At 48.9% G+C, this 57,671-nt stretch carries 49 protein-coding genes, 1 tRNA gene, 1 other RNA gene, 1 pseudogene, 1 riboswitch and 1 other annotated feature (2 of these 54 running past the window's edge); of the genes and pseudogenes, 15 read left to right on the top strand and 37 right to left on the bottom strand.

The window, feature by feature from the left end; genetic code table 11:
- Window positions 1-119, bottom strand: partial view of a hypothetical protein gene (locus tag QBE55_09910; GenBank protein ID WZL77853.1) — the start only. It extends 859 nt beyond the left edge of the window; only the first 119 of its 978 coding nucleotides appear in the window; its start codon is at window positions 117-119; the stop codon falls past the left edge of the window.
- Window positions 120-242: 123 nt separating this feature from the next.
- Window positions 243-677 (bottom strand): hypothetical protein, encoded by a 435-nt coding sequence (locus QBE55_09905; protein ID WZL77852.1) that lies wholly within the window; start codon window positions 675-677, stop codon window positions 243-245.
- A gap of 236 nt (window positions 678-913) precedes the next feature.
- Between QBE55_09905 and QBE55_09900 the strand changes: the two genes are divergently transcribed.
- Together QBE55_09900 and QBE55_09895 are read left to right on the top strand one after the other, a co-directional pair.
- A complete protein-coding gene (locus tag QBE55_09900) occupies window positions 914-3,832 on the top strand; it encodes an acyl-CoA dehydratase activase-related protein (protein WZL77851.1) in 2,919 nt (972 codons plus the stop codon).
- 49 nt (window positions 3,833-3,881) lie between these two features.
- Window positions 3,882-5,156 carry a 2-hydroxyacyl-CoA dehydratase gene (locus QBE55_09895; GenBank protein WZL77850.1) on the top strand — a complete coding sequence of 425 codons (1,275 nt, stop codon included), beginning with the start codon at window positions 3,882-3,884 and terminating at the stop codon, window positions 5,154-5,156.
- A gap of 36 nt (window positions 5,157-5,192) precedes the next feature.
- On the opposite strand, the gene QBE55_09890 is transcribed toward QBE55_09895, so the two are convergent.
- The 12 genes and pseudogenes from QBE55_09890 to galE form a co-directional block, all read right to left on the bottom strand.
- Entirely contained in the window at window positions 5,193-5,402 is a 210-nt protein-coding gene (locus tag QBE55_09890; GenBank protein WZL77849.1) for a hypothetical protein, read from the bottom strand.
- An 89-nt stretch (window positions 5,403-5,491) separates the two neighbouring features.
- Window positions 5,492-6,469, bottom strand: coding sequence for an ATP-binding cassette domain-containing protein (locus QBE55_09885; GenBank protein ID WZL79916.1), 978 nt, complete (start codon window positions 6,467-6,469; stop codon window positions 5,492-5,494).
- Window positions 6,470-6,781: 312 nt separating this feature from the next.
- Window positions 6,782-7,054, bottom strand: a pseudogene (locus tag QBE55_09880) (ATP-binding cassette domain-containing protein).
- Between the two features lies 1 nt (window position 7,055).
- Window positions 7,056-8,048, bottom strand: coding sequence for an ABC transporter ATP-binding protein (locus QBE55_09875; protein WZL77848.1), 993 nt, complete (start codon window positions 8,046-8,048; stop codon window positions 7,056-7,058).
- A gap of 12 nt (window positions 8,049-8,060) precedes the next feature.
- Window positions 8,061-9,896 carry an ABC transporter permease subunit gene (locus QBE55_09870; protein ID WZL77847.1) on the bottom strand — a complete coding sequence of 612 codons (1,836 nt, stop codon included), beginning with the start codon at window positions 9,894-9,896 and terminating at the stop codon, window positions 8,061-8,063.
- A gap of 16 nt (window positions 9,897-9,912) precedes the next feature.
- Complete coding sequence (locus QBE55_09865) at window positions 9,913-10,899, bottom strand: ABC transporter permease (GenBank protein ID WZL77846.1); 987 nt, start codon at window positions 10,897-10,899, stop codon at window positions 9,913-9,915.
- Window positions 10,900-11,050: 151 nt separating this feature from the next.
- Entirely contained in the window at window positions 11,051-12,964 is a 1,914-nt protein-coding gene (locus QBE55_09860; protein ID WZL77845.1) for an ABC transporter substrate-binding protein, read from the bottom strand.
- A gap of 439 nt (window positions 12,965-13,403) precedes the next feature.
- Window positions 13,404-13,583, bottom strand: coding sequence for a hypothetical protein (locus tag QBE55_09855; protein ID WZL77844.1), 180 nt, complete (start codon window positions 13,581-13,583; stop codon window positions 13,404-13,406).
- A 30-nt stretch (window positions 13,584-13,613) separates the two neighbouring features.
- Window positions 13,614-14,564 carry an acetylxylan esterase gene (locus QBE55_09850; protein WZL77843.1) on the bottom strand — a complete coding sequence of 317 codons (951 nt, stop codon included), beginning with the start codon at window positions 14,562-14,564 and terminating at the stop codon, window positions 13,614-13,616.
- Between the two features lie 277 nt (window positions 14,565-14,841).
- Complete coding sequence (locus QBE55_09845; GenBank protein ID WZL77842.1) at window positions 14,842-15,966, bottom strand: aminoglycoside phosphotransferase family protein; 1,125 nt, start codon at window positions 15,964-15,966, stop codon at window positions 14,842-14,844.
- Entirely contained in the window at window positions 15,950-16,939 is a 990-nt protein-coding gene (locus QBE55_09840; GenBank protein WZL77841.1) for a sugar phosphate nucleotidyltransferase, read from the bottom strand. The genes QBE55_09845 and QBE55_09840 overlap by 17 nt, the downstream gene beginning before the upstream one ends.
- 66 nt (window positions 16,940-17,005) lie before the next feature.
- On the bottom strand, window positions 17,006-18,022 hold the full coding sequence (galE, locus tag QBE55_09835) for a UDP-glucose 4-epimerase GalE (protein WZL77840.1): 1,017 nt from the start codon (window positions 18,020-18,022) through the stop codon (window positions 17,006-17,008).
- A 381-nt stretch (window positions 18,023-18,403) separates the two neighbouring features.
- Here galE and QBE55_09830 point away from each other — a divergent pair, with 381 nt between their 5' ends.
- On the top strand, window positions 18,404-19,795 hold the full coding sequence (locus QBE55_09830; GenBank protein ID WZL77839.1) for a citrate/2-methylcitrate synthase: 1,392 nt from the start codon (window positions 18,404-18,406) through the stop codon (window positions 19,793-19,795).
- Window positions 19,796-19,941: 146 nt separating this feature from the next.
- On the opposite strand, the gene QBE55_09825 is transcribed toward QBE55_09830, so the two are convergent.
- The 8 genes from QBE55_09825 to QBE55_09790 form a co-directional block, all read right to left on the bottom strand.
- Complete coding sequence (locus QBE55_09825; protein WZL77838.1) at window positions 19,942-20,748, bottom strand: MetQ/NlpA family ABC transporter substrate-binding protein; 807 nt, start codon at window positions 20,746-20,748, stop codon at window positions 19,942-19,944.
- Between the two features lie 38 nt (window positions 20,749-20,786).
- Window positions 20,787-21,449 carry an ABC transporter permease gene (locus QBE55_09820; GenBank protein ID WZL77837.1) on the bottom strand — a complete coding sequence of 221 codons (663 nt, stop codon included), beginning with the start codon at window positions 21,447-21,449 and terminating at the stop codon, window positions 20,787-20,789.
- Window positions 21,442-22,458 carry an ATP-binding cassette domain-containing protein gene (locus QBE55_09815; protein ID WZL77836.1) on the bottom strand — a complete coding sequence of 339 codons (1,017 nt, stop codon included), beginning with the start codon at window positions 22,456-22,458 and terminating at the stop codon, window positions 21,442-21,444. Before QBE55_09815 ends, QBE55_09820 begins: the two co-directional genes overlap by 8 nt.
- 4 nt (window positions 22,459-22,462) lie before the next feature.
- Complete coding sequence (locus QBE55_09810; protein WZL77835.1) at window positions 22,463-23,380, bottom strand: pyridoxamine kinase; 918 nt, start codon at window positions 23,378-23,380, stop codon at window positions 22,463-22,465.
- A 143-nt stretch (window positions 23,381-23,523) separates the two neighbouring features.
- Entirely contained in the window at window positions 23,524-24,318 is a 795-nt protein-coding gene (locus QBE55_09805; protein WZL77834.1) for an ABC transporter ATP-binding protein, read from the bottom strand.
- Window positions 24,319-25,161 (bottom strand): ABC transporter permease, encoded by an 843-nt coding sequence (locus QBE55_09800; GenBank protein ID WZL79915.1) that lies wholly within the window; start codon window positions 25,159-25,161, stop codon window positions 24,319-24,321.
- Between the two features lie 64 nt (window positions 25,162-25,225).
- Complete coding sequence (locus QBE55_09795) at window positions 25,226-26,317, bottom strand: ABC transporter substrate-binding protein (GenBank protein WZL77833.1); 1,092 nt, start codon at window positions 26,315-26,317, stop codon at window positions 25,226-25,228.
- A 123-nt stretch (window positions 26,318-26,440) separates the two neighbouring features.
- Window positions 26,441-26,690: a binding site (T-box leader), on the bottom strand.
- A gap of 140 nt (window positions 26,691-26,830) precedes the next feature.
- Window positions 26,831-27,601, bottom strand: a complete 771-nt coding sequence (locus QBE55_09790; GenBank protein ID WZL77832.1) for a SprT-like domain-containing protein — start codon at window positions 27,599-27,601, stop codon at window positions 26,831-26,833.
- Window positions 27,602-27,883: 282 nt separating this feature from the next.
- On the opposite strand from QBE55_09790, the gene deoC reads away from it, so the two are divergent.
- From deoC to QBE55_09760, 6 genes are all read left to right on the top strand, one after another.
- Window positions 27,884-28,573: a deoxyribose-phosphate aldolase gene (deoC, locus tag QBE55_09785; GenBank protein ID WZL77831.1), complete on the top strand. Its 690-nt coding sequence runs from the start codon at window positions 27,884-27,886 to the stop codon at window positions 28,571-28,573.
- A 99-nt stretch (window positions 28,574-28,672) separates the two neighbouring features.
- Window positions 28,673-30,091 carry an ISLre2 family transposase gene (locus QBE55_09780; protein WZL77830.1) on the top strand — a complete coding sequence of 473 codons (1,419 nt, stop codon included), beginning with the start codon at window positions 28,673-28,675 and terminating at the stop codon, window positions 30,089-30,091.
- 454 nt (window positions 30,092-30,545) lie between these two features.
- Window positions 30,546-31,697 (top strand): BMP family ABC transporter substrate-binding protein, encoded by a 1,152-nt coding sequence (locus tag QBE55_09775; protein ID WZL79914.1) that lies wholly within the window; start codon window positions 30,546-30,548, stop codon window positions 31,695-31,697.
- A gap of 27 nt (window positions 31,698-31,724) precedes the next feature.
- Window positions 31,725-33,272 carry an ABC transporter ATP-binding protein gene (locus tag QBE55_09770; GenBank protein ID WZL77829.1) on the top strand — a complete coding sequence of 516 codons (1,548 nt, stop codon included), beginning with the start codon at window positions 31,725-31,727 and terminating at the stop codon, window positions 33,270-33,272.
- Window positions 33,262-34,419 (top strand): ABC transporter permease, encoded by a 1,158-nt coding sequence (locus QBE55_09765; GenBank protein ID WZL77828.1) that lies wholly within the window; start codon window positions 33,262-33,264, stop codon window positions 34,417-34,419. Before QBE55_09770 ends, QBE55_09765 begins: the two co-directional genes overlap by 11 nt.
- A gap of 2 nt (window positions 34,420-34,421) precedes the next feature.
- On the top strand, window positions 34,422-35,387 hold the full coding sequence (locus QBE55_09760; protein ID WZL77827.1) for an ABC transporter permease: 966 nt from the start codon (window positions 34,422-34,424) through the stop codon (window positions 35,385-35,387).
- Window positions 35,388-35,581: 194 nt separating this feature from the next.
- On the opposite strand, the gene QBE55_09755 is transcribed toward QBE55_09760, so the two are convergent.
- Window positions 35,582-36,121 carry a rubrerythrin family protein gene (locus tag QBE55_09755; protein WZL77826.1) on the bottom strand — a complete coding sequence of 180 codons (540 nt, stop codon included), beginning with the start codon at window positions 36,119-36,121 and terminating at the stop codon, window positions 35,582-35,584.
- Between the two features lie 211 nt (window positions 36,122-36,332).
- Window positions 36,333-36,436, top strand: a riboswitch (purine riboswitch).
- A gap of 259 nt (window positions 36,437-36,695) precedes the next feature.
- Here QBE55_09755 and QBE55_09750 point away from each other — a divergent pair.
- The 6 genes from QBE55_09750 to QBE55_09725 all read left to right on the top strand — a co-directional run bounded on the left by QBE55_09750 (window position 36,696) and on the right by QBE55_09725 (window position 43,585).
- Window positions 36,696-38,486, top strand: a complete 1,791-nt coding sequence (locus QBE55_09750) for an adenine deaminase C-terminal domain-containing protein (GenBank protein ID WZL77825.1) — start codon at window positions 36,696-36,698, stop codon at window positions 38,484-38,486.
- Between the two features lie 62 nt (window positions 38,487-38,548).
- Window positions 38,549-39,871, top strand: a complete 1,323-nt coding sequence (locus QBE55_09745) for an NCS2 family permease (GenBank protein WZL77824.1) — start codon at window positions 38,549-38,551, stop codon at window positions 39,869-39,871.
- A gap of 335 nt (window positions 39,872-40,206) precedes the next feature.
- On the top strand, window positions 40,207-41,331 hold the full coding sequence (locus QBE55_09740) for an ABC transporter ATP-binding protein (GenBank protein ID WZL77823.1): 1,125 nt from the start codon (window positions 40,207-40,209) through the stop codon (window positions 41,329-41,331).
- Window positions 41,324-41,962, top strand: coding sequence for an ABC transporter permease (locus tag QBE55_09735; GenBank protein WZL77822.1), 639 nt, complete (start codon window positions 41,324-41,326; stop codon window positions 41,960-41,962). Before QBE55_09740 ends, QBE55_09735 begins: the two co-directional genes overlap by 8 nt.
- Window positions 41,959-42,600, top strand: a complete 642-nt coding sequence (locus tag QBE55_09730; GenBank protein WZL77821.1) for an ABC transporter permease — start codon at window positions 41,959-41,961, stop codon at window positions 42,598-42,600. Before QBE55_09735 ends, QBE55_09730 begins: the two co-directional genes overlap by 4 nt.
- Window positions 42,601-42,670: 70 nt before the next feature.
- Window positions 42,671-43,585, top strand: a complete 915-nt coding sequence (locus tag QBE55_09725) for a glycine betaine ABC transporter substrate-binding protein (protein ID WZL77820.1) — start codon at window positions 42,671-42,673, stop codon at window positions 43,583-43,585.
- Window positions 43,586-43,699: 114 nt separating this feature from the next.
- Here QBE55_09725 and QBE55_09720 read toward each other — a convergent pair whose 3' ends face one another.
- The 14 genes from QBE55_09720 to QBE55_09655 form a co-directional block, all read right to left on the bottom strand.
- Window positions 43,700-44,338 (bottom strand): GntR family transcriptional regulator, encoded by a 639-nt coding sequence (locus QBE55_09720; GenBank protein ID WZL77819.1) that lies wholly within the window; start codon window positions 44,336-44,338, stop codon window positions 43,700-43,702.
- A gap of 137 nt (window positions 44,339-44,475) precedes the next feature.
- Window positions 44,476-44,562, bottom strand: a tRNA-Leu gene (locus QBE55_09715).
- 64 nt (window positions 44,563-44,626) lie between these two features.
- A complete protein-coding gene (locus QBE55_09710; GenBank protein WZL77818.1) occupies window positions 44,627-46,009 on the bottom strand; it encodes an MATE family efflux transporter in 1,383 nt (460 codons plus the stop codon).
- A 205-nt stretch (window positions 46,010-46,214) separates the two neighbouring features.
- Window positions 46,215-46,613: a hypothetical protein gene (locus QBE55_09705; GenBank protein WZL77817.1), complete on the bottom strand. Its 399-nt coding sequence runs from the start codon at window positions 46,611-46,613 to the stop codon at window positions 46,215-46,217.
- 79 nt (window positions 46,614-46,692) lie between these two features.
- Window positions 46,693-47,700: a 3-oxoacyl-[acyl-carrier-protein] synthase III C-terminal domain-containing protein gene (locus QBE55_09700; protein ID WZL77816.1), complete on the bottom strand. Its 1,008-nt coding sequence runs from the start codon at window positions 47,698-47,700 to the stop codon at window positions 46,693-46,695.
- 318 nt (window positions 47,701-48,018) lie between these two features.
- Window positions 48,019-48,906 carry a fructose bisphosphate aldolase gene (locus tag QBE55_09695; protein WZL77815.1) on the bottom strand — a complete coding sequence of 296 codons (888 nt, stop codon included), beginning with the start codon at window positions 48,904-48,906 and terminating at the stop codon, window positions 48,019-48,021.
- 497 nt (window positions 48,907-49,403) lie between these two features.
- Window positions 49,404-49,760: a transfer-messenger RNA gene (ssrA, locus tag QBE55_09690) on the bottom strand.
- A gap of 4 nt (window positions 49,761-49,764) precedes the next feature.
- Window positions 49,765-50,232 (bottom strand): SsrA-binding protein SmpB, encoded by a 468-nt coding sequence (gene smpB, locus QBE55_09685; GenBank protein WZL77814.1) that lies wholly within the window; start codon window positions 50,230-50,232, stop codon window positions 49,765-49,767.
- A 151-nt stretch (window positions 50,233-50,383) separates the two neighbouring features.
- On the bottom strand, window positions 50,384-52,540 hold the full coding sequence (gene rnr / locus QBE55_09680; GenBank protein WZL77813.1) for a ribonuclease R: 2,157 nt from the start codon (window positions 52,538-52,540) through the stop codon (window positions 50,384-50,386).
- A gap of 402 nt (window positions 52,541-52,942) precedes the next feature.
- The gene (gene secG / locus QBE55_09675) at window positions 52,943-53,182 is read right to left on the bottom strand and encodes a preprotein translocase subunit SecG (GenBank protein WZL77812.1); all 240 of its coding nucleotides are present in this window, start codon (window positions 53,180-53,182) and stop codon (window positions 52,943-52,945) included.
- 146 nt (window positions 53,183-53,328) lie between these two features.
- Window positions 53,329-54,621: a phosphopyruvate hydratase gene (gene eno, locus QBE55_09670; GenBank protein ID WZL77811.1), complete on the bottom strand. Its 1,293-nt coding sequence runs from the start codon at window positions 54,619-54,621 to the stop codon at window positions 53,329-53,331.
- A 22-nt stretch (window positions 54,622-54,643) separates the two neighbouring features.
- The gene (gene gpmI / locus QBE55_09665) at window positions 54,644-56,185 is read right to left on the bottom strand and encodes a 2,3-bisphosphoglycerate-independent phosphoglycerate mutase (GenBank protein WZL77810.1); all 1,542 of its coding nucleotides are present in this window, start codon (window positions 56,183-56,185) and stop codon (window positions 54,644-54,646) included.
- A 48-nt stretch (window positions 56,186-56,233) separates the two neighbouring features.
- Window positions 56,234-56,995, bottom strand: a complete 762-nt coding sequence (gene tpiA, locus QBE55_09660; protein ID WZL77809.1) for a triose-phosphate isomerase — start codon at window positions 56,993-56,995, stop codon at window positions 56,234-56,236.
- Between the two features lie 14 nt (window positions 56,996-57,009).
- On the bottom strand, window positions 57,010-57,671 hold the 3' portion of the coding sequence (locus tag QBE55_09655; protein ID WZL77808.1) for a phosphoglycerate kinase. 526 nt of this gene lie beyond the right edge of the window; only the last 662 of its 1,188 coding nucleotides appear in the window; its start codon lies beyond the right edge, outside the window — the gene reads right to left on this strand; it ends in the stop codon at window positions 57,010-57,012.

The following is a 57,671-nucleotide window of genomic DNA, read 5'->3' as shown; positions in this document are numbered from 1 at the left end:
AGCAGCCCCAGATCCACCAGATTCCTGGTACTTCGCTTCGTACTGCTCTTCATATCCTCCATGGCTTTGCTGACCGCTATATTAATAGCCTGACGTACCAAACGATGCTGCAGATCCAATGTGATCAACTCCTGTGAATTCAAAAACCCAATTTTATTGTAGCCCGGAGTGCAGCTATTCTCTATTGTCAAAATAGTAGAAGTGTTAAAAATCCTTACAAATATTCTTATTTGTCTATTTCACTATAGTAAATCCACTCCTTCTTCCTTTTCCAGCCAGCGGCAGTAGTCGTCCTTACAGGAACACGGGCTTCTGTGTTCACAGGGGTTTACTTCCAGGATCTCCAGAATCTCTTTCTTGTATTTTTTGTATTTCTCATTATGCCTGTTCCAAAATGCATACATGCAGCCGAAAATCACGGTGGTAACCAGCAGAAGGCGGAAATAAACCGCTTCCAGCCAGGAAGGCAGGGGAGCGCCATTGGGAGCCGCAGCAGGAAGGGAGAACCAGCTGTTCATATAATAGTCCATATTTCCAAGGAAATAACCCCATAACAGGGCAGCGACCAGTCCAACCGGTATCATGACAGCCAGATCCGTCGCTTTTTGACGATACACTTTCAACAACTTGTCTGTTTTTTTGTTCAACGCGTAACTGAGTGTTCTCGGTCTGGGCATTGGTCTTCCCCCTTTCCTATCTCTATTATTATCTATTCGATAAAAAGGAGAATATGACAGTTTCCCCACAGCATGGCCCCGGATACCGCAGCAGGCGCAACGCCCTGTAATGCTGTAATGCCTGGCATTCATACAAAACCGGCTGTTTGGGTGTTGATAAAGTTTGGTATACAATATATAATTGAATACTTAGGTGAGTACTTCAATAAACCATTGATAAAAGAAAAGGTGAAAAGATGAACTGCTTCATCGGGATTGACATCGGTTCCACCACAGTCAAGGTCGTTGTATTGGATGAAAAAAGCAATATCATATACAAGCATTACGGAAGGCATTACGCACAGGTCCGGGAAAATACCATGCAGATTCTCAAAGGTCTTGATGATCTGCTGGAAGGGAACCGTCTGAAGGTCGCCATCACAGGATCTGCCGGACTGGGATTGTCCAGGGATGCCCGGCTGGAATTTGTTCAGGAGGTTTTTTCCACCCAGATAGCCGTGGAAAACTTTCAGGAAAACGTGGATGCTGTCATCGAGTTGGGCGGAGAAGACGCAAAGATCCTTTTCCTGACCGGAGGAATTGAAGAGAGAATGAATGGCAGCTGCGCAGGCGGCACAGGAGCCTTCATCGATCAGATGGCTTCCCTGCTGAATGTATCCCTGGAGGAATTGGACAAACTGAGCGCCGGGCATCAAAAGATTTACAATATCGCATCCCGCTGCGGTGTTTTTGCCAAATCCGACATACAGCCCCTGCTGAATCAGGGAGCCAATAAATCCGATATCGCTGCCAGCATCTATCAGGCCGTTGTGGATCAGACCATTGCCGGTTTGGCCCAGGGACGTGAGATCAAGGGAAAAGTCGCTTTTCTGGGCGGCCCCCTGACTTTTCAAAAGGGCCTGCAGGAGCGCTTTGTCGATACCCTGTCCCTGGATGACGAACACGCCCTGTTTCCGGACAATGCAGAGTACTATGTTGCGCTGGGCGCTGCTCTGTATAGTAAAAACACCGCCACCATGGATTACGAAGAGCTCATGGATCAGCTTTCCGGGGCGCAGTACAACCGGAGTGCCATCCAATGCGCCCCTCCCCTGTTTGATTCCCCGGAAGATTATCAGGCATTCTATGCCCGTCACAGCAAGGACAGGGTGGACCACCTTGATATCCGGACATGGCAGGGAGACGCCTATCTAGGCATCGATGCCGGTTCCACCACCATCAAGCTGGTTTTGATCACACCGGACGGTGACATCCTGTATGATTTCTATCAGTCCAATTATGGGGAACCGATTCCCCTGGTAAAGGAACAACTGAAAAACATTTACCGTCTCTGCGGGGACCGGATCCGGATCCGTGCTGCCGCCTCCACCGGTTATGGGGAAGAGCTGATCCGAAATGCCTTCCATCTGGACGGAAACATCGTCGAAACCGTTGCCCATTATTTTGCCGCCCGATTCTATGATCCACAGGTGGATTTTATCCTGGATATCGGCGGACAGGACATCAAATGCATGAAAATAAAAAACAACGCCATTGATTCCATTATGCTGAACGAAGCCTGCTCCTCCGGCTGCGGTTCCTTTATCGATACCTTTTCCCAGGCGCTGGGATATTCGATTTCCGAATTTTCAAAACTGGGCCTGTTTGCAGAGCATCCGGTGGATCTCGGATCGCGCTGCACCGTATTCATGAATTCCTCCGTGAAACAGGCCCAGAAAGACGGTGCGGATATAAAGGATATTTCCGCCGGCCTGGCCATGAGCATTATTAAAAATGCATTGTACAAGGTGATCCGTATTTCCTCTCCGGATAAGCTGGGCAACCATATTGTAGTGCAGGGAGGGACTTTCCTGAACGATGCCATCCTCCGCAGCTTTGAGCAGGAGACCGGAAAGCAGGTAACCCGGCCGCCCATTGCCGGATTGATGGGAGCCTTTGGCGCCGCCCTCCATGCAAAGGATCTGGGCAGAGAACATTCCAATGTCCTGGGTCCGGCGGAGCTTGCCGCATTCACCCATACCTCAAAGGCCGCCACCTGCAACGGCTGTACCAATCACTGCAAGCTTACCATCAATCTCTTCAGCGGAAAGGAACGATATATTTCCGGAAACCGGTGCGACCGGCCTCTTGGAAAGAAAAAGAAAACCGAGCTGCCCAATGCCTATCGGTTTAAGCTGGAGCGTCTGAAGAAATATCAGCCCGGAAAAGAAGCGCCTCTTGGCAGGATTGGCATTCCCATGGGATTGAATATGTACGAAAATCTCCCGTTCTGGCATACCCTGCTGTCGGAGATGGGATTTGAAGTCGTACTTTCCGGTCCCACCACCCGTAAAACCTATACAAAAGGACAGCATACCATTCCGTCCGATACGGTATGCTACCCTGCCAAACTGATGCACGGACACATTGAACAGCTGCTGGAGAAGGGAGTTTCCACGATTTTCTATCCATGCATGACGTATAACTTTGATGAACATGCAGGAGACAATCACTACAACTGCCCGGTCGTCGCCTACTACCCGGAGCTGATCAAGGCAAATATCTCCGCTTTGGAACAGATCAACTTCCTGAATCCTTATTTTTCGTTGTCAAGTCCGAAAAAATTTGTAAAAAAAGCCGGCCGGTATTTCAAAAAGGAATTTGGAGTGCCGGAAAAGATTACAAAGGCAGCAACCGAAAAGGCATATGCAGAATATTCCCACTACCAGGAAGATGTTCGTTCCTACGGGAAAAAAGCGCTGGAGTTCGCAGAAAAGAATGGTTACCAGGTGATTGTCCTGGCAGGAAGGCCGTATCACATTGATCCGGAAATCAATCATGGCATGGATCAGCTGATCAATTCCCTGGGATTGGTGGTCGTATCGGAGGATTCCATCAGCTACCTGGAAGAAAAGGAAAAGATGGATGTCCTGAATCAGTGGACCTATCACTCCAGGCTGTATGCCGCTGCAAAGTATGTAACCCGGCACCGCAATATGCAGCTGGTGCAGCTGGTTTCCTTCGGCTGCGGGCTGGACGCCATTACCACCGATGAAGTGCGCAGGATCCTGGAGGATGGATCCCGGCTTTATACCCAGATCAAAATTGATGAAATCAGTAATCTCGGAGCTGCCCGGATCCGTCTGCGCAGTCTGATTGCAGCTGTTTCATTATAAATACAATAGAGAGACTGTCTCCGGACAGTGAGTTGTCAGAGGTGAATCCATGAGTAAACTGGAATATGCAAAAGACGGCAGACTGCTGTTTACAAAGGAAATGAAAGAGGAATACACCATCCTGATGCCGATGATGCTTCCCATTCACTTTACTTTTTTGAAAAATATATTGGACAAGTTCGGCTATCATATGGAATTGCTGCGCACTACCCATCCGCAGATTATAAACGAAGGGCTTCAGAATGTTCATAATGATACCTGCTATCCTGCCCTTCTGGTCATTGGACAGTTGCTGGATGCCATTCAGAGCGGAAAATATGACATTGACCGGATCGCCCTCATTATTACCCAAACCGGAGGCGGCTGCCGGGCATCCAACTACATCTATCTGCTTCGAAAGGCCCTGAAAAAGAACGGTTTGGAAAAGATACCAGTGGTTTCCTTCAATATGAATGGTATGGAAAAAAATCCCGGATTTCAGATCACACCGGGAATGCTGGTTCAGCTGGTCTATGCTGTTCTTTATGGAGACATTCTCATGTTGGTTTCCAATCAGGTCCGCCCCTACGAAGTTCATACAGGGGCTGCTGACCGGCTGACCGAAAAATGGATTCAGAAACTAAGCCGTGAGCTCAGCGGAAAAAGCATTCTGAACAACAAACAAGTAAAAAAGAATATGGATCAAATTGCGGCCGAGTTTGCATCTATCCCCGTTCAGGATAAAAAAAAGATCCGTGTGGGCATCGTGGGGGAAATCTATATGCAGTATTCTCCCCTGGGAAACAATAATCTGGAGGAATTTCTTCTGAAGGAAGACACGGAAGTGGAAATCCCGGGGCTCCTCAATTTTGTCCTCTACAGCTGCGACAATGGAGTGACCGATGCAAAACTGTATGGCGGTCACAAAGCAGCTGCCACCCTGAATTTTATTCTGAAAAAATTCCTGGAAAAAATGCAGAACATGATGAGGGAAGCGGTCCGGACCCAAAAGCGTTTCCGGGTGCCGGCTTCCTTTGAACACATCAAATCCCTGGTCTCCGGTTATATCTCAACCGGCGCCAAAATGGGGGAAGGCTGGCTTCTGACAGCTGAAATGCTGGGGATGGTAACGTCCGGCGTGGAGAATATCGTCTGCACCCAGCCCTTTGGCTGCCTGCCAAACCATATCGTCGGAAAGGGAATGATCCGTAAAATCAGGGAAAACCATCCCAATGCCAACATCGTAGCCATCGATTATGACCCGAGTGCGACGCGGATCAATCAGGAGAACCGCATCAAGCTCATGCTGTCCACCGCCAAATTGAACTTCGCCAATCCTGGCTGACGTCGGCCGCAGCTTTCCCATCCTGCAGCCCTTATCTTATCGATAAGCCCACAGCGCGATTGCCAGAAGCACCAGCAGAATCGGCCCGAATACACACAGGGCGGAAAGGATCAGAGCAGAAACATCCTTCTTTTCCAGAAGGGTGTTTTCTTCCCGTTCTTCTTTTCCTTCCTTCCTGCCGTCCGGCTTTTTGCTTTGATCCTTCAGCCATTCCATGGCCCGGTCCAATTTACTCTGTAAAATCATATCGACATCGAAACCGCCTTACTCCCTCTCATTCCAATGGATTCTGCCGAACAGTTCAATCGGATAAAAATGCGGGATCCACTTATTCCTCATCCATTTCCCTGATTCAGACGGTGATGGCACGCCACAAAATGGCCTGGCCTTGCTTCTTTCATTTCAGGTACCCTTTTGCTGCAAATTTCTGTTGCATACCGGCATCGGGTATGAAATTTACAGCCTGCCGGGGGATGAATGGGACTTGGTATATCTCCTTCCAGAATAACATCTTTCTTTTTATCTTCTATATCCGTGGTTGGGATGGCAGAAAGCAGCGCTTCCGTATAGGGATGCATGGGCGCATCATATAGTTCCTTCGTTTCCGCCAGTTCAACAATATTGCCCAGATACATCACCCCGACCCGATCACTGATATACTTGATGACGCTGAGATCATGGGAGATAAACAGATAGGTCAGATTTTGCCGCTCTTTCAGATCAAGAAGCAGGTTGATAATCTGGGATTGTATGGATACATCCAGCGCAGATACGGCTTCATCACATACAATGAATTTCGGATTCAGGGCGACGGACCGGGCAATGCCGATACGCTGTCTCTGACCGCCGGAAAACTGATGGGGATAACGATGAATGAAATAGGGAGCCAGCCCGCATTTCTCCATGGTATCCATCACATAACCCTGCAGCTTTTTATCATTTCTGTGAAACATCTTATGAGCCAGCAGGCCTTCTGTTATAATCTGCCCCACTGTCATCCTGGGATTCAGGGAAGAATAAGGGTCCTGGAAGATCAGCTGAAGGTCCTTCCGGAGTGTTCGCATCTCCTCTTCCGTCAGTCTGGTCAGGTTGATCCCCTTGTCCCGGTATGCCTCGTATTTCTCAAAATCCGGATGGGACCGGTACTGTTCCATCATTTTATATATCCGGTTCCGTACCTCCTGTAGTACGGCTTCTTCCTTCGCAAGCCTGCTTTCCTTCTGATCAATGGCTTTCCGGTTGTCCACCGTATCCTTTTTGATTTCCGCTTCACTTTTTCCCTTATCCTTTAACGTGGATTCCAGCGCAGCCAGCTCCAGCCGGTCCATATTGAGCCGGTCCTTCCGTCTGCGCACCGCTACGCTTTCCTGATACTCCTTCACCAGGATTTCCGATATCGGTGACAAATCCTCCGCCACAAAGAAACCACCGATGAGCTGTACAATATCCAGAAAGGTATCCCGTGCTGTCTTATGGGCATTCCGGTAACCAAGCCAGGCTTCCTGCTTTTCCCTTCCATCCGGCAAAGATTCATAATGTTTCCTTGCCTCTGTTGCCTTTTTCTTTTGCTCTTCCATCTTCCTGCGTTCTTCGGTCAGATGACTCAGGATATGCATCACATATTTGGGAGCCAGTTCATCCACATCCCGTCCGTAGTACATCGTACGGCCGTCGGTCTGTTGATACAGCTGAAGCAGGGAACGTCCCAGCGTGGATTTCCCACATCCGCTTTCTCCCACCAGACCAAGGGTCTCCCCTTCATAGATATCCAGGGATATATCGTCGTTTGCCCGGACATACAACCGTTCTCCGGAAAATACACTGGACTTTTTTACCGGGAAATACTGCTTCAGATGTTCTATTCTCAGTAAAACCTTTCGATCCGTCTTCTCCTTCATCTTATCCATTGGTTCTCACCTCCATATCGGGATAGAAACAGCGTACGGTATGACCCGGCTCAACTTCCGTCAGTTCCGGCGGCTTTTCCCTGCACCGGTCGGTGGCATATTTGCATCTGGGAGCAAACTTGCAGCCTTTCGGAAGATCCAATGGATGGGGTACGGACCCCGGTATGGCTTCCAGTCTGGTGCCCACCGGCATATCCAGTCTCGGAATGGAAAACATCAGTCCCTCTGTATAGGGGTGAGAAAAGTGCGGCGTTTTTGAAAAAATGGTTCTTGCAGAAGCATACTCCACCACTTCCCCGCAATACATCACTGCCACATCATCCGCCATTTCACAGATCACACCCAGATCGTGGGTAATGAACAGAATGGAGGTGTCAATTTCACTTTTCAGTTCATTCATCAGCTTCAATATCTGCGCCTGTATGGTTACGTCCAGTGCAGTGGTCGGCTCATCCGCAATCAGCAATTTGGGCCGGCAGGCCAGAGCCATGGCAATCATCACCCTCTGCCGCATGCCCCCGGAGAGCTGATGGGGATATTGTTTTGCTACTGCTTCCGGGTTTGGTATTTTTACCAGGGATAATTCCTCGATCACCTTTTGGGACGCCTGCTTTCTCGTCAGCCCCTGATGGATCATAAACGGTTCTCCCACCTGTCTCTCCACGGTAAACACCGGATTCAGCGACGTCATGGGTTCCTGGAATATGACGGATACGTCATTTCCACGAATTCCGGACATCTGATTCACCGGGACCTTGACCAGGTCCCTGCCTTCAAAAAGGATTTCCCCGCTGTCGATATATCCGTTGCCGTCCAGCAGCTTGATTATGCTCATGGCGGAAACGCTTTTCCCGCTGCCGCTCTCCCCGACAATTCCCAGGGTCCGGCCGGGTTCCACGGAATAGGACACACCGTTTACTGCCTTTACGGTTCCACGTTTTGTTTTAAAGTACGTATGCAGATCCTTTACTTCCAATAATGCCATTTGTCAGCCCCCCTACCTTTCCTGAGATTTCGGATCAATGGCATCTCTCAAACCATCGCCGATCAGATTTATGCAGATCACGCATATCCCCAGCACAATGGAGGCAAACACCCATCTCCACCAATAATTCTGTATCACGATGCTGCTGTTTGCGCCATACAACATATTCCCCCATGTCGGCTGCGGTGCCGGAACACCAAAGCCCAGAAAGGACAACGTTGCTTCAGTGAGCATACAGGTGGCAAAATCCAGGGTTGCCGAAACCAGTATGACGGATATGACATTTGGAAGAATGTGCTTAAATACAATATTTCTTTTCTTCACTCCCACCGACCGGGCAGCAACTACGTACTCCTGTTCCCTCACGGAAAGCACCTGTGCGCGCACCAGCCGGGCCAGATTGGGCCAGGACAAAAAACCCAGTATCACCATAATGAGCCACACCTTTTGATTGGAACCCATGGAGTTCCCGATCAATGCGGACAGTATCATGACAAAGGGCAGGAACGGCAGCGAAACGATCATCTCTGTGATCCGCTGCAGGACAGTATCGATCTTTCCTCCAAAATAGCCGGATATACTCCCGATAAGAACGCCGATAATGGTGGAAATGATAACCGCCACACCGCCTACCATGATGGACATGCGCCCGCCGTTCACCAATCTTGTAAGGATATCCCTTCCCATTTCATCGGAACCAAGCGGGTACCCCTTCAATCCCCAGGTTTTGATGCTGCCGTCTTTGGTAATGGCATAATTTTGAAAGAATCCGGTATAAACCGCGGATACCTTTGTTCCCTGAAGGGATTTCGGCACCGTTGCCTGATGGTACTGATCCGCTCCCCAGGCAACCACTTCCCCGTCTTCAGTAACGGCGGTGTAATGATTTTTACCGCCCTGCAGGGCGACAATCCTGCTTTTTGTTTTCGGGACCTGGTTTTCCTTCCACTTCTGCGAAATGTTGCCCCATACAAACACTTCCCCCTGATCGTTGACTGCAGCCATGGTGGAAGAAGTGGCGGCAATATCCGTAACATTGCCCATATTCTTCGGGATTTCGGAATATCCGTTTTTCATGGAGCCCAGATACACGGCCTTCCCATCCGTCGTCCTCCCCAGAACAGCATCGGAGGTCAGCTCCACCTGAGCCAGCTGACCCTGATATGGGTGAAAGGCATTGTAGTCATTATTCATGTCATTTCCAAAAAAGTAACTGGTTCCATCTTCGGACAATACCACAGAGCTTTGATTCCCTGCCTTGATTTCCCGGATGTCGTCCAGCTGCTCCACGTCGGGTGGAATCTGTGTTTGCCCCTGCCTGCCATTGCCCCAGGCAAAAAGCTTTCCCTGATCGTTCAACGCCAGAATATGATCGTATCCGGCAACAAGGTCTACAATCTTTCCCATGTTGGCCGGAACATATTTTACATCAATTTTACTGGTGATCCCGGTTTTCCCCCAGATAAACAGCTTGCCATCCGTAGACGCCCCAACCGAAAAGGAGGGGCCGGTGGATATCACTGATACCTTTCCATTCGAGCCTCTCGGATAACTCATCATGTTCCTGCCGGGAGGCAGATTTTGCTGACTGGTGTCCGAATAGGACAAATCCAGGGGAAGAAAATAGGGAACAACCAGAGCAACAACAAAGATCATTAAAAAAACAATCAGCGCGGACATGGAAACCTTATTGTCCCGAAAGTTGTTGAGAACCGTTCGAAACGGGCTTTGCAGCTGCTCCTCTTCCAATATGGACATTTTCTTTTTCCCCTGAAACAGTTTTGCAAACAGGAGGCGCAGGAAACCGGGCTTTTTCTTTCTCGTTTCACCATTTACATTTATGCTCATTTTGCAATACCTCCCATTACTGATTCACCCGGACCCTTGGATCAACCAATCCGTAGCTCAGGTCCGTGATCAGATAGCCCACAAGTGAAACAACAATATAAAACATCTGAATGGCCAGCGCCACATTATAATCCTGATTGTTCAGGGAATCCATATAGAACTTTCCCATCCCGTTCCAGTTGAACATGGTTTCCACCACCAGGGAACCGGAAAAAATACTGAGAAACCATCCGATAATCAATGTGATAACGGGGAGCAGGGCATTCCTCCATGCATGGGAATAAATGACGACCTTCTCCTTCAGGCCCTTGGCCCTTGCCGTCTTGATGTAATCCATGCTCAGGGCATCCGACATGGCAGCGCGGACATACCTTGTCATCCCTCCCAATGAGCCGACGGTCATCACCGCCAGGGGCAATACCAGATGCCACAGCCTGTCCAGAAACAACCGAACCGGCGTACCCTTGAAATCTGCCGTGCTCATCCCACTTACCGGGAACCAATGCAGAACGACGGCAAACAGGAAGATGAACAAAAGGCTGATGATAAAGACCGGAATACTGTATCCGACGATGGTCAGAACCTGTACGACCTTATCAAACAGGGAATTCCGTTTCACTGCACAGTGAATTCCCAAAGGAATGGTAATGGCCAATGCGAGAATGACAGAAAACACATTGATGAATATGGTGTTCTTCAGCGGCTGCTTCACCACATCCAGTACCGGGCGCCGATAAATAAAGGATTTTCCGAAGTCTCCCTGCAGAATACTGCCCATCCATTTTCCATATCGAATCGGAATGGGATCATCCAGTCCCAAATCCGCCCGCAGCTTTTGATACCGGACCTGATATTCATGCGGATCCAACTTGCTCTTCACCATCTCCAGCTGGCTTCGGGCCGGATCCCCCGGGATCATATTATACAGGGAAAACAGAACAAAGGACATAATAAAAAAAACAAATATCATATACAGGACTCTTTTTACAACATACTTCCCCACTGTAAATCACTTCCTCCTATTTCGATGATTCTGAAACGATTCTTTCCGATAAAAGCTCAAACCAATCGAAAAATGAATACTGGAAATAGGGTATTGATGCCAATACCCTATTTCCAGCGACTATGGGAGATAAACACCTGTCTGCCTATCCTTATTCCACGTGGGCATAGAGCAGGGCATCCACCAGTTCCATTAAGTCGTTCTTTTCGTAATCCTTCAGCTTCTCAGCATAGAAGTCATGATAGATATTGGAGTACAGCGGAATATCCGGCATCAGTTCATTCCATCTTTGAATAAAGGCCACAAAGTTCTTCTTGTATGTCTCCTTGTCTTCCGGATCCACCTTCACCATGTCCTTTGCCAGCCTGGCAAGCTTTTCATCCTTGATGAAGTTGGTATTGGTGCCCTGTTCCAGGAATTTGGGATCATTCGTGTATTGGGTCATAAGATTATATGCCGGAGTAAAGCCGGATGCCAGGTTAAACATATGATAGGTGGGAACTGCATATTTTGCATCCTCCGAACCGTCCCGGTAAAGCCAGTTCAGCAGCTCCGGGAAGGTCATCACGGTCTGATGGATTTCCATTCCTGCCGCAGCCACATCCGGATTTTTCATCAGTTTTACCACCAGCATCTCGGAAACATCATTTTTCTCGGAAGAAGCCCAATTAATGACCAGAGGCATAAGGCTTCCGTCGTCCATCTTCTTGTAGCGGGTGCCGGACTGATATTTATTGCCTTTTTCATCATAGATCCATCCGCCTTTCTCCAGAAGCTCCTTTGCCTTATCCAGGCTATAGGCGTATTGATCCAGCTTTTCGTTCAGCTCCGCCTTGGTCTCCTGGTAAAACCACATGGACTCCCCATAAGGGCCATTTACCACAGAGCCAAAGCCGCCGGTAAAGGAATTGGCAAAATCATTCCGATCCAGCAGGTGTGCAAGAGCCTGACGAACCTCCACAAACTGGGTTGGACCAAAATCGCAGGAAAACTGAATCATGCCATAGCCGGAACGGGGATACTTCGTATAAGCAAATCCGCCTTTTTGCACCAGATCCAGCCCGGCATTGATATCGTCCCCGCTTGCCGCCTGGAACAACAGATCTACAGCGTGGGTGGACAGCTCATCAAATTGGGTATCCTGATTTACTTTCTTCATAATGACTTTTTGAATGGAAGGCTTCTGCCCTTCACGGTTTCCAGGATATTTATCATTGATTTCCAGCACCGCTGTCTTGGAGGATTCATCATAGCTTTTCAGAACATAAGCTCCGCTGGAAGGACGGGGGATCGCCCTTCTCGCCTGATTGAATTTCTCCTTATAGGCATCCGTTGTAAAGTTGTCGGTAAAGTAGCATCCTTCGCCGTCGTCCTTGATGTCCACCTGATCGTCTGTCCAGAAGGACAGCTTCGTCGGTTTGGCGGCCACTGCATCCAGCTCATAGAAGTAAGGAAGCTCGTCTGCGGAGAGGGTGACTTCAAAGGTTTTCTCACCGGTGAGCCGGACACCGGAAAACACCTTGGATTCTCCACCGGAAAACTCTTTCCATCCTTTCAGATAATATCCATAGGAGTTCTCTGCGCCGGCGTCCCCGACCTGAGGAGAAGACCAGAACAGGTAAGACGTCACATAATCCTTCGCGTTGATAGGGGATCCGTCGTCATATACTAGGCCATCGTTGATGGTCCAGACATAAGTTTTGGATCCATCTTCGTTTTCCTTGATCTCATGATCTTTCACAACCGTATCATTGATGACAAACTTCCCGTCCTTGGTGGTCTCCACCAAACCCTGACCGGTAATCATCTCATAAACATCCTTGTCTGCTGCGTTGTTCTGCCAATAGGGAATCCAGTCACCGGACATTTCCGTGGTATTCCCCACGACAATCTGATTTTCTGCCTTTTCCCCTTCGTCTTTGTCCTTCGCCTTATCGTCCGCCTGATCCGATGCCTTTGTTGGCTTGGCGGACTTCTCCACCACACCGGTCTCACTGCCCCTCCCGCATCCTGCCAAAAGCAGCAGAAATACAACCAGAAGAATGGATACCAGTCTTCTCTTCATAAAATATTCCTCCCTTATCCGCATTTCGGTATCTCCGAATGCTTTTATATATATATTGTTAAGGCAATGCAGGATTGCATTGCCTAAAACCTCTGCCCTTACTTTTTTGAAACAATCCGATCCGAAACCTGCGTTCCCAAATTTCCACTGTCCTGCGTGATATCGCTTTTGCCTTCCCCTGTGCCCGTCCTCGCCCTATGGACTATCCGGGGAAGAACCGTAATTTGATTATATATATTATACCTATCCATATAATATGACTTTTCTGTAAAGTGAAAGTATAAAAAGCCGAAGCTGCACTTTACAGGTATACTATATGACCAAACCGTGTGGTAAACTAATTTCACTGATTATAGCATGATTCATTTTTTTAAGCAATAGGTTTTCATCAATTTTGAAAAATAAATTTTGACCGTGAATAGAAAAAGTAACATCCTGACTATACCACGGTTTCGGATCCTTGACCCGTCGCAATTGAGTAGTTTGAAATCGTGATAATATCGTCTGCCACAGCATCAAAAACATTGTCATGGGTAAGGATAACGATGGTTTTGCTTCCTTTCAGGCCAACCAGATACTCAAAGAGCCTGTGCTGCGTTTCCTCATCTAAATTCATCATGGCTTTACTGTGATAAACAGAAAAAGTATATCAAAGATATTTTGCCAGGTAATTCAGTTTCACTTCGTTCTGGACTCCCCTGCCGCCGTCATGGGCATTAAAGGGATAGATCCGGATTTCCTTCGGACTTGTAATCCGGTTGTATGTCGCAAAATAGAGCTTTGCGGGACAAGTGGAATCCTGTAGTCCCACCGATGCGAGTACCCTGCACTGGATCCGGGAAGCCAGATTCATGGTATCAAAATAGCTGAGTGTCTCAAAAGCTTTCTCTGTATGCTGCGGATAGAGCTTCAGATAGTCCGTTACACTGGAAAAGGAACCGTGTGCCCCTTCCACTCTTTTCTCCAGATTGCTGTTGCTGGGCACATCTGCCAGAGCAAGGGCAGGACGGGAATCCAATGCGCAGACAGCCATGGTCAATGCCCCGCCCTGGCTGCCCCCTTCCATGGCAATCCTCTTCGGATTGATCTCCGGCCGGGAACAGGCAAAGTCGATTGCTTTTTTGCAGTCCATATAGACCGCGCGGAAATAGTACTCGTTTTTATCCAGGATGCCTTTGCATACCACATTTTTTGTGTATCCGCCGGAATAGTCTGCACAGTTGCCTGTAACGCCGCTCTGATCCCGGCAATCCACAGACAGCACTGCCACTCCCATCATGATCCACTGCATGAAATCCGCAGGCATTCCCCGGTTTCCGGAAAAGCCATGATAATGAATCAGGCAGGGCAGATTCTCTTTCGGTACAAATTCGGGTACCAGATACCACCCGTGTATTCCGGTCTCATCAAACCCGTTGTATTCCACTGAATAAACGGACACATAAGGACTGGGATACCCGTACTTCTCCATCTTCGGATTCAACGGCACCGATTCCGAAGCGGCAATGGTATCCCTCCAAAAGACATCAAAATCCGCTTCCCTGGTCAGCGGCGGCCGATACGCAAACAAATCCTTCGTTTTCTCCCTGATATCGTACATATTCCATCGCCTCTCTGTCATAGACTGTGATTGGTCAGAAAAGGAAATTCCCTCTTTTTTGTCGTATCAAACGATACTTCAAAAGGCGGAAATGCCTTTTCATTTTTTGTGATTTTTTTATGATAATTGGACTATTCGATAAAAAGTCATCAATTTCCTTTTATTTTTCCATATTTTTTGAAAAGAATATTTTTAAGTGAATAAAAAAGGGCTGCTGCATTCTGTCCATGCAGCAGCTGTTTTTTCTGCCTTTCGGTTTTCACTTTTCCGTTTTCGTTCAAACCAGCCAGTTTGTACACCTCTGTACAATGTCAGCCATGGTCTTCCATTCCTTTTCCATATCAGAAACCAGCTTGAACTGCGTGTGGCAGCGGTCCAGATTCTGCCCCTCCCGGTCGGTCTTGAAATAGGTATCCCCTGAAAGGTAATCCGTCAGAAAGCGGATCCCGCATTCCAGCGTCATCAGCTTGGCTCCCATGGGCAGGTTTTCAATCTCACAGTCCGTGAGCACTCCTCCCGCGATTTCCAGATATCCTTTTGTATAAGCCTCAAATAAGCCGGGATCAAAATTCACTCTGGACAAATCCGGTTCGTCCTCCGCTGCATAAGTTGCTCCAAAACGGATGGAATCCCCGTAATCATAAAGGGAAAGTCCCGGCATCACCGTATCCAGATCCACAATACAGACGCCTTCCCCGGTTTTCCGGTCGATGAGAACGTTGTTCAGCTTGGTATCGTTATGAGTGACCCGCAGGGGAAGCCTGCCTGTTTTCTGCAGATCCACCAGCCGATGGGTTTCTTCCTCGTGACGGAATACAAAATCAATTTCCTTTTGCACCGACTTTGCCCGGCCAAGCAGATCCCTGTCCAGTGCATCCTTGAATTTGGAAACCCGATCCGGTGTATTATGAAAGTCCGGGATCGTTTCATACAGGGTTTCCGCCGGAAAATCAGCCAGCATTTGCTGGAATTTGCCGAAGGCTCTAGCGGATTGGTAAAGATCCTGTTCACTTTCTGCTGTATCATAGGAAACCGTCCCCTCAATAAAAAGATAGGCTCTCCAGTACTCCCCCTCCCTGTCGCAATAAACCGGACGGCCATCGATGGCAGGAATGATTGTCAGCGTCTCCCGAAAGGGATCCCCTCCCATTTGGGTCACGGTATTCCGGATATGATCCGTCACATGCACAATGTTCTCCATCAGCTCCAGCGGTTTTTGAAAGACTTCTGTATTGATCCTCTGCAGGACATAGGGCCGGCTTTTGCCGTCCGGCCGCTCAAACCGGGCTGCGAAGGTATCGTTGATATGCCCGCTGCCATAGGACATGGCTTCCGAAAATCGCCCTTCAAACTGAAAATGCTCTGCGGCTGACTGAACTCTTTCCTTAGTTAATTCCTTCATCCCCAATATCCTCCCATAATTCTTCCGGATAAACGCCCGTCTCCTGCATATGGGTTAAAGCCTTCACCAATGCAGGCTTATCCTCCCGATAGGTTACTCCGTACCACCGATCCGGCGTATGCAATACCTTTACGGATGCTTTTCCGGTTTTCAACAGAACATCCACTGCGCTTGGGAGGAAAAATTCCCCTTTCAGCGGATCCTCCCTCAGTATTTTATTCAGAAAGGCAGGAAAGTTTCGTTCCAATTCCTTCAGGAAGCTGGGTCCAAACCCCCATAGATTCATGGAAACGATGCTTCCCTCCGGAATGGTGATCCAACGTTCCCCATCCTCAGTATACCGGGACAGTCCGTTCCTTTTTTCGATCCGGGTCCGTTCCTGAATGTCCTGAAGATTGGCATTTTCATCAATGGTACAGACCCCTCTTGCAACAGATCCGTTTTCCGTCATGGTGTTCTCCAGGGTATAGCCAACCATGGCATAGCGGTATGTTTCGCCTTTCGTTTCCCCTTCCTTCATGGAAACCAGATAATCATGGATCAGCCGAAAGGCCTTTCTCCCATAATAATCATCTGCATTGATCACCGCAAAGGGGCCATCGACCACGTGCCGGCAGGAAAACACGGCATGAGCAGTCCCCCATGGCTTTGTCCTGCCCCCTGGCACATCGTATCCTTCCGGCAGATCCTCCATGCTCTGAAAAGCGTAATGAACTTCCATAAACCGGGAGACTTTATCACCGATTGTCTCCCGAAAATCCGCTTCCACATCCTTGCTTATAATAAAGACCACTTTTCGAAAACCGGCTTTCCAGGCATCATACAGGGAAAAATCCATGATGATCTCGCCGCTTTTCCCGACAGGATCAATTTGTTTCAATCCATGATATCGGCTTCCCATACCGGCGGCCATTACAACCAGAGTAACCGGACTACCCGCTGCAGCCCCTCCGGTCCTGTTCGGATGATTCATCTACCTCGAGCCCCCCCAAAAATGATAATCGATTGTCTGTTATTTCACTGCAAAATCCGGTTTCCCCTACTCCTCACCGTATCCATCAGGATTTTCCCGCTGCCAGTTCCAACTGTCCTGACACATCTTTTCCAGAGAACGGGAAGCCTTCCAGCCCAATTCCTTTTCCGCTTTGGAGGGGTCCGCATAACACTGCGCAATATCCCCGGGCCTGCGCCCCATAATCTCATAGGGAATCGGCTGTCCAACCACCTTTTCAAACGCATGCAGCATATCCAGCACGGAATAGCCTGTTCCGGTTCCCAGGTTGTAAACCACAAGGCCGCAGTCCTTCTTCAACTTTTTCAATGCGGCGATGTGTCCGTCTGCCAGATCCATAACATGAATATAATCCCGGATGCCGGTTCCATCTGCTGTTTCATAATCGTCGCCGAACACCTTCAGCTTATCCAGCTTTCCAATGGCCACCTGAGTAATGTACGGAGCAAGATTGTTGGGGATATCGTTGGGATCCTCCCCGATCCGTCCACTTTCATGAGCACCTATCGGATTGAAGTACCGGAGAATGGCAATATTCATTTCCGGATTGGCATGTTGAACATCCGTCAGGATTCTCTCGATCATCAGTTTCGTCTGCCCATAGGGATTGGTTGCAGAAGTGGGAAAATCCTCCCGTATCGGTACGGTACGTGGCTTTCCGTATACCGTTGCGGAGGAGCTGAATACAAAATTCCGGACATGGAACTCCTTCATGGCCTCCAGTACGACCATGGTGGACAGAAGATTGTTTCGGTAGTAGGCCAGAGGCTTTGCTACAGACTCTCCCACCGCTTTGTAACCTGCAAAATGAATCACGGAATCTATGTCTTCCTGTTCGAAAATCCTATGTACTGCATCCGGATCGCAGAGATCCGATTCATAAAACGTTATTTTTTTCCCGGTAATCTGTTCCACCCTGTAAATCGCTTCTTTTTTACTGTTGTACAGGTTATCTGCGACAACCACCTGATAGCCTGCTCCCAGAAGCTGTACACAGGTATGACTGCCGATATAGCCGGCACCCCCCGTTACCAATACTGCCATATCAATGCCTCTCCTTCCTGTTTTTGTTGTAAGCCTCCTTTATTTTATATCGGCAGCCGGTGTAATACAAGTGCTATTTTCTTTCCGCTGACCCCATCCGGATGTGCCTGGGATCCCGGGCAGGGCAGATATATGACAATCCAGGATTTCCAGAATAATGAATTGACATGGAATCTGTAAAATGGTAAAATGAAGATTATCCAGCATTTGGGACGAGGCTTATTCTGTCATGTTTCTGTCATTGGCTCCCTTTTTGACAACGATTCTGCAATAGCTTTCCAAGGCATATGGGCCTTTGTTCCGGACTGTTTTTTAGTTGGGCCTGAGAGCCCGCTGATCATATTGCCTGTTTGAATGAAAAGAAGGAAAGGAGAGATGGATATGGCGAAAACACATTTTTCTGAAATCACACCGGAGATTCAGAATCTATCAGAACTATGTCTGAAAAACAGCCACGTGGATCCATCACTGTACGCGAAATACGATGTGAAACGGGGCTTGCGTGATTTACAGGGAAACGGAGTTCTGACCGGCCTTACGGAAATCAGCGAAATCGTTTCCCGGACCAGGGATGAAAACGGCAAAAGCGTACCCTGCCGGGGGAAATTATATTATAGAGGATACGATATTGAAGAAATTGTAAAAGGGTCCATCCAAAAGGGATACTTTTGTTATGAGGAGGCCGCTTACCTGCTGCTGTTCAGCGAACTGCCTTCCGTGGAGCAGCTGAAGGACTTCAAAAAGCTTCTGGCACATTACCGTACCCTGCCGACCAGCTTTGTCCGGGACATTATCATGAAGGCTCCCAGCAATGACATGATGAACACGCTGGCAAGAAGCGTACTGACCCTGTATTCCTATGATGACAATGCCGACGATATTTCCATCCCCAATGTATTGAGACAGTCGCTTCAGCTGATCGCCCTTTTCCCCTGTTTGTCGGTATACGGCTATCAGGCATACCGCCATTATCATGACGGACAGAGCCTGTTCATTCACACCCCTCAGCCAGAGCTGTCCACGGCGGAGAACATCCTGTATCTGCTGCGCCCGGACAGCAGGTACACCGAAACAGAAGCGCGGATACTGGATATTGCCCTGGTTCTTCATGCGGAGCATGGAGGTGGAAACAACTCCACTTTCACCACCCATGTGGTTTCCTCTTCCGGTACCGACACCTACTCCTCCACGGCAGCCTCCCTTGGATCCCTGAAGGGGCCGAAGCATGGAGGCGCCAATATCAAAGTGGTCCGGATGTTCCAGGATTTGAAGAAGAATGTCTCCGACTGGACAGACGATGGCCAGGTCGCCGATTATTTGAGCGCTCTTCTGGATAAAAAAGCCTTTGACAAAACCGGCCTGATCTATGGAATGGGCCATGCTGTCTATTCGCTGTCCGATCCGAGAGCAGACATGCTGAAGAGCTTCCTCAAGCGTCTGAGTGTGGAAAAGGAACGAACCGAGGAGTTTCAGCTGTATTCCCTGGTAGAGCGCCTGGCTGCCGAACTGATTGCGAAAAAAAGAAAAATTTATAAGGGCGTCAGCGCCAATGTGGATTTTTACAGCGGCCTGGTTTATCACATGCTGGGTCTGCCGCTGGAGCTGTACACTCCGATCTTCGCCATTTCCCGTATTGCAGGATGGAGTGCCCATCGCATGGAGGAACTGATCAATGCAGGAAAAATCATCCGTCCCTCCTATAGGAGCGTTGCGCCGCACAGGGAATATGCATCCATTGATCAGCGCAAACAGCTTCAGAAGGCAGCCAGATAAAAGAGACGGAGGAATCTCCCGTTTCTGAAGGACTGCAGACCTCAGGCCAGAAGCTTAAAGAACTGCAGAACCATGAAGAAACCTGTCATAAAATGAAAGAAGCCGTTCTCCATCGTGAGATACGGCTTTTTCCTTTGGCTCGTTTATCAATTCACCGGCACAACAGCGCCCTGATATTTATCCTCCATGAATTTCTTTACTTTTTCGCTCTTCAGAGCTTCCACCAGCGCCTTCAGCTTCTCACTGTCCTGATCTCCCTTCCGCGCTGCCAGAACATTGGCAAACGTCTCCATGGGTGAATTTTCCTTTTCCAGTACCAGAGCGTCCTTTGCAGGATTCAGATCTGCCTGAAGGGCATAATTGCCGTTGATGACCGCCATATCCACATCCGACAGGGAACGGGCCAGCTGCGCCGCCTCGATTTCCTTCACTTCAATTTTCTTCGGATTCTCCGTGATATCCCTGGCCGTTGCCTTCAATCCGGCATCGGGATCCAGTTTGATCAGCCCCTGGGACTCCAGCAAAATCAAGGCCCTGGCTTCATTGGTTGCATCATTGGGAACCGCGATCCGGGCATGGTCCGGCAGATCAGCCAGGGAATCCGTCTTTCCGGCATAAATTCCAAATGGCTCATAATGAATGGCAGCCATGGAAACCAGGTTGGTCTTGTTCTCTTTGTTGAAATCATCCAGATAGGGCTTATGCTGAAAATAGTTGGCATCCAGATCTCCGGAATCCAGCGTCAGATTCGGCTGTACATAATCCGTGAATTCCTTAATTTCCAGATGATAGCCTTTTTTTGCCAATATCTCCTTTGCCACCTCCAGTATCTCTGCATGAGGAGTCGGTGACGCGCCCACCACAATTTTCTTGTCGTCCGCAGGTTTGGAACATCCGGCAAACAGGGACAAGGTCAGAATCACTGTCAGAGTAAAGATAACAGTTCGTTTCATGTAGAAAACCTCCGGTTTCATATTTCTTGCAGGAATGCTTATCCATTTCTTCTGTCACCGATATTCGCCAGCTTCATCCCGATTTCCTGAAGAACCTGTACGATGATGACAAGCAGCGCCACAGTGACCAGCATGATATTGGTCTGATAACGGTAATATCCATATCGTATGGCGATATCCCCCAGTCCGCCGCCGGCAACGATACCGGCCATGGCGGAGTAACTCAGAATGGTGGTCACCGCAATGGTGCCCCCCACGATCAGCGAAGGCCGGGCTTCCGGAAGGATCACCCTATAAATAATCTTCCAGGGGGAAGCCCCCATGGACTCCGCTGCCTCAATGACCCCCTTGTCCACTTCCTTCAGAGAGGATTCCACAACCCTGGCAACAAACGGTGCGGAAGCAATGACCAGCGGAACTACAGTGGCATTGGGGCCGATGGTCGTTCCTACGATCTTCTTGGTAATCGGTATCACAGCAATCAGCAAAATCAGAAACGGAACAGAACGCAGTATATTTACAATTAGGCCGATGATCCGGTTCACATGCGGCATCGGCCGGATTCCGTCCCTGTCCGTCACCACCAGTGCAATGCCCAGAGGCAGACCAAGCACGTAAGCCATTGCTGTGGAAACCAGCACCATATAAAGGGTCTCCAGCAGCCCGGAACCGATCATGCGGAACACTTCCATATCAAACATACCCTTCCACCTCCTCCGCCGCAAGACCCCTGGACCGAACATATTCCATCATCCGATCCGCAACCAGGTCATTGTCCGGAAGCTGAATGACAATGTGTCCGAACGCCTTTCCATCTATGTTTTTCATATCGGCAAACAGAATATTCACCACCTGCCGGAAATCCAGCACCATTTCCGCGATCACCGGCTCAAAGGAAGAATTCCCGTTGAATACTATCCGGCAGCAACGGGTACCGGAAAGTTTTCCCATGGAGGGATCCCCGGGAAACACCAGACGCCTGGCTGCTGATGTCTTCGGCCTGGTAAAGATCTCCTCCACACTGCCTACCTCTGCAATATGACTGCTGTCCAGGATGGCAACCCGGCTGCATATTTCTTCAATGACCTTCATTTCATGGGTGATCACGACAATCGTAATGCCCAGACGTCGGTTGATGTCCCGCAGAAGTTTCAGTACCCCACGTGTTGTCGCCGGATCCAGGGCACTGGTTGCCTCGTCGCAGAGAAGCGCCCTGGGATTGGTGGCAAGAGCCCTGGCAATCGCCACCCTTTGCCGCTGTCCTCCGGATAACTGGGACGGATAGGCATCCGCCTTCTCGGATATCCCCACCAACTTCAGCAGCTCCCCCGCACGTTTTCCTGCCGTTTTTCGATCCACTCCGGCAATCTCCAGGGGAAAGCAGACATTGCCGGCTACGGTACGCTGCATCAGCAGGTTGAACTGCTGGAATATCATTCCGATGGATCTCCGGACCTGGTACAATTCCTTTTTGGTCAGCCGGGAGAGATCGCGTCCGTTAAAATAGACCTTGCCTTTCGTTGGCTTTTCCAAAAAATTCACGCAGCGCACCAGGGTACTCTTCCCGGCGCCGCTCATACCGATAATTCCGAAGATTTCTCCCTTCCGGATTTCCAGATTGATATCCTCCAGGGCAGAAATATCGCCATTGGCACCTTTGAATTTTTTACTCAATCCTTCTATCCGAATAATTGGATTTCCGCTGCTCATTCTGTCACTTCCCATATTCCTGCTCTTTGTTTCCCCCCGGATCTCCCGCCGGATCGGTTCCCGCCTTGCCAAGCTGCTGTGCCAGCCCAGCAAGGCCGGATTCAAAGTCCACCCCGAAACGGATATCGGTCCCGGCTTTCTTTGTACGCAGGATGCTCCGGACCGTAAAGTCCACTGCAACGGAAGCCGATTTTTTCAATTCGCAGTTGCGCATCAAAGCAGCAACCAGGGCACTGCCGAAAACATCCCCGGTGCCGTGATAATACCCTTCGATCCGATCCGCAAACTCATAATCGATTTCCCCGGTGGCCCGGTCATAGACTGCTGCGCCCAGCTGCCGGTCATCAAAATACACACCGGTCAGCACAATCTGCTTCGGCCCAATTTCCCCCAGACCTTTCAGCAGATGCTCCACATAATCCTGGGTATAGGGTCCCTCCTGATAGGGCTCATCCAGCAACATGGCGGCTTCCGTAATATTCGGAACAATCGTATCTGCCTTTCCGCAAAGCTTTCGCATTCCTGCAGGAAAGGTGTCCGAAAAGGCCGGATACCGTACTCCATTGTCTCCCATGACAGGATCCACCAGCTTCATCGCTCCATCCGCTCCCAGCCGCTGAAATACCTCAGACATGATATCCAGCTGTCGGAAGGAACCCAGATAGCCGGTATAAATGGCATCAAACTGCAGGTTCAGGGACTCCCAGTGACTGACAATGGGAAGGATATCATCCGTCAGATCGCGGAAGGTATAGCCGGTGAACCCGCCGGTATGGGTTGACAGCACTGCAGTGGGAATCACGCTGACTTCAATGCCGGCCGCCGAAATAATGGGCAGGGCAACCGTGAGGGAGCATTTCCCAACACAGGAGATGTCGTGTATCGCCAAAACTCTTTTTTGTACTTTCTTTTGTTTTTTCATGTTCGCTCTCCTGAATAATTCGTAGTAAATAAGTATGTTTACAATTATATAAATTATATCATAAGTCCGGAGCTTTGATTTGTCAATACCCACCCTGTCCCTTTGACACCCCGGAACCGGCAATTCCATGCTTTTCCGGACAATTAGGAAAGCAGGGCGCGGTCATTGGCAAATTCTTCCCCGCTGACCCTCCCAAAACGTTCCAGGAGATCCTCAACGGTGAGATTCTTCTTTTCTGCCCCTTTAATATCCAGGACGATCTGCCCTTCATGCATCATAATCAGACGATTGCCATGTTTGATGGCATCCCTCATATTGTGGGTGACCATCAACGTCGTCAGATGGTGGGCAGAGATCAGACGGTCACTGATTTCCAGCACCTTTTCCGCCGTTTTGGGATCCAGTGCCGCAGTATGCTCATCCAGCAGCAGTACTTTCGGCTTTTTCAGCGTAGCCATCAGCAGTGCCAGTGCCTGCCGCTGTCCGCCGGACAACAGGCCAACCTTAACCGTCATCCGGTCCTCCAGTCCCAGCTCCAGTTCCCGGAGCAGCTGCCGATAGGTCTCCCGTTCCCTGCGGCGGATGCCCCATTTCAGTCCCCGATGCTCCCCGCGCCGGGAAGCAAGGGCCAGATTCTCCCCGATTTCCATATTCGCCGCTGTCCCCATCATGGGATCCTGAAATACCCGTCCCAGGACAGCTGCCCGTTTGTATTCGGGAAGCCGGGTCACATCCTTCCCGTCTATCCGGATGGACCCCTGATCCACACCATACACACCGGCCACGGCATTCAAAAAAGTGGATTTTCCCGCCCCGTTGCCGCCGATCAGGGTGACAAAGTCCCCTTCCGGCAATTCGGCGCTGACGTTCCGCAAGGCGACCTTCTCATTGATCGTCCCAGGGTTGAATGTCTTGCAGATTCCTTCAACAGACAGCATTTACTCCACCCTCCCATGTGATTTCTGGTTCTGACGAAAGCGCTGCAGTAAAGCCGGAAGCGACAGCGCAACCGCTACTGTGACAGCGGTAAACAGCTTCAGATCATTGGCCGGCATACCCAGCTTCAACACCAGGGCAATGATCATCCGATAGGTTACCGCTCCCAGCACCAGGGAAATCAGGCGGGTATAAAAATTTTTCCCACGAAACAATACCTCCCCGATAATCACCGAAGCCAGTCCGATCACAATAGCACCGGTTCCCATCTGTACATCCGCATAACTCTGGCTTTGCGCAATCAATGCTCCGCTGGCTGCCACCAGTCCGTTGCTGATCAGCAGACCCAGGCAGGTCATGGTATCCGTATTAATTCCCTGTGCTCTTGCCATGTGGGGATTGCTGCCCGTCGCACGGATCGCGGAGCCGACCTCTGTTCCAAAAAACCAATACAGGACGCTGATCAACAGGAAAACACACAGCAGCCCCAGTACGGTAATGGAAGCCGTCCCATTCAAGCCCATGTTTTCAAATGCCGTGTATATCGTCTCCATCCGCAGCAGGGAAATATTTGACTTGCCCATGATACGGAGGTTGACGGACCATAAGGCAATCATGACCAGAATGCCTGACAAAAGTGCAGGTATCTTCAGACGCGTCTGCAAAAGTCCGGTACAGAGGCCGGCTGCCATCCCACCCAACAAAGCAAGCAATGTTGCAATATAGGGATTCCCCCCTGCTGCTATTACACGGGCCGCTATGGCGGCGCCCATGGCGATGCTTCCCTCCACCGTCAGATCCGCAATATCCAGGATCCGGTAAGAGATAAACACCCCAATGGTCATTACCGCCCATAGCAATCCAAGAGAAACGGCTCCCGATACAATCTCCAATACAATCCCCTCCTCTTTACTTTACGTATTTCTGAAGATCTTCCGGAATCTTCACACCGACTTCCTTCGCCACTTTGCCATTGATGAAAAAATCCAGATCTTTGGCGGATTCAATCGGCAGACTGGCCGGCTCCGCCTCCCCTTTCAGGATCCGGACGGCCATTTCCCCGGTCTGATATCCAAGATCATGATAATTGATTCCCAGAGTTGCCAGTCCACCGTTTTTTACCATTCCGGATTCCCCGCAGACCACCGGGGTTTTGGTCCGGGCAGTCACACCATGAACCGTCGGCATGGCAGAAGCCAGGACATTGTCCGTCGGAATATAGATTGCATCACATTGATCTGCAATGGACTGGGTTGCCTGCTGTACGTCATTGGTATTGGAAACAGTGGTTTCCACATATTTCAGGCCGAGTTTTTTCACCGCCTTTTTGGCCAGGGATGCCTGCAGTATGGAGTTATCCTCATTGGACGCATAGATCACACCAATGGTTTTGGTATCCGGCGCCAGTTTCAGCAACAGATCGATCTGCTTTCGGACCGGGTTCCTATCCGATGTTCCGCTGACGTTTCCACCGGGTACTTTATTGGAGTCTGCCAGCCTTGCGTCTGCAAAATCTGTAACCGCAGTGGCGAGAACAGGAATCTCCGTGGTCTTGCCGGCAATGGACTGTGCAGCAGGTGTGGCAATCGCCAGAATCAGGTCTGCCTTGGTACTGACAAGCTGATCGCTGATCGTGGACAGATTGGAAGGATCTCCCTGCGCATTCTGGAAGTCAACGGTAATATTGCTGCCATCCCGATACCCGTTGTCTTCCAGAGCATCCAGAAAACCTTCCCGGGCTGTATCCAAAGAGACGTGCTCCGTATATTGAATGATGCCGATTTTCAGCTTTCTCTTTTTTCCGTTTTCAGATGATTTTTTGCCTGGTGTATTTCCCGGACTTTCAGACGGCTTTGATCCTGTCGTATTTTCCGCATTCACAGATGATTTCTGCCCTGTTGCGTTTCCGGTATTTGCGCCGTCCTGGGCACGACAGCCCACAACCATCAGAATCATCATTGCTGATAACAGAAAGGATACGATTCTCCCTGCCTTTTTCATGCTTCTTCCTCCTTTATTGAATTGAAACGGTCCCACTTCCAAAACACTTGCAGACTGTATTTCTTGTATGGCAAAGACTCCGGCATATTCCCAAATCCGGATATAAAAAAACCGCTCCTGTATAACAGGGGCGACTTTTCCTTCGCGGTACCACCTTGTCTTCATTGCTATTTTCAACAATCTCAGTGAGCAACAATTTCATTGCCCCTCCGCGCTAACGGGCGGAAACCGGTACAGCCTACCGGGCCAGTGCCTTTGAGTGTACGGCTCTCAGGATGAATTCGCGGCACTTGTATCCTGCCTTCTCCCACCGATCGAAGGCTCTCTGCAAGGACAAAGGCTGCCGTTACTGCTTCCTGGTCATTGCCTTTTCTTTGTATTTATTTTGCTATTATATGCGATGCAGCTCTTCTTGTCAATGAAAATTCTCAAATTTGTATATTCATACAAGCTATAAGCTGTAACACAGGCCGTAAGCAATGTTCCTGTCAGCAGAAACCGGCAGACTGGAAATCAGCGCTTCAAAAGTGGCAGCGGAACATAATATTTCGTATAACGGTTCCCATGCCGGTCGATCAAGCCTCCCTCCGGATCCTGCACCAGAACAGTCGCTCTTTTATTGATGTTGTAAATGACCCCCGACAGCTCCTTTTTCCCGTCAGCAAAAGATACGGCATCCCCTATCTGCAGCCCGAACTTCCGGTCGGCAATCTGCCTTTGGGTTGGCAGTCTGTGATAACTTTCCGTATGGCCAAACAGATGATTGGCCAATACCTGGAATCTTTGTCTGCTGCAGCTGGATTCCCCGAACAGGATAAACTCCATGGCATGGCATAATTCATGCTCAAAAACAAGCTGCAGTGCTTCCAGAGCAGAATCTGTGCGGATTCCGCAGACCGTCTTGCTGCCTTCAATCGCATTATACTGAAAGAAAAAATCAGTGCCTAAGCGGATTTCGATCTTCAGGTTCTCCGGCCGGACCGGATCGGAACTTCTCCGGTAAAATGTCTTGCCGGCGCTTTTGGTCATCCGGCGGGAAAAGGAAAATGCAATTTCTCCCCTGTAGTTCCCCGCAAACCAATTCTTCAGAAAAATTCGATCGTATAAATCAAATAAAAGACGCAGATCCGTATTGGAAATGGCGCATATGGATGAATCCTTTATTTGCTCCGATTCGGTCAAAAGAAAGGAGGATACCTTTTTCCTTCTGATTTTGATTTCTTTGGGCGAATACGATTTCTTCATTATATCCTGCATATTCTGCAAATCCGGCTGTGTTTCCATTGCATAAATCCTCCATTCTTTGGGATCACTGTGAGTGCCTGTCCCCGAAGTCTTCCGTCAATATTCGTTGCTGACCATTATATCACCGGACAACGCTTTTGAGAATGAGTGAAGGGGCTTTTTCATTCGATCCATCCCAAACTTTTTTCTTTTTAAAAAAGTAAGCAGTCTGTCTGAAAATATGATATGATGATTGGGGAACTTTTTATTTTCATCCTTCATGGAAGACCGCAAACCAGATATCACAATCCATAAAAATCAAAATCAGAAGGGATGAATGCAATGAACGAACAAACAATTCTGTCGGCAGTGGATCACACTTTGCTTTCGGTCTCTGCCACCTGGGAAGAAGTCCGTATGCTCTGCGACGAAGGGATGCAATATGGCGTCGCTTCGGTCTGTATTCCTCCGGCTTATGTAAAGGCCGCTTCTGAATATGTGGATGGCAAAATCCCCATCTGTACCGTCATCGGATTTCCAAACGGTTATGCGACCACCGCTGTAAAATGTTTTGAAGCTTCCGACGCCGTGCACAACGGAGCGGAGGAGATTGACATGGTGATTCATGTCGGATGCCTGAAAGACAAAAAATACGATTCCCTGCTGAAGGAAATCAAGGCAGTGAAAATGGCCTGTGAAGGGAAAATCCTCAAAGTCATCATCGAAGCCTGTCTGCTGGACGACCAGGAAAAAATAAAAATGTGTGAAATCGTATCCAAATCCGGCGCGGATTATATCAAAACCTCCACCGGCTTCTCTATCGGCGGAGCGACAAAGGAAGATGTCGCCCTGTTTGCAAGGCATGTAAACCCTCACGTAAAAATCAAGGCAGCCGGAGGCATCTCTTCCCTGAAGGACGCAGAGGACTTTTTGAGACTGGGAGCCTCCAGGCTGGGTACCAGCCGAATCGTTAAAATCATCAAGGCAAGGGATTTCGCAGAACACTCTGCGGTTAGCGTAAAGTTACCGTAGGGATTAAGAGTAATAAATTACCATAAGGATTGAAAAGAAGGCGACATCCTGCTAAAATATTGATCATCACAAAAATATTAAGAAAGGGTGTCACCTTCCATGTACAGTATACAAGATTTTAACGAGTTTGCAAGAAAAACAGAAAATAAGGTAAGAGAATTTTTAAGGGAAGGTAAGGATCTGGCAGAACTGACTCTGGGGCTGCAGGAGGATCTGTTTGAACTTGGTCGGAATATACTGGTGGAGACTCTTGAGGGGATGGATGAACAGCTTCGAAAGTCCGGGGTCAGGAAAAACAATTGGGAGATTGTCAGGAAAGATGAGACAGGGATCTTAACGACCTTTGGAACGATCAAGTATAATAGAACGTATTTTAAGCCAAAGAGTGGTGGCAAAAGGAAATATCTCGTTGATGAGCTTGTTGGTCTTAAGCCACATGACAGAGTGAGTGCAGATGTGGTGATCAATGTGGTGGAAGAGGCCATAGACAGCAGCTACAGGAAAGGTGGAGAAAGAGCCGGATATATGGATGAAATAAGCAAGCAGGCTGTTATGGATAAAATACATAACCTTGAGATCAGCGAACATGAGCATAAGGTGGACAAGAAGAGGGATGTCAGGATACTGTATGTTGAAGCAGATGAAGATCATGTTTCCCTGCAGGGAGAAGACGATAAAAGCAAGATAGCTATGCCCAGGCTGGTTTATGTTCATGAAGGCGTAGATCCCGAAAAAAGCAGCCAAACAAGGACCAGGCTTAAAAACGTTAAATATTTTGGCGGCATGTATGATGAGAGTGAGGATCTGTGGCTGGAGGTCATAGAATATATAGACAAGCAGTACAACATGGATTTCATTGAAACCATATACCTTTCCGGGGATGGGGCATCATGGATTAAGGCCGGGCTTGACTGGATTCCCAAAAGCAAGTTTGTGCTGGACAATTTTCATCTTAAGAAATATATGATAACTGCGACTGCACACTTAAACGATGGAGACATCTATCAGGAGTTGAAGGATGCATTGGATTGGCCGGACAAGGACATGGTCAAGGATGTTTTCAAGAAGATCCTCAAACGAACGGTTTCCAAAACGAAGAGGAAGGCAGTTAAGGATGCCAGACGGTACATATTGAATAACTGGCATGGAATAGAAATAAAGGCTGATAAGGACTATGAACTGATAGGATGCAGTGCCGAAGGTCATATAAGCCATGTGTTTTCAAGCAGGCTAAGCAGCAGGCCTAAGGGATGGTCTGAAAAAGGTGTTGCCAGGATGTCCAAACTTATCGTATATAAGAAAAATGGCGGCAGGATCTATGACCTGGTTATGGCACAGAAGCTTAAGGAGAAGGAGAACAGGAAACATGAATTGCAGGATGAATTAATCAAGGAAGTAAGGAAATCATCAGAAAGCAGATATGCTGGTTCATGGAGTAGCAGCCCAACTGTAATTACCATGGGGAAAAAGACAGGGCTGTTTAATGAGATGAGGAGTATGGCCGGAATACGCTATTAGGCCCTTCATAAAGCTCGTTATGGCGTTTTTAATAGCCGGGACGACATAGATCAAGCGTTTATGCCGCGAAAGCTGCTTGATAACGAGAAGTCGGTGTGGTAGCATTGAGGTACGGCAGCAACCGCTCCAAAGCCTATCCCGCTGTTAGAGATGGCTGCTGCCGACATCTGCCGTAAGCCACACCGGCAGAGGCTCGTTGTCAAGCAGATCGTGGAATAAATGCAGCTGACAAGATTGATTGCTGTTAAAATTAATGAAATCAATCAAGACCACTGTTGCTAGTAAGAATATTTCAGGATGTCTCTATTCTTTCTTTCCCTACAGTAAATTGACGCTATCCACTCTGCGCAGGGAAATTGTTAAAACTGTCTGATAATGATAGAATATCATTTGACAACAGATACTCTACCACAATTTTAAAATCATTTAGGGGGAAATATCAATGAAAAGAACTGTGAAAAGAACACTGGCTCTTGTACTGATGTCTCTGCTTGTATTTACTCTCTCCACAGGCTGTTCCAGCCAAACCGGCGGTTCCGGAAAATCCGGAAAGTATGAAATTGCACTGATTACGGACAAAGGAAACATTGACGACAAATCTTTCAATCAGGGTTCCTGGGAAGGCGTAACCGCTTTTTCCGAAAAAAACAATGTCAAGGCAAAATATTTCAAACCCGAGGAAGCATCTGATGCCGGCTATCTGGCAGCCATCGACCTGGCAGTCACCGGCGGCGCCAAGGTGGTCGTAACGCCCGGCTACCTGTTTGAAGTGCCGATTTACGAAGCACAGACGAAATACCCCAAAGTGAAATTCATCCTTTTGGATGGTTCTCCCCACGATCCGGACCAGAATTACGAAACCAAATCCAATGTGGCCAGCGTTGTGTATGCAGAGGAACAATCCGGTTATCTGGTAGGATACGCTGCCGTCCAGGATGGTTATACCAGTCTTGGATTCGTCGGCGGAATGCCAGTGCCGCCTGTACAGGCTTTCGGATACGGATATCTGCAGGGGGCGGAAGCCGCAACAGAGGATCTGGGAATGAAGGACGGTGCCGTTTCCGTTACCTATCACTATACCGGCGATTTTGCGGAGACCGATACCAATAAAGCTACCGCAAAGACCATGTATCAGGAAGGAACGGAGGTCATCTTCGGCTGTGGCGGTTCCGTCGGCAAGAGCGTAATTGCGGCTGCCTCCGAAGCGAATAAAAAAATGATTGGTGTGGATGTGGATCAGAGGTATGACAGCGATATGGTCATCACGTCAGCCATGAAAGGTCTGGGCTCTTCCGTGAAGCAGGTGCTGGAGTCCATTTACAAGACGGACAGTTGGGATGATTTCGGCGGCAAAACCACAACCTTCGATGCAACCAATGACGGAGTGGGACTTCCCACGACGGTAATCGGGGACAAAAAAGCCGATGCTTTTGATCGGTTCAACAAGTTTACAGAGGAAGACTATGAAAAAGTGTTTGCAACCTTGAAGAACGGCGATGTGAAACCTGTCCGGACCATCGATGTTGCCGATGCCGACGGATATGCCACTGCGGAAGAACTGACCAGCGGCCTGAATCTGAAAAAAGTCACCGTGGAAGTAAGATAGGAATACGACAAGGAAAAAGGGGTCGCTATGGAAGACTATATTATCGAAATGCTCCATATCACGAAGAGATTTCCCGGCATCGTTGCAAACGATGATATTACCCTCCGTCTGAAGAAAGGTGAAATTCATGCATTGCTGGGAGAGAACGGTGCCGGTAAATCCACCCTGATGAGTGTGCTGTTCGGGCTGTACCAGGCAGAAGGGGGAGAAATCCGGAAAAACGGAAAAGCCGTCCGGATCAACAGCCCCAATGATGCCAACGCCCTGGGCATTGGCATGGTACATCAGCACTTCAGGCTGGTGGAGGTCTTCACGGTCCTGGAGAACATCATTCTGGGAGTGGAGCCCTGCAAAATGGGCTTCCTGCAAAAAAAAGAAGCCAGGGAAAGGGTTTTGAAACTGAGCGGGGAATATGGATTGGAAGTGAATCCGGATGCACAGATTGAAAAAACAACAGTGGGCATGCAGCAAAGAGTGGAAATATTGAAGATGCTGTACCGAAACAATGATATTCTGATCTTTGACGAACCAACTGCCGTTCTGACTCCCCAGGAAATCAATGATCTCATGGAGATTATGCGGAAATTTGCCCGGTCCGGCAAATCCATTTTGTTCATCACCCATAAACTGAATGAAATCATGGCGGTAGCGGATCGCTGTACAGTACTGCGCATGGGAAAATGCGTCGGCACCGTGGAGATTCCAAAAACATCCAGGGAAGAGCTGTCTCAAATGATGGTTGGACGAAATGTCAGCTCCACGGTGGAAAAGGAAGCAGCCCGGCCCGGCAGCACGGTACTCTCTGTGAACCATGTTACCGCACCTTCCGAAGTTCACAGGAACAATGCGGTAAAGAACGTATCCTTCGAGGTTCGGGCCGGTGAAATTGTATGCCTTGCAGGGATCGACGGAAACGGACAGACAGAATTCATTTCTGCCCTGACCGGTTTGGGAAAGCTCAGCAGCGGCACCATCCGGCTCTGCGGAAGGGATATTACAAAAGCCAATATCCGCACCCGATCCCGGTCGGGAATGAGTCATATCCCGGAGGACCGGCAGAAATATGGTCTGGTGCTGGATTACACCCTGGAGGAAAATCTGATCCTGCAGCGTTACTGGGAGACAGAATTCCAGCATGGGGGCCTGATAAAAAAGAAGCCGATCCGTTCCTATGCCGAAAAATTGATCGCACAGTACGATATCCGAAGCGGACAGGGGCCGGTTGCCATGATGCGCAGCATGTCGGGAGGCAATCAGCAGAAGACAATCGTTGCCCGGGAAATGGACAAGGATCATGAGCTGCTGGTGGCAGTTCAGCCCACCCGGGGCATGGACATCGGCGCTGTTGAATATATCCACAGGCAACTGGTGGCAGAGCGGGATGCCGGAAAAGCAATTCTGCTGGTTTCCTATGACCTGGATGAGGTGATGGATTTAAGCGACCGCATTCTTGTCATGTACGAAGGAGAAATCGTCGGCGATCTGAATCCGAAGTCCGTTACCGTTTCAGAACTGGGCCTGTATATGTCAGGCGCCAAACGCAACACGGCAAAGGAGATGGATTATGCGATTTGATTGGAGCAAGCCAGGAAAAAGCAAAAGTTTCTCCTCCTTTACGGCTGCACTGCTGGCCATTCTCATGGGCCTTCTGTTCGGCCTCCTCGTTATGGCTTTCGCAAGCCCGACAAATGCCCTTCCGGGTTTTTTCACCGTATTGACCAGCGGCTTTCAACGAATCGGTGATGTGCTGTACTTTGCGACGCCTATTTTAATGACCGGTCTGGCAGTGGGCTTTGCTTTCAAAATGGGTCTGTTCAACATCGGCGCTTCCGGTCAGTATACCATGGGAATGTTCTTTGCCCTCTATGCGGGATTTATGTGGGACATGCCGAAAGAGATCCATTGGCTGGTCTGTATTCTGGCAGGTATGGCCGGCGGGCTGCTCTGGGGGCTGATTCCAGGGCTTTTCAAGGCCTTGCTCAATGTAAATGAGGTCATTACCTCCATCATGTTCAACTATATCGGCATGTACCTGGTGGACATGCTGATCCGGGGGAATTCCGTTATGTATGTTTCTTCGAAAACACGAACGGCTTATCTGCCTGGCTCCGCGCAGATTCCTTCCCTGGGCATCCCAAATTCCAATGCCAACATCTCGGTTCTCATCGCCGTTGCATTGGCCATACTTTTATATATTGTACTGAACAAAACCATTTTTGGCTATGAACTGAAGGCAACGGGCTTCAATCAATATGCCAGCGTTTACGCCGGCATGAATGGAAAGCGCAACATCATCACGACAATGGCCATTGCCGGAGCCCTGGCAGGAATGGGAGGAGCCTTTTCCATTCTGGCACCATCCACCATTTCGGGAAGCAGCATGACTTATGAGCCAATCAACGTGATTGCCTCCAACGGTTTCAACGGAATCGCCGTCGCCCTGCTTGGAAATTCCAGTCCCATCGGGATCATTTTTTCCGCCTTGTTTATTTCCCATATCCAGCGCGGCGGTACCATGGCAAGCCTGTATGGCTATAAGCCGGAGATCATTGATATTGTAATCGCCGTCATTATCTATTTTTCCGCCTTTGCCATGCTGATGAACACAGCCATCGGCAGAATGTTTCAAAAACGGCGGGGCAAGAAAGCGGAAAACAGCCGTGCCGGCAGGATCCCGGGTACAAATTCATCCGGTGAGTCGGTCCGGAAGGAGGAGATATAATTTTGGATACCCTGTATTATCTGGTTCAAGGCACCCTTCCGGTAGCGATTCCGCTGCTCCTGGTGGCACTTGGCGGCATGTTCAGCGAGCACAGCGGAGTCATCAACATTGCTCTGGAAGGAATTATGCTGGTGGGCGCCTTTACCGGCTGCCTCTTTGTCTACTCCGTTCAGGAAACCGGGATGAATGCGCAGCTGATCCTCCTGCTCGGAATGATGGTGGCGGCTGTCTTCGGATTCCTGTATTCCATGCTGCTGTCCCTGGCTGCCGTGAACCTGCGGGCAGATCAGACCATTACCGGAACGGCTCTGAACATGCTGATCCCCGCTGTCGTCCTGCTGTTCTCAAAAATGTATTTCAACAGCGACGGCGTAACCACCGACATAAATTTTTATATTCGGAAGGTACCGCATCTGGGGGAGATACCGGCCGTCGGAAAATTGTTTTTCCAAAATACCTATCTTACCGTCCCCATTGGCATCGTGTTCCTGGTGCTATCCACCATCCTTTTCTATAAAACCCGATTTGCCTTGCGTCTCCGTGCCTGCGGCGAACATCCCCATGCGGCGGACTCCGTCGGCATCAATGTGATGCTCATGCGGCATGCAGGCGTCGGTATTTCCGGTATACTTGGAGGAATTGGCGGCTTTTTTTACGCTGTGGGAGTAATGGACGGAAACACCAACGGGCATACCGGCGTGGCCGGCTTCGGTTTCCTGGCACTGGCGGTTATGATTTTCGGGCAATGGAAGCCCATCCGGATTTTCCTGGCATCCCTGTTCTTTGCCTTTCTCCGTACCCTGGCCTATTCTGTTTCCCTGATTCCGTTCCTGAAGGCCCTGAACATCAATCAGACCTATTATAAAATGCTGCCTTACCTTGCAACCATGGTCGTCCTGGCTTTTACCTCCGGAAAATCCAGAGCTCCCAGGGCGGAAGGCATTCCCTATGATAAAAGCCAGAGATAGCAGATGCTCCCTCTGACAAAATGAAAGACAAAACAGCTCACAGACAGGAAATCTCCTGAAATGCCAAAATAAAAAGTTGTCTCAGCCTGCAAACTTCGCTGAGACAACTTTTTATTAAACAGGACTTCATTTGTCAGCATCCCTACGCTTTTCGCCAAAATAAAACGAAAAGCCGGATGCGAATATTCCGAATATCAGTAATTCTCTGCTTTCAGCTCAAAGAAAGACTTCGGATGACTGCATACAGGGCATACTTCCGGCGGGAATTTCCCCTTGTAGATATACCCGCAGTTCCGGCATTTCCAATATACTTCCCCGTCCTTCTCAAAAACCGTATTGTTCTGAAGGGCTTTCAGGAGCTTCTGATAGCGCTCATCATGTTCCTTCTCAATCTCTCCGACTTTCTCAAACAACTCCGCAATTTTATCAAAGCCCTCCGCCTTTGCTTCCTCGGCAAAGCCTTTGTACATGCTTGTCCATTCACCATGTTCCCCTTCAGCTGCGATCTTCAGATTTTCCTCCGTGGATCCCATCCCGCCGCCATTCAGGATTTTATACCAGATCTTTGCGTGCTCCTTTTCATTGCCGGCTGTTTCCTCAAAAATTGCCCCGATCTGCTGATATCCGTCCTTTTTCGCCTGAGATGCAAAGAAGGTATATTTGTTCCTTGCCTGGGATTCCCCGGCAAACGCTGCCTGAAGATTCTTCTCTGTTTTGCTCCCTTTTAAATTCATATTCTGTTTCCTCCTTCATTGTTGATATCTAATAGATAACCACAATGGTCCGGTTTAAACAAAGACAAAAAAACATAGTCCTTTATGGACCTATTCTCTCTTTTGCGCTTATCCTTTAAAGTTTTTTGCTTACTAACTTACAATTAATTCCATGATTAAACTGGTTGATTTTATCCCCCGGGGATGTTATAATTTGATTTATAAAAAGTGAATATTGTCGAAGAGTTGATACCCATATAAGTCCACTAATACGGTGTGGAAGTTTCTACGTGGCAACCGTAAATTGCCTACGCTATGGTGTTCTTTTTCGTATTGCATGAAGATACTCATGGAGAATCCTGCAATTTTGTATCGATGGATACAGATATATCCTTCACGTTTTGGGACTCTATTTTCTGTATGGCATATCGATATGTTTTGCTTGCCAAGGCATCGGACAGATTGCTTTGATACAGGCAGAATCGTTTTGTGGAATCCGTGGTAGCATAATGCCGGGAATGAAAAGACAAGGAACACGATACCTTGTCTTTTTTTATTTGTTTTTTTTATTTTCATAAATTGGAGGAGATACCGTTTGAGAATTGCAAAGCAAAAAAGCAGAAGCCGTCTGGTCGCAGCCACCATGGGAAAAATCCCATGCGACCTGACCATCGAAAATGTACGGCTGTTGAATGTCGTAACCGGTGAGATCTATCCTGCTTCCGTGGATGTTTTGGACGGGATGATTGTCCGGGTCCGGGAAAAAGGAGAAACCAATGACCGGAAAAGCAAAACCACTTATAAGGGAAACGGTGCATACCTGATCCCCGGTTTCATTGATACGCATATGCATGTGGAAAGTACAATGATGATCCCGGAGCAATTTGCCAGGGCAGTCCTTCCATGGGGGACAACCACCGTCGTAACCGATCCTCACGAGATTGGCAATGTCATGGGAATTGAGGGCGTGAAGTTCATGCTGGAAAACGCCAAAAATACGCCTTTGCGCCAATATGTTCTGGCCCCGTCCTGTGTCCCCTCCGTTCCGGCACTGGAGGGAGGCGGAGCTGCTTTCCATGCGGAAGAGATTGCAGATCTGCTGGATACCCCCGGTGTGATCGGCATTGCAGAAGTCATGGACTATGTCAATGTAATAAAAGATGAAAAGCGGATGCACGATATTTTGGCAGAAGGTCTGAAGCGTGATGTATTCCTGCAGGGACATGCTCCCGGCGTGATGGGAAAAGACATGCAGGCCTACACCACCGCCGGCCCCATCAGCGATCACGAATGCCGTTTCCCTGAGGAGTGCAGACAGAAGCTGCGTGCCGGAATGCATGTCAATATGAAGTCCAGCTCCCTGTCCGACTTTCTCGAGGAATCCCTTCAAGGAATCAAAGGGATGCGCTATACCGATTTCGTCTCCTTCTGTACCGATGATGTCCATGCCAGGGATATTCTGGAGACCGGTCATATGAACCGTGTGGTCCGGAAAGCCATCAGGCTGGGCACCGATCCCATCGATGCCATCCGGTTTGCCACGCTGAATGCGGCGCGTGAGTATGGCTTTTCCGATCTGGGAGCGATTTGCCCCGGTTATATTGCCGATATGCAGTTGGTAAAAGATCTGGACGGTGAAAAGCCCCTTGCTGTATTCACCCAGGGGCAGCTGACGGCAGAGCACGGAAAATACATTCCCCGGGAATGGGAAGAAAAGAAACCCCATTCTTTCCCCAACACCATGCATATGGACCGCATTACCTCTCCGGAAGACTTTGTGCTGCACGCGCCGGATGGAAAAACGGGAAGCGTCCGGACCAATGTGATCGTAAGCAAATACAAGGGCGGAGCCTTCAACAAAGCCGTCTGGGAAACGCTGCCCATTCAGGATGGGAAAGTGGACATCAGCAAGGACCCGGATCTGGCGTTTGCCGCTGTTTGCAACCGTCACGGAAGCGGAGACCGGACCATTGCAGTCGTACGGGACTTTGGCCTGGTGCATGGAGCCATCGCCTCAACCATCTCCCACGATTCGCATAATTTCTGCGTGGTTTACAAAAATCCGGAGGATGCCTGTGCAGCAGCGAGGGAACTGTGCCGAACAGGCGGCGGGATTACGGTCGTTTCCGATGGCTCGGCCCTGGCCACAGCGGCTCTTCCGGTCGCCGGACTGATGTCTCCCCTGCCGGTGGAACAGCTGGCTGTTGAGGTGGGTCAGGCAATCCAGGCCATTTGCAAAGTCAGCGGCGGGAAGAATGTATTTCCCAGGATTACCTCACTGGCTTTGGTTGTCCTGCCGGGGACCCTCCTTTCCGACAAGGGGCTGGTGGACGGACCATCCCAGACATTCTTGCCCATATTCGATGAAACGGATAATGAAAAGTAGGAAAATTCCAAGCAAGAGAAAATTGATCCGGGTTCGATCACTGGATACAGGGGTGCATCAATATGTTGAAGAACTATTTTGAACTGAAAAAGCACGGAACCGATGTAAGAACAGAAATTGTGGCGGGAATCACAACATTTGCAACCATGGCCTATATGTTTTCCGTCCAGTCCTCCATGATGGCAGATGTGGGGATGAGTCCGGAGGGCGTCGTAATCGCGACTGCCCTGATGTCCGGCATCTTCACTCTCATGTCCGCCTTCTACTCCAGGGTGCCTTTTGCATTGGGACCCGCCATGGGCTCCAATGCGATCATGGCGTATTCCCTGGTTGCTCCCGGTCAGTCCACCTGGCAGGTCGGTGTCGGCATGTTCGTGGTGACCGGCGCTATATTGATCCTGTTGACATTGTTTAAGGTCCGGGAAGACATGGTCCGTGTCATGCCGAAGAATATAAAAGTTGGCATCGGCGCAGCCGTCGGAATCTTTCTTGCCAGGCTGGCCGTCTCCAACGCAGGAATCGTCAAAAAGGATTTTTCCGGCCTGGGCGATCTTTCCCAGCCTTCTGTCCGGCTTGCCTTTATCGGGCTTGCCATTACCCTGATCCTGAATTACCTTCGGATTGAAATCAAGGGGAAAAAATATCAGGTTCGCGGGGCTTATCTGATTTCCATTCTTCTGACCACGGGAATCGGAGTCGTCATGGGAGTCGTCAAGGTTCCGCATTCCATCGTCAGCTTTGATTTAAGTTCATTGGGGGACGTTGCCTTCAAGGCGGATGTAAAAGGCGTTTTCAAGGTTGCCAACATACCCATTTTAATGTTCTTTCTGCTCAGCGACTTCTTTTCCACAATGGGTACCTCACTGGGTCTGGCCGGAAAAGCCAAAATGCTGGATGAGGACGGAAATTTTCCGGGTATCAGCCGCGTATTTCTGACAGACGCTGTCGGCACTTCCATCGGCGGGATGTTTGGCATCACCAACGTTCAAACCTATGTGGAATCCGCTGCCGGAATTGAGGCAGGCGGACGGACCGGCCTGACCGCCGTAGTGACCGGAGGGATGTTCCTGCTCTCCATGTTCCTCTCCCCCCTATTCCTGATGATCCCAAGTGCAGCCACTTCCCCCGTCCTGATCCTGATTGGCGCTTCCATGATGGAGGTTCTGGAGGATGTGGAGTTTACTCCCATGGAATGGACCCCGCTGGCCCTTATGCTCCTGACCACCGCATTTACCGGGGACTTCGTCCTGGGAGTTGCTTTGGGCGTTGTCGTTCATGTGGTGATTGCCCTGGTGCAGTATGCCTTTACCAAAGACCGGAGCAAAGTGCCTACTGTCGGAACATTTATCATGGCTGCCATCATGTCCATCAAATTCTTTGTTTAATCCTGGTTTCAATATTTCAATGAAATTCACTCCATGAATGCATTTAAAAAAGTCTCTGCGATTTTCCTGCGGGGGCTTTTTTGTTAAAAAATCCCTGTCTGCACAATGAAAGTTCCCTATTCCCTGCAGCAGGTGGATGTTGTCTTTTCCACGAATATATTTGACAACTCCATCTAATTTTGCTATCATAATAAACCGTACAAAGAAGCAATCTGTTAATTACATCAAGTTGCTTCTTTTTATGTTCAGAACATTGGATTCCTTTTGGGATAAAATCTGATGATATGGAAGAATCTAAACAAACAAACGGATGGAAGCAGAAAAAGAGGGAGTATATGATTGAGTATAAGAATGTCAGTAAATCCTATGGAAAACACGAAGTTGTAAAAAACCTGAGCCTTACCATATCAGATGGCGAATTTGTAGTGCTGATCGGCCCTTCCGGTTGTGGAAAGACGACAACACTGAAAATGCTGAACCGTCTGATCCCAATGAACTCAGGCAGTATCAGCATAGACGGAAAGAGCATCATGGATATGAACCCGGAAAAGCTGCGCAGCCACATCGGATACGTCATCCAACAGATTGGGCTTTTCCCAAATATGACAGTGGAAGAGAACATCTGTGTGGTGCCGCGCCTGCTGAAATGGAATAAGGAGAAAAGGCATCAGAGAGCAAAGAAGCTTCTGGAACTGGTGGAACTGCCCTATGATGAGTATGCCCATAAATATCCAAATGAGATGAGCGGCGGACAGCAACAGCGTATCGGCGTACTTCGCGCATTGGCAGCTGAACCCCCCATTATTCTAATGGATGAACCTTTTGGTGCCCTGGACCCCATTACAAGGGATTCCCTCCAGGATGAAGTCAAAACTCTGCAGCAGGAGCTGGGGAAAACCGTTATTTTTGTAACCCATGATATGGATGAGGCCCTGAAAATGGCAGATACCATTGTATTTATGAGCGACGGCCGGATTCTGCAGACAGACTCTCCGGAGGGAATGCTTCGGGCACCGGTCAACGATACGGTCGGGGAATTCATGGGCAGACACGTTCACAATTTTTCCCGGAATCAGCTGGTATGCTCCGACCTGATGAAAACCAGGGTGGCAAAGGTCACCCAGGACAAAAGAACACTGGAATGTGTCAGTCGGATGAACCACCTGGATATTGATTCCCTTGTCGTTATAGATAAGCAGGGGCATTATATCGGTGTTTTGCTGGTTGATACCATCAACGAGCGCGGCAGGGCAGGCGATTCCATCGAAGGCCTGATTACCAGGGACTTCCCCACCGTGACAGAGAATACTCCGGCAAAAGCCGCTTTCGACATCATCAACAGCAAACAGGCAGGGTATGTGTTTGTTTTGACAGATGATAAAAAAGTGGCCGGTATGATTACCAAAACCAGTATGTCCAAGGCTTTGGCAAGTGAGGTGTGGGGGGATAACAATGAATGACTTTTTCCGCCTTTACGGGACCAAGCTATGGAACGCCATCGGGATTCATCTGGTCTATGTGCTGGTTTCCGTATCCATTGGTTTCATCATCGCCTTGGCCCTGGGGATCCTTTTGTCGAGACTTCCCAGAATATCCAGATACGTTCTTCCGATTATTTCCGTAGTACAGACCATCCCCGGCATTGTCTTCATAGGAATCCTTTTTCTGTATACCGGAATGGTGCCCGCTACTGTATTTATTGCACTCACCATTTATGCCATTTTCCCCGTGCTGAAAAACACCTATACCGGATTGATCGGTGTTTCCCAGGAATACAAGGAAGCCGCAAAGGGTTGCGGAATGTCTTCCCTGCAGTCGCTTTTTTGGGTAGAGCTTCCCCTGGTACTCCCTGAAATCATAGGCGGACTGCGTATGTCCACGGTATATACGGTAAGCTGGGTAGTCCTGGCTTCCATGATCGGTTTGGGAGGTCTGGGGGATTTTGTTTATATTGGTGTCAGTACAAACAACAATACTCTGATTATTGCAGGTGCGATTCCAGCTGCCATTCTTGCAGTGGGGCTGGGACGGATCATTGACTGGATACAGAAAAAGGTCATTCCAAAGGGATTAAGGAGGGAGATCCGATGAATTTGTCCATAGTTCTTGAGCATCTTTACATTGTCCTGACTTCGGTACTGCTTACCATCATCATTGGTCTGCCCCTCGGTATTCTGGCCTATATGAAAAATTCCGTGCGCTCCGTCATTTTATGGACTGCGGATGTTCTGCAGACGATTCCCGCTCTGGCTCTGCTGGGCATCCTGATGGCCTTTCTGGGCGCCGGGAAACCAACCGTCATCATCGGGCTGATTCTGTATTCCTTGCTCCCGGTTGTACGTAACACCTACCTTGGCCTGAAAAATATCGATCCTGCCATTAAGGAAGTTGCCACCGGCATGGGAATGAGCCGATGGTATCGGCTGATCCATGTGGAGATGCCCATCGCCTTCCCGGTTATTTTTACCGGGATCCGGATTGCCACTGTCACAGCAGTCGGTGTAGCTGTTTTTGGTACGTTTGTAGGCGGAGGCGGACTGGGTTCCGTTATCTACCAGGGCATTCGCATTGAAAACATGCGGATGATTTTATTCGGAACGCTGTCCCTGATGATCATGGCCGTATTATTTGACAGTGTCATGGCTGCCGTTGAAAAACGGCTGAATCGACAGGAATCCAAAACAAGCAGTACAAGTAATAAAAGTAATGGGGTTGAACCAGGAACATGAAAAGGAAAATGACAAAGACTGACAACACGTATAATAAAGACAGCACGGGTCATTCGGAAAGGAGAACCGTATGAAAAGAAAGATAGCTGCCATAACATGTTTACTTTTGATACTCTCAGTCGTAGGCTGCTCCTCGGGAAAGGGAGGCGGGGAGGAAATCATCATTATGGATGGTCAATTTTCCGAAATGAAATTGATTCATCAAATGGTAAAAATGCTGGTGGAGCAGGATACCGATGCCAGGGTGCTCATAAAGGACGAAATCTCTCCTGTCAACGGTTTCAATGAATTGGTCAGGGGCAACTGTGACCTGATGAACAGCTACGATGGGACGCTGCTTACCACCTATCTGAAAATGGATACAAAGGATATTCCCGAAGGGCAGACCCTGTATGATTTTGTGAATGAGACCGCAGAAAAGGGAAAGGGCGTCATGCTCCTGGATCCGCTTGGTACAGATAACACCTATTCCATTGCCGTTCCGGAGAAAATCGCAGACCAGTATGACCTTGAGAAGATCAGCGACCTTGTCCCGGTGGCCGACAAGCTGGTGTTTGGGGCAGAACATGAGTTCTTCAGCGAGGAAGGCAGTATGAAATTCAATCCTTTTGTTAAATTCTATGGGCTGAAGTTCAGGGAAAGCAAGCCGGTGGATATCGGGCTGAAATACTCCGCAGCGGAAAATGGGAGTATCGATGTGACAGAAGTATATGCTACCGACGGTCTGAACAAAAAGGCCCATCTTAAAGTGCTGGAGGATGATAAAAACTTCTTCCCGGAATACAACGGCGCACTGCTTGTACGGAAAGATTTGTTTGAGCGGTACAAAGACAAGGCACCCAATCTGAAGGAAACCCTGAATAAACTTGGCGGAATCTTCAGCAACGAAACCATGGTCGACCTGACCTATGCAGTGGACGTGGAAGGAAAAAGCACACAGGAAGTTGCCAAACAGTTTCTGCAGGAAAAAGGCCTGCTGGAATAAGAGGAACAAGAGGCGCATTTCATCCGGAACCGCCCGGCATCCAAAATGCAGGAAATGCTTTTGGATGCCTTCTATTTTATGTTTTTATGTTGCTTTTCTTTATGTTGTTTTTCTTTATGTTGCTTTTCCATGCGGATAGAGAAAGTTTTTTACCCGTTCCCGACAGCCCGCTTCCCCGCAGTAATACAGCACATCCTGATTTTTCAAAACCGCATAGGGACCGGGAGACATCATCAACGCCCCGTTCCGCTTGATGGAAACAATGGTAGCTGCCGTGTGATGCCAGAAATTCATTTCCGATATGGATTTTCCCAACAAGGGAGTCTGATCCGTAATCTCAATCTCAAATGGAATAAACGGATTAAAAGATTGAAATCGTTCCGTCTGACTTATGATGCTGGAAACGGATTTCTGCAGAGTCTTCATCTCTTCCTTCTGCTTTTGGATGCTCTTCATAATGTCTTTTTTCAAATCATTCAATGACTGAATATCATTGTACTGGTGGACAAATTTTACGGCATTGTCATACGACCTGATGATCACGCCGCTGCCTTTCGTTACGTCAACAATCTCCAGGTCGGACAGGACACAAATGGCACGCCGGGCGGTTTCAGAAGAAACATTATACTGACTGGCAAGATATGACCTGGCATATATCTTTTCTCCTACATGGTAACGCTTGTCCATTATCTTTGCTGCAATATCCGCAGCAATCTTCTGATAAACCGGTGCCTCCGCCTTCATGCCTTCCATGGAAAACATCCCTCTGTATCATCGTTAACACTCACCTCCAAAAAATCTTTCCCGGAAATGGAGTGTTTTTGGAAGAAAGGCCCCTGATCACCAGAGGCCTTTCGCTTTAAAAGCATTATAATTCATGTTCTCCTATATGGTGCGGGAAACAGGACTTGAACCTGCATGAGTGTGACCTCACTAGAACCTGAATCTAGCGCGTCTGCCAATTCCGCCATTCCCGCAAAACCGGACAACATGCTTATTATAACGGAAATGCCGGACGCTTGTCAACACCTTTTTCAAAATTTATATTGTTTCATTGCCGGCGGGTTCACAGGATCCCCGTTTGTGTATCTGATGTCTCGCATAAAAGAAGCTGGCAACCTGCCCCAGCCCGGCCAGGGCCCAGGTAACCGGATAGCAGGCATAAAGCATCATGATCGTCGGTTTCCATACAAAAATAGTATAAATCCATACGATTCGCAAGATGCAGGCCCCGATCAGCGTACAGAGCATCGGAAGAATGGAGTAGCCCATCCCGCGGGTAAGGCCTGGAAACACGTTCATGATACCGCAGGTAAAGTATACGGCCATCATGATATTCAGACGTATATTTCCCAAACGGATCACCTCCGGATCAGCCGTATATATATGAAGCAATGGCTTTCCGAACAGTATGATGCCACCGCTTAAAAGAATCCAGGTAGCAAACACAAACATCGTGGAAACCTTTGCTATGGTATCGATCCGCCTATACTTCCCCGCTCCCATATTCTGACCGGTAAAAGTAATGGCAGAGTTATAATAGGCATTCATCGTGGTTCCCACCAGATTTTCGATGTTGCTGGCCGCGGAATTGGCTGCCACCATGGTGGACCCGAAGGAATTCACGGCAGACTGAACGGTCACATTGGAAAGAGAGAACAAGAAATTCTGGAAGCCTGCCGGCAGTCCGATTTTCACAATCTCCTTCAGCTGCTCCCTGTCAATGCGTGTTTCCCGGGGCATAAACTGGATGGCTCCGTTGCTTCGGTACAAACAGAGAAGAATCAGAACCACAGAAATGTACTGGGAAATTATCGTAGCCCATGCGACGCCTGCAACACTCATATGCACCACCAGCACAAAAAACAAATTGAGTATCACATTGACAATACCGGCAATGGTAAGATAGTACATTGGATGCCGGCTGTCGCCTATGGCACGCAAAACTGCCGCACTGAAGTTAAAGACCATACTGGCCGGCAGTCCGAGAAAGTAAATCCTCATATAAGTTGTGGACAGATCAATAATATCCTCCGGAGTGCCCATCAGCTCCAGCAATGGCTTACAGAGAATGAGCCCCAAAACCATGACAATGATCCCGCCGATGGAACTGATGGCAATGGAAGTATGAACCGTCCGGCTTACGGAATCCGGCCTGTCCGCGCCATATTCCTGGGCAACAATAACGCTGGTACCAACGGACAATCCCATGAAAAAATTGACAAGAAGGCTGATCAGAGACCCTGTGGCTCCAACTGCAGCCATTGCTTCCTTGCCTGAAAAGCGCCCGACTACGATAATGTCAGCAGCATTGAACAGCAGCTGCAGAACATTCATTGCCATAAGGGGCAGGGCAAACAACAGCATTTTTTTGAATAAGGGTCCATTACACATGTCCATATCGCGGTTTTGTGAAAGCTTCAAAATGTTCGCATCCTTTTTTATATTTTTACCGTCACATATTCTATCACAAAACATTTGGAATAGCGAATCTGCAGGAACAAAAGAGCATCTTTATTTTATGTAAATATATGACAGGCACCTGTGCCTGCGATGGGATCCATCTGCAAAAACTACTTTGAAAAAAAGCCATTCCTGTATACAACAGAAATGGCTTCCCAGTCCATCCCTATTCTCTGGATTTTTGCATTGCTTCCGCGTAATCGATTACATACTCCACTCCATCCTTCCAGCCGGGAATGTGCTGACCCAGTCTTTTGAACTGCATAACAGTTATGGTATTCCCTTTGGTTATCAAATATCTTTTCCGGAAGGAAACACTCATATATCTTTGCAGCAAAGTCCCCAGCATTTCTGCAACCTTACTGCCGGATGGCTTCAAATCCGGTACGTCGATGATGAGAGCATACTCTTTCGTGGGAAAGGTCTGGACAATCCTGTCGTAGTCCTCCAGAAAGGATTTTCCGTCTTCTTCATTGAAAAATCCATCTGCCTTTAAATGCAGGACCTTGTTTACCCGATCCACATTCATCTCGTAATTTGCCTTGTTTTTTTGATATTTTGCCATTTTCCTCTCTCCTGCCTTTTGTAATTATTTGAAACAACGTAATCCGGTTCTTCCGCAAATATCAGAATACGGAAAGTTGTCAAAACCGGAACAGCAGAACGCTGACCGTTGTGCCGGATCCCATGGAACAAATTGTAACATAATCTTTTCTATGGATCTTTCCCGTCTTCAGGGCCCGGTCCAATGCCAAAACCGGGCTTGTTGTCCCGGTGTATCCATATTCCTTTCCCACGTATGTCGTCCTGTCATAACCAATACCCAGCTTGTCCAGCGTTCGCCTGGTATCCGGCACGGTAAACTGGGAAAAAATGAGATGTCCAAGATCCGAAGGCTTCAAATGATAGTCTTCCGTAAGCTCCCGAATGAGTCTTTCCCAGATATCGGAAATAAAACTGCCATCGAATGGTTCCCAATACCATTTCTTATCTTCGTCATGTTCCACTCCATCCCGAATAACTTTGGAGAACCCTGCCTTGGGCATACGTATGCAGTCACATTCGGAAGTCTGTGTGTAATGAGCGGAATCCAAGAATCCCCTCTTTTCATCTTCTTCCTCTTTTTTCAAAACAACAGCTGCGGCAGCATCCCCGAAGTTGGAATAGGAGACCACATCCTTCCTGCTGCTGACCGAGCTGAACAACATGGAGCCGACGACCAAAGCCTTGTGAAATCGTCTGTTCGTCATCAGAATCCGGCTGGCCTGGTCCAAAGCCGTTATCATGCCCAGACAGTTGGAATTGGTGTCATATGCCATTTGTATATTTGGTCCGCCAAGCATGTCCAGCAGCTTGATGGCATTGGTCGGGGAGGTAAATTCCGGTGTATCTGTGGCAAAAACAAGCAAATCCACCTCTTCCATGCCGATGCCTGCATTCTTCAAAGCTGCCAGGCATGCATGACAGCCCATTGTGACTGCGGTTTCATCCGGATCGTCTGACAGATACCGGTATTCCCTCTCCAAATGTTTTAATAAACCGGAAACGTCTTTACCCATTTTTTCAAAATGATGAATGAAATATTGGTTGCCAACCCGATGCCTCGGATGATAAATGCCCGTACCTACGATGTTGATGTTTTGATGCCTCATGTAAGTCTAAGCCCCCCATATTTCTCCTGTAACTCTCTAATACTTATATATCGTCTGTTTTCAAAAAGGGTTTAGGAGGCCATAGAATATGCTTTGTCCTGCACTCATTATTGCTGCATTATGCTGCATTATGTATTTTTTGATTTTCTTTATACTATTATCGGTAAATAGCATAATATATTGACATGCTGTATAGAGATAGACAGTATAAAGACCAGGAGGGAAGTCAGGTCACTGGCGTAACACCCTCCTGATCTGTTCCTGTTTCATTGATCAATTTATTGGTCTTCCAAATTTGTTATTCTGTCTCCTTACGGATCAGGATATGGATGCATGATAGATCTTCTCTATCGAATCAGCAAGCATCGAATGGAACTCTTCATCGGTTTGTTTGGCGGAAAGCCCCTCCGACAATGCCCTGGAGAAGCTGGCAATAAGCCCGTGGTTCCGGGCAAGCCTTTCATTTGCCATCTCCCTGCTGTAGCCCCCGGACAGTGCTACCACGCGCATAACACGGGGATGCTCAATCAGGTCCGCATAGAAATTATCCTCTGTTGGAATCGACAGCTTCAGCATAACCTTCCCGTTCTCCTTCAGGCTCCTGAGTCCGTTCAGGATACCATCCCGAAGAAGCCTCTCCGACTCTTTCTTGTCCGGACTCTTGATATCCACTTCCGGCTCCAGAATGGGGACAAGGCCGGCATCCAAAATCTGCCTGCCATATTCAAACTGCTGATCAACGATCTGTTCAATGCCCTTCGGATTTGCGCTTTTTATCACAGAACGCATCTTGGTGCCAAAAATATGATGCTTTACCGCGCGCTCCAGAAGCTTATCCAAATCAGGGATCGGCTTCATCAGCTGCACTCCGTTTTCAGGATCTGCAAGACCTTTGTCCACTTTCAAAATCGGAACAATGCCTTTTTTCTCCCAGAGATAATCCCCCGTGGGCATGCCCCCGACTTCCCTTTCCATAGTCTGCTCAAAAAGAATTGCGCCAAGAATATGCCCGGAAGTAAATGCCGGACTCGTTATGATTCTTGTCCTCATCTTGTGTACGAGTTCAAACATCTCCTTCTCTCCGGAGTACGAACCTTTCGGGATCCCATATGCTGCCAGTGCTTTGGGTGTGCTGCCCCCGCTCTGGTCGAGCGCCGCAATAAATCCCTTTCCCTTGCTCATTCTTTCTGCTTGTTCCAGATTCATGCTTTTGCACCTCGCTTATTATTATTTGGATATCCCAGCCAACAAACCCCTTACGTCAGGCAATAAGCCTGTAAACCCACTTCATATATCCATAATAAGTATATCACTTCTATTGGGGTGATACAATCATGTCATAAGTGCAGCCTTCTCTGAATTTCTGCCCATAACATTTTCCTTTCAAACAACAGTAGGGCTGAAAGGAAAATAACAGAGGTTTCCACACTGTCTACCGGTTCAATCAGTTCACAGACAAAGCGAAAAACCTTTGTACCCCATTTCGAGCTGGTAGGGGGAAATATTTTTGCGGCGTTGTCCAGTCGGCTCCATTGCTTGCAAAGATTCCTGTAGCCTGTGCGGGCAGGATGGTATATTTTTCGCCCGGAACTGCGCCAATGCCAAAGCCTACTTCACATCCTGTCTGCATCCGTTGATAAAATAATAAAAACCCCTGCCCATATTGATATCAATGTAATAATCAATATGGGCAGGGGTTATGATGGTGGAGGCGAGGGGAGTTGAACCCCTGTCCGAAGATATATCGGCGAAAGCATCTCCGAGCGCAGTCAGCATTTTGACATTCCCTCCACCCGGCTCCCACTGACAGGATCCGGGCTTCAGTAGCTTCATCAATCCCACCTGCTGCAAAGCTTAAGCAGGCTGGTTCCCCGCCTTATCGTCGCCCGGCACCTATAGCGCGGGAACTACAGGGCGAACGTCACAGCGTTTAAGCTGCGAGTGCTAAATTATTATCGTTATTAGCGTTTGTGTTTAAGCTTCAGGTTGTTGACGCGGCCCCGAAATCCGCGGCTCGCTTCTCGCGCTTCTACTATCCCCGTCGAATCCAGTACGCCCCCATATTTAAAGCTTCTGGTGCTCCCGGAAGGCCCGCTCCATGTCACGCTTCGCATCACGTTTTGCCATATCCCTGCGCTTATCATAGAGCTTTTTCCCTTTGGAAACTGCCAGCTGCATCTTGACCAGGCCATGGGACAGATAAATCTGCAGCGGAATCAGGGAATAGCCTCTCTGCTGAATATAGCCGATAAGCTTGTTGATTTCCCGCCGGTTCAGCAGTAGCTTCCGGTCCCGCAGCGGATCCCGGTTAAAAATGTTACCCTGCTCATAGGGACTGATATGCATATTGTGCACATAAACTTCCCCTTGCTTCACATCGGCATAGCTGTCCTTCAGATTCACCCTGCCAAGACGGATGGATTTCACCTCTGTGCCGATCAATACCATGCCGGCTTCGTAGGTTTCCTCGATAAAATAGTCATGGCGAGCCTTTTTATTCTGTGCAATTATCTTGATTCCATCCCCTGCCATGATCAATCCACCTTCATCGGAACCAACATTATAAAATCAGCAATATTCTGCCGCTAACATTGGATACTATAACATAATTCCGGATATCTGTCAACGAACGAAAAAGCCAGGCCAAGCCATCAACATGCCTCTGTATGCGCTTTCCGGTGCTCTATGCCGGAACAAAATCCACATTCCTGGCGGCAAGATCCACATGGGACACCCGGATACGAATGGTGTCCCCCAAATAATAGGTCTTCCTCCGGTGTTCACCAATCAGGCAATAATGTTTTTCATCATAGACATAGTAATCATCGTCCAGATCAACCATCCGGATCAGGCCTTCCACAGTATTGTCCAGCGCCACGTAGATGCCATAGTTCGTTACGCCGGAAATAATGCCGTCATATTCCTCCCCGATCTTGTCCGCCATGAATTCAGCCTTTTTCAGATCTTCCGTGGCCCACTCTGCTTCGTCGGCCACTTTCTCCCGTTCGGAACAGTGATCTGCTGCTTCCGGAAGACTGCCGGCCAGCATTCCCCTGTGCTTTTTATCCATCCGTTTATGAATAAAATCCTTGATAATCCGATGAACGACTAAATCCGGGTATCGGCGGATGGGGGAGGTATAATGGCAATAATATTTGGCAGCCAGCCCAAAATGCCCTGCATTTTCGCTGCTGTATCTCGCCTTCTGCAGGGAACGAAGCATAACGGCGCTGATGATGCCTTCTTCCCTGGTTCCATGAACTTTTTCCAGCAAATTCTGAAGGCTCTTGGGATGGATCTTTTCTCCGCTCCCCTTCAGATGATATCCGAAGTTATGGATCAGTTCATTGAATTCCTCCAGCTTCTCCGCCGTGGGATCTTCATGAATCCGGTACAGAAAAGGGACTTCATTCCCCGTCATATACTCCGCCACGGTTTCATTGCAGACCAGCATGAACTCTTCAATGATCCGGTTGGATATGCTGCGTTCATAGGGCCGGACATCAACGGGTTTTCCTTTCTTATTCAATATGATTTTTGCTTCATCCAGGTCAAAATCAATGCTGCCCCTGCGCATTCGTTTCTTCCGAAGGATCCTGCTCAGGATTTCCATATTGCGGAAGTCGTTGACCAGGGGACGATATCGTTCCATCAATTCCGGATCATTTTCTTCCAGTATTTTGGTTACATCCTCGTAGACCATTCGTTCCGAGGAACGGATCACGCTTTCTTCAATCCGATGGTCCACCACTTTTCCCCTATGATCGATTTCCATGAGCACTGACAGGGCAAGCCGGTCTTCCTTTGGATTCAGGCTGCAGATGCCATTGGACAGTTCCCTTGGCAGCATGGGGATCACCCGATCCACCAGATAGACGCTGGTCCCCCTGGCATAGGCTTCCCGATCCAGCTCACTGTTTTTCCTCACATAATAACTCACATCGGCAATATGCACTCCCAGCAGGAAATTGCCATTGTCCAGCGGTTCAACCGATACAGCATCATCCAGATCCTTTGCATCGGGACCGTCTATGGTCACCATCCGCATATTCCGCAAATCCTTCCTTCTCCGGATCTCTTCTTCCGGTACAGTCTGTGGAATCTGCTGCGCCTCCCGGATCACCTTGTCAGGAAAATCCTCTGGCAGCTCGTATTGTCGGATGATGGACAGGATATCCGTCCCCACGTCGTCCTTATGCCCCAACACCTCCTTAATGCGCCCTGCCGCATTTCGGCGCTTGTCCGGCCACTTCAGGATCTCGGCAACCACTTTGTAATTGTCCCTGGCGCCATTGATGTCATCCTTCGCAATAAAAATATCCTGACCAATTCTCTTGTCGTCCGGTACAACAAATCCAAAACGCCGATCTTTTTCAAATGTCCCGACGACCGTCTGATTGGCATGCTCCAGAACCCGGACCACCTCTCCTTCCCTGGATTTTCCGTCGTTTTTCAGCAGTCGGACCATAATCCGGTCGTGATGCATTGCCCCGTGAAGATTCTCAGCCGAAAGATATATGTCTTCCTCCCCGGCACTGTCCGGGATCAGAAATCCAAAGCCCTTGGCATTTCCCTGCAGCCGACCCGTCAGATAGCCAAGCAGCTCCGGCAGGGCATACTTCTTCTTTTTGGTTTGGATGAGCAAGCCTCTTTGCGCCATATCATCCAGCCGATCCAGGAAGACGCCTTCCTCAGACTCCGGAACTTTCAATTCCTTCATCATCTGATCCGGATAAAGGGGGATCCCTTCTCCGGAAGACAACAGACTCATAATTCTTTCTTCCTTATCCCCGTCCTCCTTTCTTTCCATTTTTCTTTCTTCCTTTTCCTTTAAAATCATTCCATTCCTCCAAATTCAAATTAATCGGAATCACTTCTTGTCAAAGCTCCTCCTCTTCCATACTTTCTCTATTATTTAATTATTTACCCAATAAACTCATTGGGGAGTCCTTCAAAAACTGTTCGAAAAAACATACCATCCGGACAGGCAGCTTCCATGAATGATACATCAATCCATTCTGCTTAAAAGCTATTCTGTTTATAGGATAACCACCCAGGGCAATATTAAGCAAAAATGTATCCAATGAGAACGATCGGAGAGTAATACATCAACAAATGATAGTACATAACAGTGAAAGCAAAGACGATGAACAAAAACGCGGTAAACTCAGAATAAAAAGTACAGTGCAACGCAAAACCAAAATACGGCAAAAGGACTTTTCCCCCTGCCGCATATCCATACTTATTGAAGGATTGACAAAACAATCGCAAGCACAATAAATCCAATCGCCGAAACTTTCGTCAACAGACGAAGCTTTCCTTCATAGCTCCTGGCTTTGTGCTTTCCGAAGAAAGTCTCTGCTCCACCTGAGATCGTCCCGGATATTCCCGGGGTCTTGCTCTCCTGCAAAAGAACCACTACTATTAAAAACAACTCCATAATAGCCAATACAACCGTCAATGTAATTCTCAGCGCACCCATCCATATCCCTCCCTATGTAGTCAGCAGTAATATTTTAGCATAGGAACATCAGAAAAGCAAGAATAACATTCAAAAAGGGGGCATTTTGCCCCCCCTTTTGCTTCCAATCGTTTCCGTTCCACTCTTTTTCGGGCTTTCCGAAAATTTTATTTGTTTTTCAGGTTATACCATGCATCCAGTCCGAGGTACTGTGCGTCATCGCCCAGCTCCTCTTCAATGCGAAGCAGCTGATTGTACTTGGCAACCCGGTCTGTCCGGGAAGGTGCGCCGGTTTTGATCTGTCCGGCATTCACACCCACAACCAGATCAGCAATGGTGGTATCTTCCGTTTCACCGGAACGATGGGATACCACTGCAGTATAACCGGCACGATTGGCCATCTGAATGGCATCCAGTGTCTCGGTCAGGGTTCCGATCTGATTGACCTTGATCAGGATGGAATTGGCGGTCCCGTTCTCAATCCCCTTTGCAAGTCTTTCCGTGTTGGTGACAAACAAATCGTCGCCGACCAGTTGAATCTTTCTGCCCAGTTTTTCAGTGAGCAGCTTCCAGCCGCCCCAGTCTTCTTCCGCCAGGCCGTCTTCCAGGGAAATGATGGGATATTTGTCCACCAGCTTTTCATAATATTCCACCATCTCTTCTGCTGTCCGTATCACGCCTTCTCCCGGGAAGTGGTATTTGCCGTCCTCCTGATAAAGCTCACTGGCTGCCGTATCAATGGCAATGCGGATATCGTCACCTGGTTTGTAGCCTGCCTTCTCCACTGCCTTGAGAATGACCTCAATGGCTTCCTCATTGGTCTTCAGGTTGGGGGCAAACCCGCCTTCGTCTCCTACGGACGTGCTGTAGCCGGCGTCCTTCAGAACGGATTTCAGGTTGTGAAAGGTCTCAGCGCACATCCTCAGTGCTTCATGGAAGCTCTTTGCTCCCACCGGCATCACCATAAATTCCTGAATATCCACGGTGTTGTCTGCATGCTTCCCGCCGTTCAGGATATTCATCATGGGTACCGGCAACACCTTGGCATTTACGCCGCCGAGATACTGATACAGGGGAAGGCCCAGCTGCTCTGCTGCAGCTTTTGCAACGGCCAGGGAAACGCCCAGTATGGCATTCGCACCGAGTTTTGCCTTGTTCGGTGTGCCATCCAGCTCAATCAACGCCTTATCAATTCCCACCTGGTCCAGTGCATTCATGCCGATAATTTCTTCAGCAATGACATTGTTTACATTGTCAACAGCTTTTTCCACGCCCTTGCCAAGGTACCTTCCCTTGTCCCCGTCACGAAGCTCCACAGCTTCAAAAGCACCTGTGGAAGCACCGGATGGTACGGCTGCCCGTCCTGCGGCACCGCCTTCCAGATAAATTTCCACCTCCACGGTTGGGTTTCCCCTGGAATCCAGTATCTCCCTGGCCAGTACATCTTCAATATTCATCATAATAAGCTTTTTTCTCCTTTCGTTATCTGATCAGACTTTCGCCTGTCATTTCAACCGGTTTGTCAAGATTCATCAACTGAAGCATCGTAGGTGCAATATCCGCCAGACATCCGTTTTCCCGCAGCATGATATCTTTCCTCCGCTCATCCACGAGAATAAAGGGTACCGGATTGGAGGTATGCGCAGTATGGGGCGCTCCGGTGGCGGGATCAATCATCTGCTCCGCATTGCCGTGATCCGCGGTGATAAGAGCTGCACCGCCGGTTTTCTGAACCGCTGCAACCACCTTTGCCACACAGGCGTCCACCGTTTCCACCGCTTCCACGGCTGCTTTCAGGTCCCCCGTATGGCCGACCATATCGCAATTGGCAAAATTCAGGATCATCACATCATACTTTCCGGAGGCAATCCTCTTTACCGCTTCTTCGGTTACTTCCGGTGCGCTCATGTACGGTTGCAGATCATAGGTGGCAACCTTGGGGGATGGAACCAGGGCCCGGTCTTCTCCGGGATTGGGAGCCTCCACCCCTCCGTTGAAGAAAAATGTAACATGGGCATATTTTTCCGTTTCCGCAATCCGCAGCTGTGTCCTGCCTTTTTCACTGATATACTGCCCGAATGTATGGATCAGTGTCTGCGGATGATAGGCAACCGTCAGATTCTCAAACGTCTCGTCGTATTGGGTCATGGAGACAAAATGAACCGGAAAATAACCATTTTTCCTTTCAAATTCATGAAATTCCGGCTCGATGAAGCTTCTGGTCAGCTCTCTTGCCCGATCCGGCCGAAAATTGAAAAACAGTACGGCATCGTCTCTGTCAATGGTTGCCACTGGCTTTCCATCTTCCGTTATCACGGTGGGTCGGACAAATTCATCCGTCTCTCCGGCCTGATAGGACTGTTCCATTGCCTGCACGGAACTTTCCGCCTGCTCCCCTTCTCCAAGTACCAGGGCATTGTAAGCCTTCTGCACCCGATCCCAGCGTTTGTCCCGGTCCATTGCATAATACCTTCCGGATACAGTTGCCACCTTCCCGAACTCCATTTCCTTCAGCCTGGAATTCAATCCTTCCATAATAGCCTTCCCGCTGGACGGAGGAACATCCCTGCCGTCCATAAATGCATGGATGTATACCTGCGGCAGCCCCTGACGCTTTGCCAGCTCTACCAGGGCATACAGGTGTTCGATGTGACTATGGACACCGCCCTCCGAAACAAGTCCCATGAGATGAAGTTTGCCATGATGCTTCCTTACATGATCCATGGCGTCCAGAAAGGCCTTGTTTTCAAAAAAATCCCCATTGTGAATTGCCTTTGTAATCCGGGTAAATTCCTGGTAAACAATCCGTCCGGCACCGATATTCAGATGACCAACTTCGGAATTTCCCATCTGTCCTTCCGGGAGACCTACCTCCAACCCGCTTGCATGAATCGGCACATGGGGAAAGCTGCCCCACAGCCTGTCCAGATGCGGTGTCTTTGCCATATGTACCGCATTGGCTTTTTTGTTTTCACTGAGTCCGAAACCATCCATGATGATCAGGGCTGTCATTTGCTTTGCCATATCGTCCTCCTCGATTCCTTTTCTCTCAGGAAGCCCGCACCCCCGACTTTATTCCGCATGTTTCCGGTAATGGACAACTTCGGAAAAGTCCTTTGCTTTCAGACTGGCACCGCCGATCAGGCCTCCGTCAATTTCCGGCATGGCCATCAGCTCAGTGGCATTTGCGGGCTTCATGCTTCCGCCGTATTGAATCCGTATGGCATCCGCTGCTTCCTTTCCATAAAGCCCGGCCACAGTATTCCGGATATATCCGATCACTTCATTGGCATCCTTGCTGGTAGCCGTCTTTCCGGTTCCGATCGCCCAGATGGGTTCGTAAGCCAGGACACATTTCTTCACGTCCCTCACCGAAAGATCCTTCAGCGCAGCTTTCACCTGTCCTTCCACCCAGGAGCGGGTAACACCCTTCTCCCGTTGCGACAATGTCTCGCCGACGCAGATAATCGGGATCAGATGATGGGCAAAGGCAGAATGAACCTTCCTGTTGACGGTCTCATCGGTCTCGGCAAAATACTGCCTTCTCTCCGAATGCCCGATGATAACATATTCAACGCCCAACGCATTCAGCATGGTCGGGGAGACCTCTCCTGTAAAGGCGCCGGACTCTTCCCAGTGCATGTTCTGCGCACCGACCCGTATATTGGTCCCCGCTGCTGCTTTCTTCAAAGCTGCAATGTCAGGAAACGGCGCACAGATCACCACTTCTGCCTCTGCGTCCTTTACCAGCGAAACCAGCTCCTTTATCATGGCGGCAGCTTCGTCCGGCGTCTTGTTCATTTTCCAGTTTCCTGCGATAATCGGTCTTCTCATAACCGCACTCTCCTTTATTTATCGTTCAGTGCCGCAACACCGGGCAGCTCCTTGCCTTCCAGGAACTCCAGGGATGCACCGCCTCCGGTGGAAATATGGGTCATCTTGTCGCCATAGCCCAGTTTCTTTACGGCTGCAGCGGAATCGCCTCCGCCGATAATTGTCGTCCCGTCACATCGGCTCATGGCATCGGCAATCGCTTCGGTTCCCTTTGCAAAAGCCGGCATTTCAAATACCCCCATGGGACCGTTCCAAACCACCAGTTTTGCTTTTTCAATTTCCCTTCCGAACTCTTTCCCGGATGCAGGGCCGATATCCAGTCCCTGCCAGCCTGCCGGAATGGCATCGCTTGAGACGACCCGATTTTTCGCATCATTGCTGAATTCCTCTGCGATCACCGTATCGGAAGGGAGCAGCAATTTCACATTTTTGTCCTTTGCTTCCTGCATCAGTTCTTCTGCCAATGCAACCTTGTCTTCCTCCAGAAGGGATTTCCCTATTTCATAACCCATTGCCCTGAAAAAGGTGTAAGCCATCCCTCCTCCGATGATCAGGGTATCCACCTTATTGATCAGGTTGCGGATCACGCCGATCTTGTCGGAAACCTTGGCGCCGCCCAGAATTGCCACGAACGGGTGCTCCGGATTGTCCAGAGCCGCACCCAGAATATCCAGTT

It is taken from the genome of Eubacteriales bacterium mix99, from assembly GCA_038396605.1.
Lineage (GTDB): Bacteria > Bacillota > Clostridia > Caldicoprobacterales > DTU083 > UBA4874.
This window is presented reverse-complemented; position numbering and strand designations above follow the sequence as displayed.

Excerpts from the sequence above, each read along its gene's own strand:
- QBE55_09905 (WZL77852.1), bottom strand. The coding sequence starts at position 677 with ATGCCCAGACCGAGAACACTCAGTTACGCGTTGAACAAAAAAACAGAC.
- QBE55_09900 (WZL77851.1), top strand. The coding sequence starts at position 914 with ATGAACTGCTTCATCGGGATTGACATCGGTTCCACCACAGTCAAGGTC.
- QBE55_09895 (WZL77850.1), top strand. The coding sequence starts at position 3,882 with ATGAGTAAACTGGAATATGCAAAAGACGGCAGACTGCTGTTTACAAAG.
- QBE55_09890 (WZL77849.1), bottom strand. The coding sequence starts at position 5,402 with ATGATTTTACAGAGTAAATTGGACCGGGCCATGGAATGGCTGAAGGAT.
- QBE55_09875 (WZL77848.1), bottom strand. The coding sequence starts at position 8,048 with ATGGCATTATTGGAAGTAAAGGATCTGCATACGTACTTTAAAACAAAA.
- QBE55_09870 (WZL77847.1), bottom strand. The coding sequence starts at position 9,896 with ATGAGCATAAATGTAAATGGTGAAACGAGAAAGAAAAAGCCCGGTTTC.
- QBE55_09860 (WZL77845.1), bottom strand. The coding sequence starts at position 12,964 with ATGAAGAGAAGACTGGTATCCATTCTTCTGGTTGTATTTCTGCTGCTT.
- QBE55_09855 (WZL77844.1), bottom strand. The coding sequence starts at position 13,583 with ATGATGAATTTAGATGAGGAAACGCAGCACAGGCTCTTTGAGTATCTG.
- QBE55_09850 (WZL77843.1), bottom strand. The coding sequence starts at position 14,564 with ATGTACGATATCAGGGAGAAAACGAAGGATTTGTTTGCGTATCGGCCG.
- QBE55_09845 (WZL77842.1), bottom strand. The coding sequence starts at position 15,966 with ATGAAGGAATTAACTAAGGAAAGAGTTCAGTCAGCCGCAGAGCATTTT.
- QBE55_09840 (WZL77841.1), bottom strand. The coding sequence starts at position 16,939 with ATGAATCATCCGAACAGGACCGGAGGGGCTGCAGCGGGTAGTCCGGTT.
- galE (WZL77840.1), bottom strand. The coding sequence starts at position 18,022 with ATGGCAGTATTGGTAACGGGGGGTGCCGGCTATATCGGCAGTCATACC.
- QBE55_09830 (WZL77839.1), top strand. The coding sequence starts at position 18,404 with ATGGCGAAAACACATTTTTCTGAAATCACACCGGAGATTCAGAATCTA.
- QBE55_09825 (WZL77838.1), bottom strand. The coding sequence starts at position 20,748 with ATGAAACGAACTGTTATCTTTACTCTGACAGTGATTCTGACCTTGTCC.
- QBE55_09820 (WZL77837.1), bottom strand. The coding sequence starts at position 21,449 with ATGTTTGATATGGAAGTGTTCCGCATGATCGGTTCCGGGCTGCTGGAG.
- QBE55_09815 (WZL77836.1), bottom strand. The coding sequence starts at position 22,458 with ATGAGCAGCGGAAATCCAATTATTCGGATAGAAGGATTGAGTAAAAAA.
- QBE55_09810 (WZL77835.1), bottom strand. The coding sequence starts at position 23,380 with ATGAAAAAACAAAAGAAAGTACAAAAAAGAGTTTTGGCGATACACGAC.
- QBE55_09805 (WZL77834.1), bottom strand. The coding sequence starts at position 24,318 with ATGCTGTCTGTTGAAGGAATCTGCAAGACATTCAACCCTGGGACGATC.
- QBE55_09800 (WZL79915.1), bottom strand. The coding sequence starts at position 25,161 with ATGACCATTGGGGTGTTTATCTCTTACCGGATCCTGGATATTGCGGAT.
- QBE55_09795 (WZL77833.1), bottom strand. The coding sequence starts at position 26,317 with ATGAAAAAGGCAGGGAGAATCGTATCCTTTCTGTTATCAGCAATGATG.
- QBE55_09790 (WZL77832.1), bottom strand. The coding sequence starts at position 27,601 with ATGGAAACACAGCCGGATTTGCAGAATATGCAGGATATAATGAAGAAA.
- deoC (WZL77831.1), top strand. The coding sequence starts at position 27,884 with ATGAACGAACAAACAATTCTGTCGGCAGTGGATCACACTTTGCTTTCG.
- QBE55_09780 (WZL77830.1), top strand. The coding sequence starts at position 28,673 with ATGTACAGTATACAAGATTTTAACGAGTTTGCAAGAAAAACAGAAAAT.
- QBE55_09770 (WZL77829.1), top strand. The coding sequence starts at position 31,725 with ATGGAAGACTATATTATCGAAATGCTCCATATCACGAAGAGATTTCCC.
- QBE55_09765 (WZL77828.1), top strand. The coding sequence starts at position 33,262 with ATGCGATTTGATTGGAGCAAGCCAGGAAAAAGCAAAAGTTTCTCCTCC.
- QBE55_09755 (WZL77826.1), bottom strand. The coding sequence starts at position 36,121 with ATGAATTTAAAAGGGAGCAAAACAGAGAAGAATCTTCAGGCAGCGTTT.
- QBE55_09745 (WZL77824.1), top strand. The coding sequence starts at position 38,549 with ATGTTGAAGAACTATTTTGAACTGAAAAAGCACGGAACCGATGTAAGA.
- QBE55_09740 (WZL77823.1), top strand. The coding sequence starts at position 40,207 with ATGATTGAGTATAAGAATGTCAGTAAATCCTATGGAAAACACGAAGTT.
- QBE55_09735 (WZL77822.1), top strand. The coding sequence starts at position 41,324 with ATGAATGACTTTTTCCGCCTTTACGGGACCAAGCTATGGAACGCCATC.
- QBE55_09730 (WZL77821.1), top strand. The coding sequence starts at position 41,959 with ATGAATTTGTCCATAGTTCTTGAGCATCTTTACATTGTCCTGACTTCG.
- QBE55_09725 (WZL77820.1), top strand. The coding sequence starts at position 42,671 with ATGAAAAGAAAGATAGCTGCCATAACATGTTTACTTTTGATACTCTCA.
- QBE55_09720 (WZL77819.1), bottom strand. The coding sequence starts at position 44,338 with ATGGAAGGCATGAAGGCGGAGGCACCGGTTTATCAGAAGATTGCTGCG.
- QBE55_09705 (WZL77817.1), bottom strand. The coding sequence starts at position 46,613 with ATGGCAAAATATCAAAAAAACAAGGCAAATTACGAGATGAATGTGGAT.
- QBE55_09700 (WZL77816.1), bottom strand. The coding sequence starts at position 47,700 with ATGAGGCATCAAAACATCAACATCGTAGGTACGGGCATTTATCATCCG.
- QBE55_09695 (WZL77815.1), bottom strand. The coding sequence starts at position 48,906 with ATGAATCTGGAACAAGCAGAAAGAATGAGCAAGGGAAAGGGATTTATT.
- smpB (WZL77814.1), bottom strand. The coding sequence starts at position 50,232 with ATGGCAGGGGATGGAATCAAGATAATTGCACAGAATAAAAAGGCTCGC.
- rnr (WZL77813.1), bottom strand. The coding sequence starts at position 52,540 with ATGATTTTAAAGGAAAAGGAAGAAAGAAAAATGGAAAGAAAGGAGGAC.
- secG (WZL77812.1), bottom strand. The coding sequence starts at position 53,182 with ATGGGTGCGCTGAGAATTACATTGACGGTTGTATTGGCTATTATGGAG.
- eno (WZL77811.1), bottom strand. The coding sequence starts at position 54,621 with ATGATGAATATTGAAGATGTACTGGCCAGGGAGATACTGGATTCCAGG.
- gpmI (WZL77810.1), bottom strand. The coding sequence starts at position 56,185 with ATGGCAAAGCAAATGACAGCCCTGATCATCATGGATGGTTTCGGACTC.
- tpiA (WZL77809.1), bottom strand. The coding sequence starts at position 56,995 with ATGAGAAGACCGATTATCGCAGGAAACTGGAAAATGAACAAGACGCCG.